Below are 47,440 nucleotides of genomic sequence, written 5' to 3' on the forward strand. Positions count from 1 at the left end.
TGGGTAGCTATGTGCGGAAGGGATAAGTGCTGAAAGCATCTAAGCATGAAGCCCCCCTCAAGATGAGATTTCCCATAGCGTAAGCTAGTAAGATCCCTGAAAGATGATCAGGTTGATAGGTTCGAGGTGGAAGCATGGTGACATGTGGAGCTGACGAATACTAATAGATCGAGGACTTAACCATATAATATGTAGCAAATGTTATCTAGTTTTGAAGGAATATGCCTTCATAGTTTGGTGATGATGGCAGAGAGGTCACACCCGTTCCCATACCGAACACGGAAGTTAAGCTCTCTAGCGCCGATGGTAGTTGGGACCTTGTCCCTGTGAGAGTAGGACGTCGCCAAGCAACTAAAACACGAGTCAAATGACTCGTGTTTTTTCGTGTTTTATTTTATAATCCATAGTAATAAAAAATGTGTTTAAAGTATTCATATTTTGTTTAAATACAAGGGAATGTGGCTAGGATAGTGAATAAGCAAAAGAGTTGCAAATTTTATTAATACGTATATAATTAAAGTCAAAGATAGTCAAAGTCAATAAAGGTGGCGGATAAATGAGAAATATATCTGATATCATTGAGCAATATCTAAAGCAAGTTATTGACTTAAGTAATAATAATGTGATTGAAATCAAGAGAAATGAGATTGCGGATCGATTCGAGTGCGTACCATCTCAAATCAATTATGTAATCAATACCCGTTTTACGTTAGAAAGAGGATTTGTAGTAGAAAGTAAACGTGGTGGAGGAGGTTACATTCGCATTATAAAAGTCAAACTGCATGATGATATAGACATTATTGATCAAATGCTTCATATGATTGATCATAGCGTTGCGCAAGGGAATGCAGAAAGTATGATTATACGTTTAATAGAAGAGGGAATCATAACAAATCGTGAAGCGAAACTGATGTTAAGTGTAATAGACCGTTCTGTATTATCAATGGATGTTCCTTCTCGAGATGAACTTAGGGCTCGAATATTATGCGCAATGTTAAGAACACTGAAATATAAATAAATATAACTTTTGTAAAAGATTGATAACTAAGATAAAGCAGTTAAATATTGTAGAAGTTTTGAAAAAGAACATGCACTTTTATTTAAATGGATTCAGGAAAGCGAACAATCTAGTAATGTATGAAAAGTATCATGAGATAGAGCGTTCCTGTTGTAAAGGTGGGGATAGTGATGACTTGTCAAAACTGTAACATAAGACCAGCAACTTTACATTATACAAAAGTAATTAACGAGAAGAAGGCGGAAGTTCATCTTTGTGAGCAATGTGCAGAGCAAAGTGGCTATACGTCTTTCTTTCAATCATCGCAGTCTAACTTTTCATTTCATGATTTATTTGCTGGTTTATTACACGGTGAATCAACAATGTTTGAAGAAGGAAAAAATGGATTTTCAAATGCAGATATAGTAAGGTGTCCAGATTGTAAGATGACATATGAACAATTTACAAAAGTCGGACGTTTTGGCTGTTCTTCTTGTTACGATACATTTAAGGAGCATTTAAAGCCATTATTAAAACGCCTTCACGGTGGGCATACAGAACATTGTGGAAAAATTCCGGAACGTATAGAAGGAAATATCCACTTAAAGAAAGAATTAGATGAACTAAAACTTATTCTGAAACAATACGTACAGAAAGAGGAATTTGAGAAAGCTGCAGAGGTAAGGGATAAAATCCGAGGTCTTGAAATACAGCTTAGTGAGCATAGGGAGGGGGAATAATTCTATGTCACTGGACAAAATTATGAACGAAGCAATTAGTCCATGGATGAAGGGGGATGGCCCTGATTCTGATATTGTTTTAAGTAGTCGAATTCGTTTGGCTCGTAATTTTAAACAATATCAATTTTCCACTATGCAAAACGAAGAAGAAGCTAAACAGATTCATGAATTATTCAAAAAGAAATTTATAAATAAAGCAGTAGGGTCCTTTGGGGAGTTTGGACTATTAAAGATGAATGAATTAACCCCTCTTCAAAGGAGAGTTTTAGTCGAAAAGCATTTAATTAGTCCAAATCTTGCAGGGACAGAATATGGAGCATGTCTACTATCAGAAAGTGAACATATTAGTGTTATGCTTAATGAAGAAGACCATATTCGGATTCAGTGCCTAGTTTCAGGATTACAGTTATCAGAGGCGCTTCAAAGCGCCAATCAAATAGATAATTGGATTGAGAAAGAAGTTGAATACGCTTTTGATGAGTCACTTGGATATATTACAAGTTGTCCTACTAATGTTGGCACAGGGTTAAGAGCTTCTGTGATGATTCATTTACCGGGACTGGTTTTAACAAAAAGAATTAGCCGTATTATACAAGTAATTCAAAAATTAGGGTTAGTAGTAAGAGGAATATACGGTGAAGGTAGCGAAGCGTTAGGTAATATATTTCAAGTTTCAAATCAAATGACGCTAGGAAAGTCTGAAGAAGATATTATTGCAGATTTAAAGAGTGTCATTCAACAAATTATACAGCAAGAAAAAATAGCTAGAGAATTAATTGTACAAAATTCAAGTATTGAACTTGAAGATAAGGTTTATCGTTCTTACGGCATACTAGCAAACAGTCGTTTAATTCAATCTGCAGAAGCAGCCAATTGCTTATCGGATGTACGACTTGGTATTGATCTAGGATATATAAAAGGTATATCGAGAAATATTTTGACTGAGCTAATGGTTCTTACGCAACCAGGTATTTTACAACAATACGCAGGTGGACCTTTAGGGCCAGAAGAAAGAGATTATCGAAGAGCAACCTTAATCCGTGAGCGATTACGTATTGAAAAAAACTAAGCGCAAGTAGGAGGCGATTTCTATGATGTTTGGAAGATTTACAGAAAGAGCACAGAAAGTATTAGCTTTATCTCAAGAGGAAGCAATTCGTATTGGGCATAATAATATTGGAACAGAACATATTTTACTTGGGCTTGTACGCGAAGGTGAAGGAATTGCAGCAAAAGCATTAATTGCTCTTGGATTAAGTCCAGAGAAAGTTCAAAAAGAAGTAGAGGCGTTAATTGGGCGTGGAACAGAAGCTTCTCAAACTGTACATTATACACCTCGTGCTAAAAAGGTTATTGAATTATCTATGGATGAAGCGCGTAAGCTAGGCCATTCTTACGTTGGAACAGAACACATTTTACTCGGTTTAATCCGTGAAGGTGAAGGTGTAGCCGCACGTGTTTTAAATAATTTAGGTGTAAGTCTAAATAAAGCAAGACAACAAGTCTTACAACTTCTTGGAAGTAATGAAGCTAGTTCAGGTCATCAAGGTGGTTCAGCATCAAATGCAAATACACCGACACTTGATAGTTTAGCAAGGGACTTAACAGTTGTTGCGCGTGAAAATCGCTTAGACCCTGTTATTGGACGTGGTAAAGAAATTCAACGTGTAATTGAGGTATTAAGCCGTAGAACGAAAAACAACCCAGTATTAATTGGTGAGCCTGGTGTAGGTAAAACGGCAATTGCAGAAGGATTAGCACAGCAAATTGTAAATAATGAAGTTCCTGAAACTTTAAGAGATAAGCGTGTTATGACACTAGATATGGGTACAGTGGTAGCTGGAACGAAATATCGCGGTGAATTTGAAGATCGTTTAAAGAAAGTGATGGATGAAATTCGCCAAGCAGGCAATATTATTCTATTTATTGATGAGCTTCATACATTAATTGGTGCAGGTGGAGCAGAAGGTGCAATCGATGCATCGAATATTTTAAAACCATCTTTAGCACGAGGAGAGTTACAATGTATTGGGGCAACAACTTTAGATGAGTATCGTAAATATATTGAAAAAGACGCGGCTTTAGAAAGACGTTTTCAACCAATTCATGTTGATGAGCCAAGTTTAGAAGAATCGATTCAAATCTTGAAAGGTTTACGTGATCGTTATGAGGCGCATCACCGTGTATCTATTACAGATGACGCTATTGATGCAGCTGTAAAACTTTCAGATCGTTATATTACAGATCGCTTTTTACCAGATAAAGCAATTGATTTAATTGATGAAGCTGCTTCAAAAGTTCGCTTACGTTCTTATACAACACCACCAAACTTAAAAGAGCTTGAAGTGAAGCTTGAGGAGATTCGAAAAGAAAAAGATGCAGCTGTACAAAGTCAAGAATTTGAAAAGGCTGCATCCTTACGTGATATGGAGCAACGCTTACGTGAGAAGTTAGAAGATACAAAACGTCAATGGAAAGAGCAACAAGGAAAAGAAAATTCAGAGGTTACGGTAGAAGATATTGCAAATGTCGTTTCTACATGGACGCGTATCCCAGTTTCTAAACTTGCACAAACAGAGACTGATAAATTATTAAATTTAGAATCCATTCTCCATGATCGTTTGATTGGTCAAGATGAAGCAGTAGTAGCTGTAGCAAAAGCTGTTCGTCGTGCAAGAGCAGGATTAAAAGATCCGAAGCGCCCAATTGGTTCATTTATTTTCTTAGGGCCAACAGGTGTAGGTAAAACAGAACTTGCAAGAGCACTAGCAGAATCTATGTTCGGTGATGAAGATGCAATGATTCGCATCGATATGTCAGAATACATGGAGAAGCATTCTACTTCCCGTTTAGTTGGTTCTCCTCCAGGATATGTTGGATATGAAGAAGGTGGACAATTAACAGAGAAAGTTCGTCGCAAGCCATATTCAGTTGTCTTATTAGATGAGGTAGAGAAAGCTCATCCGGATGTGTTTAATATTTTACTACAAGTATTAGAAGATGGTCGTTTAACAGATTCTAAAGGACGTACAGTTGATTTCCGTAATACGATTGTTATTATGACGTCTAACGTTGGTGCCGAGGCGTTAAAACGTAACAAACATCTTGGATTTAATGTACAAGATGAAAGCCGTGATTATTCGGATATGAAAGGTAAAGTAATGGATGAGCTGAAAAAGGCATTTCGTCCAGAATTCTTAAACCGTATTGATGAAATTATCGTATTCCATATGCTTGAGAAAAAACATATTCAAGAGATTGTAACTCTTATGGTAAATCAGTTAGTTAATCGCTTAAAAGAACAAGAAATCGAATTGCACTTAACGGAAGGGGCAATTTCAGCTATTGCAGATAAAGGATTTGATCGTGAGTATGGCGCTCGTCCACTTCGCAGAGCAATTCAGAAACATGTAGAAGATAGACTATCAGAAGAACTTTTAAAAGGTGCTATTGAGAAAGGACAAAAAGTTATCTTTGATGTAGAAGGAGAATCATTTGTCATTCATAGTGCGGAAAAGGTAAAATAAGTATAGACAAACAAAGAGGGCTACGCGATAGCCCTCTTTCTTGTACGAGAAGGATAAACGTTTATAGACGAAAGTGAAGTGAACTATAAAAAGGTATGGCTAAAAAGAAAACGAAATTTATATGTCAAGAATGTGGTTATCAGTCACCAAAATATATGGGTAAATGTCCTGGATGTGGTCAATGGAATACACTTGTTGAAGAAATGGAGCCAGTTGTATCATCTAGGCGCCTTAATTACGCGAATGCAATTCAAACGGAAGTAACAAAACCAAGACGTCTTACCGAAGTAGAAACAAAGTCTGAGGCACGTATTGAAACGGAATTTCAAGAGTTTAATCGTGTGCTTGGTGGTGGAATTGTAGATGGGTCCTTAGTGCTTATTGGTGGAGACCCTGGGATTGGAAAATCAACATTACTATTACAGATTTCATCACAATTAGCAGATTCTTCATATGATGTATTATACATATCGGGTGAGGAGTCGGCAAAACAGATTAAACTTCGTGCAGATCGTTTGCATGTAAAGGGTAGCAATCTATTTGTTGTAGCAGAGACAGACCTGCAGCGTATTGCAGCACATATTGAAGAGATGAATCCAGCTTTTGTTGTTATTGATTCTATTCAAACGATACATTTACCTGAAGTGACGTCAGCACCAGGAAGTGTGGCACAAGTACGTGAATGTACAGCGGAATTAATGAAACTTGCAAAAACAAAAGGAATCCCTATTTTCATTGTCGGGCATGTGACAAAAGAAGGAGCAATTGCAGGACCTCGTATGTTAGAACATATGGTCGATGCAGTTCTTTATTTTGAAGGAGATCGACACCATACGTATCGTATTTTACGGGCTGTGAAGAACCGTTTTGGTTCCACGAATGAAATGGGTATCTTTGAAATGAAAGAGCTTGGTCTTGCGGAAGTTTTAAATCCTTCTGAAATCTTCCTTGAGGAAAGGCCGGTTGGTGTTGCAGGATCAACAGTAGTTGCTTCAATGGAAGGAACAAGACCGGTTTTAGTAGAAATACAAGCATTAATCTCCCCTACTAGTTTTGGAAATCCTCGAAGAATGGCGACGGGAATTGATCATAACCGTGTTTCGCTTATTATGGCAGTATTAGAAAAAAGAACAGGTTTACTATTGCAAAATCAAGATGCATATTTAAAAGTAGCTGGTGGTTTGAAATTAGACGAACCGGCAATTGATTTAGCAGTGGCTTTAAGTATAGCCTCAAGTTTTAGGGATAAATCTACGGCACCAACTGATGCAGTAATAGGAGAAGTAGGATTAACTGGAGAAATAAGAAGAGTATCAAGAATCGAACAACGTGTACAAGAAGCGGCTAAATTAGGATTTCAACGTGTTATTATTCCTAGAAAAAACTTAGGAGGATGGACAATTCCGGATGGGATTGAGGTTGTAGGTGTTTCTAATTTAGGAGAAGCGCTTCGTTTGACATTAGGAGGCTAGGCTATGGAAGAAAATAAGCAACGTGTCAAAAGTATGATTAATATTTTACAGCTCGTGGCCCCAGGAACACCACTGCGTGAAGGGATAGATAATGTACTTCGCGCACAAACAGGGGGGCTAATTGTTCTTGGATATAATGAGCAGATTAAAAGTATTGTGGATGGTGGTTTTCACATTAATTGTGCATTCTCTCCTGCTAGTTTATATGAATTAGCAAAAATGGACGGGGCACTTATTTTAAATGAAACGGGAAGTAAAATTTTAATAGCGAATGCACAGTTAGTTCCAGAGGCATCTATTGATTCTATTGAAACCGGTATGCGTCACCGAACAGCAGAACGTGTAGCGAAGCAGACGGGCAGCCTTGTTGTGGCCATTTCACAAAGACGTAACGTAATTACGCTATATCAAGGGAACTTACGTTATACACTAAAAGATATAGGGGTTATTTTAACAAAGGCAAACCAAGCTATTCAAACGTTAGAAAAATATAAGGCTGTATGGAATGATGGTATTACGAATTTGGGCATTCTAGAATTTGAAGAGGTCGTTACAATGTCTGAGGTAGTTCACGTTTTACATAGTGTTGAAATGGTACTGCGTATTAAAAATGAAATATTGAGCTATATTCATGAGCTAGGAACAGAAGGTAGGTTAATTCGTTTACAGCTTACAGAATTACTAGCTGATTTAGAAGCAGAGGCAGCATTGTTAATTAAAGATTACCATCAGGAGAAAACACAAGACCATCATCAAATTTTGAAAAAGTTACAGGACCTTGCAAATACACAACTTTTAGAGGATAGTGATTTAGTTAAATTACTTGGTTACCCAGGGCAAACCAGTTTAGAAGAAAGTGTGACGCCAAGGGGATATCGAATTACAAGCAAAATCTCTCGTGTTCCGCCACTTATCATTGAAAATTTAATTAATCGATTCAAAACGTTGCAAGGAGTTTGTCGCGCGACTATTCATGAATTGGATGATGTGGAAGGAATTGGGGAAGTAAGGGCGAAGAAAATACGAGAAGGCCTAAAAAGAATTCAAGAGCATCTATATATGAGTAGACACAATTAAGAATATTACATTGATTCCATAATATAACGACACTAGAACATTTTTGGTATATGATATGATATATTGGTAAATAAAACTATTTATAAAAAAACACGTCCGCTTTTGCATTCGGCGTTTTGATTAGCGAAACAATGGTTAATAATGAGTAGGAGGTGGTTGGATGTTAAAACGGATCGTACAGCTCTTCTTTCTAGTGATCGGGGGAGCGTTAGGGATTTACTTAATCCCAAAAGTTATTAATGTATTAGACATCGGTGCTGTTCCTTTATTGGAAGGATCGTATGTTCGTGCGATTATTGGTGCAATTATTTTATTTTTAACAACATTTTGGCTTGTAGATTATATTGTTCAACTTATTAAGCATATTGAAGAGGCTCTTGTAAAGGCGCCTGTAGCAGATGTTTTATTTGGTACATTAGGATTGATCTCTGGTCTTATTGTTGCATATTTAATTTTAATACCGATTCGTGAATTTACAATTCCGGTTATTAGTACGGTATTGCAAGTGTTCTTCACTCTTTTACTTGGATATTTAGGATTCCAAGTAGGATTTAAAAAGAGGAATGAATTGCTAGGATTATTTACATTACCCCAACGCGGAGGTAAGAAGAAAAATAATAGCGAGAACGAAGAGGCAGAAGCAGAAAAATCTACGACTCATTGGAAAATTCTCGATACGAGTGTAATTATCGATGGACGTATTGCTGACATTTGCCAAACGAAGTTTTTGGAAGGAACAATTGTGATTCCACAATTCGTATTAGAAGAGCTTCAGCATATTGCCGATTCTTCCGATGCTTTAAAGCGTAATCGTGGTCGCAGAGGACTAGACATTTTAAATCGTATTCAAAAAGAGATGCCGATTCCGGTAGAAATTTATGAAGGCGATTTCGAGGATATCCAAGAGGTGGATAGCAAACTTGTAAAGTTAGCAAAAATCACCGGTGGAACTGTAGTAACGAATGATTTTAACTTAAATAAAGTTTCTGAATTACAAGGAGTAACAGTGTTAAACATTAATGATTTAGCTAATGCAATTAAACCAGTTGTACTCCCTGGCGAAGAATTAAATGTTTATGTTGTGAAAGATGGTAAAGAGCAAAACCAAGGTGTTGCGTACTTAGATGATGGTACGATGATTGTAGTAGAAGATGGTAGAGAGTATGTAGGTTCGCAACTTAATGTACTGGTTACTAGCGTATTACAAACATCAGCTGGTCGTATGATTTTCGCAAAACGTAAATTATTAGAAAAAGCATTATAGGTAGAGGATTATTAATATGTATACATTAATTATTCCGGCAGCCGGCCAAGGAAAGCGGATGGGTGCTGGCAAAAATAAGTTGTTCTTACTTATAAATGAAGTACCGATTATCGTTCATACATTACGTGCTTTTGAAAGAGATAAAGCGTGCAAAAGTATTGTTATGGCAATTAACGAAGAGGAACGCCCGTATTTTGAAGAATTAATGCAGAAGTATCCGATTGAAAAACAGGTACAATTTATTCAGGGTGGAGCCGAAAGACAAGATAGTGTATATAACGCGATTCAGCATGCGAGTGGTGTTGAATACGTTCTTGTACATGACGGAGCGCGCCCATTCGTAACGAATAAAGTGATTCAAGATGTATTAACAGCAGCAGAAAAATATGGAGCTTCCATTTGTGCAGTGCCAGTAAATGATACAGTTAAGAAGGTAGAGCAAGGTGTTGTTGTCGAAACGGTAGAACGATCTCAGCTTAAGGCTGTACAAACACCGCAAGGGTTCTCTGTTTCTCTTTTGCTAGAAGCTCATAGAAGTGCAAAACAGAGCTGTTTTCTTGGTACAGATGATGCAAGTCTCGTGGAACGTATTGGAAAGCAAGTAGGTGTAGTAGAAGGGAGTTACTATAATATTAAAGTGACGACTCCAGAGGATTTACTAATTGCTGAAAGTTTCCTTCATGTTCTGAAAAAATAGCCGTGATGGTGTATAACAAAGAAAAGCTCGGCAATGGCCGGGCTTTTCTTTGTAAGGATATCGATATAATATAGAGTCATAAAGCTCAGTGGTTTAGCTCAAGGAGGATGTAAAGAATGTTTCGAATTGGACAAGGTTTTGACGTGCATGAATTTGCAGAAGGTAGACCGTTAATTATTGGCGGAATTACAATTCCACACGAGAAAGGATTAATCGGCCATTCAGATGCAGATGTATTGTTACATACGATTGCTGATGCATGTTTAGGTGCCATTGCAGCAGGAGATATCGGAAAGCATTTTCCTGATACAGACCCAGCTTTTAAAGATGCAGATTCAGCTGTATTGTTGCAAAAAGTTTGGGAATTTGTGCGTGAACAAGGTTACGAGTTAGGGAATTTAGATTGTACAATTATTGCTCAAAAGCCAAAAATGGCACCGCATATTGAAAGTATGCGTAAACGTATTAGTGAACTGTTAGAAACGTCTATAGATAACATTAATGTAAAGGCAACTACAACAGAAAAATTAGGATTTACAGGTAGGGAAGAAGGAATTGCTTCTCAAGCAGTGGTATTATTACAGAAAAAATAATGGTTTTTAATTCGTAAGATGGATAATCACATTTTTTTGTTGTACAATTATAGAATGTGTAGACATTAAGAATGGAAGGTGTACCAATTATGGAAAAGCAAGTGAGAGTGCGCTATGCGCCAAGTCCAACAGGACACTTACATATCGGAAATGCGCGTACGGCATTATTTAATTATTTATTTGCTCGTCATTTAGATGGCAAGTTTATTATTCGTATTGAAGATACTGATGTAAAACGTAACGTGGCTGGTGGAGAAGAAAGCCAATTAAAATACTTAAAATGGCTCGGTATGGACTGGGATGAAGGTGTTGATGTTGGCGGTGAATTTGGACCATATCGTCAAACAGAGCGTTTAGATATTTATCAAAAATTATATCTAGATTTATTAGAGCGTGGTTTAGCTTACAAATGTTATATGACAGAAGAAGAGCTAGAAGCAGAGCGTGAAGGACAAATTTCTCGTGGTGAAACACCTCGTTATGCAGGTAACCACCGTGATTTAACTGAAGAACAAATGAAAGAATTTGAAGCTGAGGGACGTATTCCGAGTATTCGTTTCCGTGTACCAGCTAATCGTGATTACACATTCAAAGACATCGTAAAAGACGAAGTTGCATTCCATTCAAATGATTTTGGTGATTTTGTTATCGTGAAAAAAGATGGAATCCCAACTTATAACTTTGCGGTAGCAGTAGATGATCACTTAATGGAAATTACACATGTACTTCGTGGTGATGATCATATTTCAAACACGCCAAAACAAATGATGATTTATGAAGCTTTCGGTTGGGATATCCCACAATTCGGTCATATGACTTTAATTGTAAATGAAAGTCGTAAAAAATTAAGCAAGCGTGATGAATCTATTATTCAATTTATTGAGCAATATAAAGAGCTTGGATATCTTCCAGAAGCAATCTTTAACTTTATTGCGCTATTAGGTTGGTCACCAGTAGGTGAAGAAGAAATCTTCTCTAAAGATGAGTTTATCAAAATGTTTGATGCAGCTCGTTTATCAAAATCACCTGCATTATTTGATTCTCAAAAACTAAAATGGATGAACAACCAGTATATGAAAAAGCAAGATTTAGATACGGTTGTAGAGTTAAGTTTACCGCATTTAGTGAAAGCTGGACGTGTGGGAGAAACTTTAAGTGAACAAGACCAAGATTGGATCCGTGGTGTAATTGCTTTATACCATGAACAAATGAGTTTTGGAGCTGAAATTGTAGAGCTTTCTGAAATGTTCTTCAAAGATCATGTTGATTATGAAGAAGAAGGACAAGAAGTATTAAAAGGTGAACAAGTACCAGAAGTACTTCGTGCATTTGCTGGTCAAGTAGAAGCACTAGAAGCGATGGAACCAGCAGCAATTAAGGCGGCTATTAAAGCAGTTCAAAAGGAAACAGGTCATAAAGGTAAAAACTTATTTATGCCAATCCGTGTTGCAACTACTGGTCAAACACATGGTCCAGAGCTTCCGAATGCTATTGCACTTCTTGGAAAAGAAAAAGTTTTAAATCGTCTTCAAAAAGTAATTGGTTAACATTTTCTAGGTTTAGAAATATAATAAGTATACTTAAAACCTAATAAGGAAAAGCGACGAGAAGGAGAAGTAGAAAATCAGGCTTTTTACAGAGAGAACCACCTTTAGGCTGGAAGTGGTTTATAAGCGGATTTTTGAAATGCCCCTTCGAGTCTTCTGCTGAACAGTAAATTGTTTTGCGAAACGTCTTAGGGCGTAAAGTAAGCAGAAGCGGTGTACACCGTTATCAGAGATGAGTTTGAGGCTTTTTTAGCCTAAACAGAGTGGAACCGCGCTTATAAGGCGTCTCTGTCAATATGACAGAGGCGTCTTTTTTTATACCGTAAAACTGGGTATGAGTATAAATTTTATCTACGTGTATAAAGATTTAGGGAGATAAGTAGGGAGTTAGTTCATTCGAAAAAGCAGCCCATAAAGGGGAGGGAACGTCGATGTTTAAGAGGCTTCGGGAAGATATTGAAGTCGTTTTTGAACAGGATCCAGCGGCAAGAAGTTATTTCGAAGTCATTTTGACTTACTCTGGATTACATGCAGTTTGGGCCCATCGAATTGCACATGCTTTTTATAAAAAAAATTTCTTCTTTATTGCACGTTCGATCTCACAAGTTAGTCGTTTCTTTACTGGCATTGAGATTCATCCAGGAGCAACAATTGGTCGTCGTTTTTTCATAGACCATGGAATGGGGGTTGTAATTGGAGAAACGTGCGAAATTGGTGATAATGTAACGATCTATCAAGGGGTTACATTAGGTGGTACGGGTAAAGAAAAGGGAAAGAGGCACCCTACAATTCAGGATAATGTATTAATTGCAACAGGTGCTAAAGTACTAGGTTCTATTACAGTTGGAGAGAATTCTAAAATTGGAGCAGGTTCTGTCGTATTAAAAGAAGTCCCTGCACATTCTACAGTTGTAGGTATACCTGGCCGAGTCGTTATTCAAAATGGAGTAAAAATCGGTCAAGAATTAAATCATTCTGACCTTCCAGACCCAATTTTTGATAAGTTAAAGGTCATGGAAGTAGAACTTGATAAATTGAAAAAACAACTTGAAGTAAAGGTAGAAAGGAAGGATAAAAATGACTATTCACATTTATAATACGTTAACACGTCAAAAGGAAGAGTTTACTCCATTAGAAGAAAATAAGGTAAAGATGTATGTGTGTGGACCTACAGTTTATAACTATATTCACATTGGGAATGCAAGACCACCTATGGTATTTGATACGGTACGCCGTTATTTAGAATATAAAGGGTATGATGTGCAGTATGTGTCCAACTTTACTGACGTAGATGATAAATTAATTAAAGCAGCAAATGAATTAGGTGAAGATGTGCCGACAATTGCTGACCGTTTCGTTGAAGCGTACTTTGAGGATGTAACGGCACTAGGTTGCAAACACGCAACAGTTCATCCGCGTGTAACGGAAAATATGGATATTATTATTGAATTTATTCAAGAACTTGTGAATAAAGGATATGCATATGAATCAGAAGGTGATGTGTACTTTAGAACGAAGGAATTCGAAGGATACGGTAAATTATCGCATCAACCAATCGCAGACTTACGTCACGGTGCGCGTATTGAAGTAGGAGAAAAGAAACAAGACCCTCTTGATTTTGCTTTATGGAAAGATGCTAAAGAAGGAGAAATCTTCTGGGAAAGCCCTTGGGGGAAAGGTCGTCCAGGCTGGCATATTGAATGCTCGGCAATGGCACGTAAATACTTAGGAGATACAATCGATATTCATGCTGGTGGTCAAGACTTAGCATTTCCTCATCATGAGAATGAAATTGCGCAGTCTGAGGCGTTAACTGGAAAAACATTTGCACGTTACTGGATGCACAATGGATATATTAATATTAATAATGAGAAGATGTCTAAGTCATTGGGGAACTTTATTTTAGTTCACGATATCATTAAGCAATATAATCCGCAGTTAATTAGATTCTTTATGCTATCGGTACATTACCGTCATCCAATTAATTTCAGTGAAGAGTTATTACAAAGCACAAATAACGGACTGGAAAGAATTAAGACGGCTTACGGTAACTTAAAACACCGTATGGAAAGTAGTACTGATTTAACAGACCATAATGAGAAATGGTTAGCGGAACTGGAAAAATTCCAGACTGCATTTGAAGAAGCGATGAATGATGACTTCAACACTGCTAATGCAATCACTGAGTTATATAATGTGGCAAATCATGCGAATCAATATTTACTGGAAGAACATACGTCTACAGTGGTAATTGAAGCATACGTAAAACAACTTGAAACATTATTTGATATTTTAGGGTTAGAATTAGCGCAAGAAGAGTTGCTTGATGAAGAAATTGATGCACTTATTCAAAAACGCATTGAAGCTCGTAAAAATCGTGATTTTGCATTATCAGATCAAATTCGCGATGACTTAAAAGACCGTAATATTATTTTAGAAGATACCGCTCAAGGTACAAGATGGAAAAGAGGATAAGAATGATTGATGCAAAGCAATTAAACAGCTTAGCGTTAGCATACATGGGTGATGCGGTATATGAACAATATATCCGCTATCACCTACTTCAAAAAGGGAAAGTTCGCCCTAATCAATTACATCGATTAGGGACAAGCTTTGTTTCAGCAAAAGCACAGGCGAAAGTTGTTTATCATTTATTAGAGACGGCGTTTTTGACAGAGGAAGAAGAGGCGGTATTAAGAAGAGGACGTAATGCAAATTCAGGTACAGTTCCAAAAAATACGGATGTACAAACATATCGACATAGTACAGCCTTTGAAGCGCTAATTGGTTATCATCATTTATTAAATAACCGTGAAAGATTAGACGAAATTGTATATAAGGCTATTGCAGTTTTAGAAGAAAAGGAAGGGGGCACATCATCATGAGTAGTGAATATATTATCGGACGTAACCCTGTAATTGAGGCGTTACGATCAGGGAGAGATATAAATAAAATTTGGATCGCAGAAGGTGCTGCCAAAGGACAAGTACAGATTGTACTAGCGTTAGCGAAAGAAAATAAGGTTATTTTACAACATGCACCAAAGAAAAAGTTAGATCAATTAGTTGAGGGTAATCATCAAGGTGTAATTGCTCAAGTAGCTGCATATCAGTATGCGGAGTTAGAAGAGTTATTCAAAGTGGCAGAAAAACGTAATGAAGATCCATTCTTCTTAATTTTAGATGAGATTGAAGATCCGCATAACCTAGGTTCTATTATGCGTACTGCTGATGCGACAGGAGCTCATGGAATTATTATTCCAAAGAGAAGGGCTGTGGGGCTTACAGCGTCAGTTGCGAAAGCATCAACAGGAGCGATTGAATACATTCCTGTTGCGCGCGTAACGAACTTATCCCGTACAATTGATGAATTAAAAGAACGTGGACTTTGGATTGCTGGTACAGATGCCAAAGGGAAAACGGATTACCGTAATTTAGATGGTAAAATGCCAATTGGGTTAGTAATTGGTAGTGAAGGAAAAGGTATGAGTCGTATTATTGGTGAAAAGTGTGATTTCCTAATCACTCTACCGATGGTTGGTAAAGTTACATCCTTAAATGCTTCCGTAGCCGCAAGTTTGTTAATGTATGAGGTATATCGTAAACGTCACGAAATTGGTAAATAAAAGATGAACGATATTTTAATCGTTGACGGTTACAACATTATCGGAGCTTGGGGAGATTTGAAGAAACTGCGGGATGTAGATTTACAATCATCAAGAGATGCACTTATTGATAAGATGGCGGATTATCAAGGTTATACAGGTACAAAAGTGATGATAGTCTTTGATGCCTATACAGTACATGGTATTGAAAAAAAGATGAAACAATCTCGTGTGGAAGTAATATTCACACGAAAGAATCAAACTGCAGACGAAAAGATAGAGCAGCTTGCGATAGAGCTTAGAAATATAAATACACGAATATATGTTGCGACTTCTGATTACACGGAACAATGGGTTATATTTGCGCAAGGTGCCCTTCGGAAATCTGCGCGTGAATTAGAGTTGGAAGTACAGGCAATGGAGCAACAAGTAAGAAGGCGTACAAAAGACACGAAAGAACAGCAACCCGCCATGCGAAAGATATTTAGTAAAGATATTACAGAAAAATTAGAAAAATTAAGAAGAGGAGAGCGTTGAAGCATTGACGCTCTTTGTCTTTTTACTGTATAATATTGCTAAATAAATAGCGGTCGGAGGGATCAAGGTGGAAGCAGGCTTCGTAAGTGTAGGCGACGTTACATTTCGTGATTTAGAGGATGAGGCAATCGTTGAGTTAGTTCGAAAAGGTAATACTGACGCTCTAGAATATTTAATTCACAAATATAAGAACTTTGTTCGCGCGAAATCAAGATCTTACTTTTTAGTGGGTGCCGATCGAGAAGATATTGTTCAAGAAGGTATGATAGGATTGTTTAAAGCAATTCGTGATTATAAAGAGGACAAGCTGTCTTCATTCAAAGCATTTGCTGAACTGTGTATCACTCGACAAATTATTACCGCTATTAAAACGGCAACAAGGCAAAAACATATTCCCTTAAATTCGTATGTGTCTTTAGATAAGCCGATTTACGATGAGGAATCTGATCGAACATTATTGGATGTTATTTCTGAAGCGAAGGTAACTGATCCTGAAGAGATGATTATTAGCCAAGAAGAATATACAGACATAGAATCAAAAATATCAGAATTATTAAGCGATTTAGAAAGAAAAGTACTTTCTTTATATCTAGATGGGCGTTCTTATCAAGAGATTTCAGAACAGTTAAACAGACATGTGAAATCTATTGATAACGCTTTACAGCGGGTGAAGAGGAAATTGGAACGATATATGGAAATGCGAGAAAGTACAACTTTAAATTCATAACAAATAACAAGTGCAACAGGTGTAAAATAAATCACCTGTTTTCTTTTGTAGACAGTACAAAATGCATGTCATTGACATTGTCTTTTATTGTATGATACATTTTTAGGGACATAATGTTACAAGGTTGGTGTAACTAATGAGGAAAAAAGTTGTACTCTCATGTGAAGAGTGTAAAAATCGAAACTACTCTACTATGAAAGATACGAGCTCAATAGAGCGACTTGAAATAAAAAAGTTTTGTAAAACATGCAATCAGCATACAGTTCACAAGGAAACAAAATAAATAATTGAAATAATACACTGGAGGTCCCGCAGATGCGTTTAACGAACTTTTTCGGCGATGTAGGTCGCGAAATGAAAAAAGTAAGTTGGCCTAAAAAAGATGAATTACTCCGCTCAACAGCGACTGTTGTTGCTACAGTTGTGTTCTTTGCGATTTTCTTCGCAGTAGTTGATATGGGCATTTCTTCTTTAATTCGGTTAATTCTTGGTTAATTCTTGAATAAGAAGCACTTATCCATGATATAATGTTATTTATAAGAACTGTGTAAAAGCCCGGTGAACGGGTTTTTTCATTTGCGCAAAAAAATGTACGTCAGGGAGGGAAGGACGCTCGTCCTAAATGAATGGAAAAAAGTTGGTATGTTGTCCATACTTATTCTGGATATGAAAATAAAGTAAAAGCAAACCTAGAGAAGCGTGTAGAATCAATGGGTATGCAAGATAAAATTTTCCGTGTTGTTGTCCCGGAAGAAGTAGAAGTAGAAATGAAAAACGGAAAAGAAAAATTAATGAAAAGAAAAGTGTTCCCAGGTTATGTATTAGTAGAATTAATCATGACTGATGATTCTTGGTATGTTGTACGTAACACGCCGGGTGTAACTGGGTTCGTTGGTTCTTCTGGTTCTGGATCTAAACCATCACCTCTATTAGAAGAGGAAGTTGTTACCATTATGAAACATATGGGAATGGACAACGAAGTGGTTGATTTCGACTTTGAACTTCATGAGACAGTACGTGTAAATGAGGGGCCATTCGCAGATTATACAGGTGCTATTGAAGAAATTGATGTGGAGAAGAAAAAGGTTAGCGTACTTGTGGACATGTTTGGTCGCGAGACTCCAGTTGAACTTGACTTCCATCAAATTGAAAAATTATAAAATGAAACTTGAAATGAATTGTAAAAAGTGATAATATCTTTTAAGTCAGTACGTCTTCGTTATCGGAGACGTTTTTTGAAAGATTTTATCCTTACAGATAAAATATGACGTGGGAGGGCAAATCACTGTCCAATTGACCACATCACGGACTTAAGGAGGTGTGTCTCGTGGCTAAAAAGGTAATTAAAATGGTAAAGCTTCAAATTCCTGCAGGTAAAGCTAACCCAGCTCCACCAGTTGGTCCAGCATTAGGACAAGCAGGTGTTAACATCATGGGCTTCTGTAAAGAGTTTAACGCTCGTACAGCAGATCAAGCTGGTCTTATCATCCCTGTTGAAATTACGGTATTTGAGGACCGTTCATTCACTTTCATTACTAAAACTCCTCCTGCTGCTGTTCTTCTTAAGAAAGTAGCTGGTATTGAGTCTGGTTCTGGTGAACCAAACCGTAATAAAGTGGCAACTGTTAAGCGTGATAAAGTACGCGAAATCGCTGAAACTAAAATGCCTGACCTAAACGCTGCTAGCGTAGAAGCTGCAATGCGTATGGTTGAAGGTACTGCACGCAGTATGGGCATCGTTATCGAAGACTAATTCGATTTGTTTTTAAAAAAGGTTGCGGGTCTGGAATTCCAATTCGCAACCTTTATTATCGTAAATGATTATTGTTTTTAAATAAATGGATGGCGCTCATCCTCAGGTTATACCTGAAAACAGGCGTAAACGTGGGAGGTTATTCCGCTAAAACCACATTCGAGGAGGAAATAAAAATGGCTAAAAGAGGTAAAAAGTACGTAGAAGCTGCAAAGCTTGTTGATCGTGCATCTGCTTACTCTGCAACAGAAGCAGTAGAATTAGTAAAGAAAACAAACACAGCTAAATTTGATGCAACTGTAGAAGCTGCATTCCGTTTAGGTGTTGACCCTAAGAAAGCTGACCAACAAATCCGTGGTGCAGTTGTTCTTCCACACGGTACTGGTAAAGTACAACGTGTATTAGTGTTCGCTAAAGGTGAAAAAGCTAAAGAAGCTGAAGCTGCTGGCGCTGACTTCGTAGGCGATACTGATTACATCGGTAAAATCCAACAAGGTTGGTTCGATTTCGATGTAGTAGTAGCAACTCCTGACATGATGGGTGAAGTTGGTAAACTTGGTCGCGTATTAGGACCTAAAGGTTTAATGCCAAACCCTAAAACTGGAACAGTTACTTTCGATGTAACTAAAGCTGTTAACGAAATCAAAGCTGGTAAAGTTGAATACCGCGTTGATAAAGCTGGTAACATCCATGTTCCAATCGGTAAAGTATCTTTCGAAGATGCTAAATTAGTAGAAAACTTCAAAACAATCGCTGACACTTTATTAAAAGTTAAGCCATCTGCTGCAAAAGGTACTTACATGAAGAACGTAACAGTTGCTTCTACAATGGGACCTGGCGTACGCGTAGACGTTTCTACATTAGCGTAAAAATTGGAAGTTGACTTCATAAAGAAGATTTAATATAATCATTTATGTTGTGAATTTAAATAGTGTACCGTAGACAGTAGGTGTCAATAGACTTAATTTCCTACCTAGGTGTTAATATACGAAACGGAATTTTTTTCTGTGACTATATGCCTCCATGTCTACAAGTTGGGCATGGAGGTTTTTAGTGCACTTTCGGTACATCTTCTATATAATCTACAGGAGGTGTAATAACATGAGCAAAGTAATCGAAACTAAACAACAAGTTGTAACTGAAATCGCGGACAAACTTCGTGCTAGTAAATCTACAATTGTTGTTGACTACCGTGGTTTAACAGTTTCTGAAGCAACAGAATTACGTAAGCAATTACGTGAAGCTGGCGTTGAGTTCAAAGTTTACAAAAACTCTCTAACTCGTCGTGCTGCAGAATCTGCTGAAATGGCTGAGTTAAACGAATTCTTAACAGGACCAAACGCAATCGCGTTCAGTAACGAGGATGTAGTTGCTCCTGCGAAAGTATTAAACGACTTCGCTACAAAACATGAAGCTTTAGAAATTAAAGCGGGCGTAATCGAAGGTAAACTTGTAACACTTGATGAGGTTAAAGCAATCGCTACTCTTCCATCACGTGAAGGCTTACTTTCTATGCTTCTTAGCGTTCTTCAAGCTCCAATCCGTAACCTTGCACTTGCTACTAAAGCAGTTGCAGAACAAAAGGAAGAGCAAGGCGCTTAATTTTTTAAAAGATAATTACTTGTTATCTATAAAACAATACAAACCTATTTAAGGGAGGATATTTACAATGACTAAAGAACAAATCATTGAAGCAGTTAAATCTATGACTGTATTAGAACTTAACGACTTAGTAAAAGCTATCGAGGAAGAATTCGGCGTAACTGCTGCTGCTCCTGTAGCTGTAGCTGGTGGCGCTGGTGAAGCTGCTGCTGAAAAAACTGAGTTTGACGTAGTACTTGCAAGTGCTGGCGCTCAAAAAATCAAAGTTATCAAAGCTGTACGTGAAATCACTGGTCTTGGCTTAAAAGAAGCTAAAGAATTAGTTGACAACACTCCAAAAGCAATCAAAGAAGGCGTTTCTAAAGAGGAAGCTGAAGAAATGAAAGCTAAACTTGAAGAAGTTGGCGCTGCTGTAGAAGTTAAGTAATTAACTTTTGATGCTTTAAAAAAAGCTCGCTCTCATGCGAGCTTTTTTTTTAACTGTAAAGAAAAGAGGTGGCCATATGGCAGACCATTATTTTTCTAACGACCCTTCTAGTAAAAGTGATCGTAAACGATGGGAATTTCCACTTCGTGGATCTCAATTTACTTTTTTATCTGACCATGGGGTGTTTTCGAAAAACGAGGTGGACTTTGGTTCTCGTCTTTTAATTGAAGCGTTTCAAATGCCGGATATTAAAGGTGATATATTAGACGTAGGTTGTGGATACGGTCCTATTGGTTTGTCGTTAGCGAAAGAGTTTCAAGGTTGTGAAGTTCACATGGTGGATGTGAATGAAAGGGCGCTTGGGCTTGCGAAAGAAAATGCCGCTAATAACAGAATCGAGAATATACGTATTTTTCAAAGTAGCGTCTATGAAAATGTAGATGGCGAGTATGCTGCTATTCTATCTAACCCTCCAATTCGTGCGGGTAAGGATATCGTACATGAGATTTTAGAAAAAGCTGTGGAGTATTTAGTTCCAGGTGGAGAACTTTGGATTGTTATTCAAAAGAAGCAAGGTGCACCATCTGCGCTGAAAAAACTAGAAGAAGTATTTTCTGAAGTTGAGATTGTAGAAAAGAAAAAAGGATATTATATCATAAAATCAAAAAAACGTTGACGGTTATTTTTGGCTATGTTAACATTATACAATGCCAATATATGATTTTCTGCGTTGAGAAAGATGTATATTTTTGTTTCTCTTGGAAAAGATAGTAAAATCAGCAGATTATGAAACAGAATGATGGTTTTCTTATAGAAGCCATTTTTCTTTTTTGAGCAGGTAGAAAGACTCAACGTATTTATCTTTAAGAGAAAAAGACTACGCTAATAGCAGTAGTTGTATTTATTTGTGATTTTGCACAAATTTTTTTGTGCATTTATAATACTCATGATTTGAGGGGTGAAGCAGTTGACAGGTCAACTAGTTCAATACGGACGCCACCGCCAACGAAGAAGTTATGCCCGTATTAGTGAAGTATTAGAGTTACCAAATCTTATCGAAATTCAAACCTCTTCTTATCAGTGGTTTCTTGATGAGGGTTTGCGAGAAATGTTCCAAGACATTTCTCCGATTGAAGACTTTACGGGAAATCTATCGCTTGAATTTATCGACTACAGCTTAGGTGAACCTAAATACTCTGTAGACGAATGCAAAGAGCGTGATGTGACGTATGCAGCACCACTTCGTGTAAAAGTGCGTCTAATCAACAAGGAAACTGGTGAAGTAAAAGAACAAGATGTGTTCATGGGAGATTTCCCACTCATGACAGAGACTGGAACATTCGTAATTAACGGTGCAGAACGTGTTATCGTTTCCCAGTTAGTTCGCTCTCCAAGCGTATACTATAGTGGCAAAGTGGATAAAAACGGAAAACGTGGTTTTACTGCTACTGTAATTCCAAACCGCGGAGCTTGGTTAGAGTATGAGACAGATGCTAAGGATGTTGTATATGTGCGTATTGACCGTACGCGTAAACTTCCTGTAACTGTTTTGTTACGCGCATTAGGGTTTGGCTCTGATCAAGAAATCACCGAGCTTTTAGGTGATAACGAATACTTAAGCAACACATTAGAAAAAGACAACACAGATAGTACAGAAAAAGCATTGCTTGAAATTTATGAGCGTCTACGTCCTGGTGAACCACCAACAGTAGAAAATGCTAAGAGCTTACTTGTGTCTCGTTTCTTCGATCCAAAGCGCTACGATTTAGCAAATGTAGGTCGCTATAAGATCAACAAGAAGTTACACATTAAAAACAGATTGTTTAATCAACGTTTAGCTGAAACATTAGTGGATCCAGAAACTGGTGAAATTTTAGCGGCAGAAGGAACAATCTTAGATCGTCGTACACTTGATCGCATTTTACCTTACTTAGAGAAAAACATTGGATTCAAAACAGCGAAACCAATGGGTGGAGTGGTAGAAGGCGATGTTGAGCTGCAATCTATTAAGATTTATGCTCCTGAGTCGGAAGGCGAACGTGTAATTAATGTAATTGGTAATGCAAATATTACTCGTGATGTGAAACACATCACACCAGGTGATATCCTTGCTTCTATCAGTTACTTCTTCAACCTACTATACAAAGTAGGGGATACAGATGATATTGACCATTTAGGAAACCGTCGTCTGCGTTCTGTTGGAGAACTATTACAAAATCAATTCCGTATCGGTCTTTCTCGTATGGAACGTGTTGTTCGTGAGAGAATGTCGATTCAAGATACAAATGCAATTACACCACAGGCGCTAATTAATATTCGTCCTGTTATTGCATCTATTAAAGAGTTCTTCGGAAGTTCTCAGTTATCTCAGTTCATGGACCAAACAAATCCATTAGCAGAGTTAACTCACAAACGAAGACTATCTGCATTAGGACCTGGTGGTTTAACGCGTGAGCGCGCAGGCTTTGAAGTACGTGACGTTCATTACTCCCACTACGGTCGTATGTGTCCGATTGAAACACCAGAGGGACCAAACATCGGTTTGATTAACTCATTATCTTCGTTCGCGAAAGTAAATGAGTTTGGTTTCATTGAAACACCATATCGTCGTGTTGACCCAGAAACTGGTCTTGTAACAGGGCATGTTGATTATTTAACAGCAGATGAAGAAGATAACTATGTTGTAGCCCAAGCGAATATGAAATTATCTGATGAAGGTGAATTCCTAAGTGAAGATATCGTAGCTCGTTTCCGTGGTGAAAACATTGTCACAAATAGAGAACGCATCGACTACATGGATGTATCTCCAAAACAAGTAGTATCGGCAGCGACAGCTTGTATTCCGTTCTTAGAAAACGATGACTCTAACCGCGCACTTATGGGAGCGAACATGCAACGTCAGGCGGTTCCGTTAATGAATCCGGAATCTCCGATTGTAGGTACAGGTATGGAGTACGTATCAGCAAAAGACTCAGGTGCTGCAGTAATCTGTAAACATCCTGGTGTTGTTGAGCGCGTAGAAGCACGTGAAGTTTGGGTACGTCGCTATGTAGAAGTTGACGGTCAAACAGTAAAAGGCGACTTAGATCGCTACAAAATGCAAAAATTCATTCGTTCTAACCAAGGAACTTGTTACAACCAACGTCCAATCGTAAGTGTTGGAAATGAAGTTGTAAAAGGTGAAATCCTTGCGGATGGTCCTTCTATGGAATTAGGTGAACTAGCACTTGGACGTAACGTGCTTGTTGGCTTCATGACTTGGGACGGTTATAACTACGAGGATGCGATCATCATGAGTGAGCGCCTTGTAAAAGATGATGTGTACACTTCTATTCATATTGAAGAATATGAATCAGAAGCTCGTGATACGAAGCTTGGACCAGAAGAAATTACACGTGACATTCCAAATGTTGGGGAAGACGCATTACGTAACCTTGACGAGCGCGGTATCATTCGCGTTGGTGCTGAAGTAAAAGATGGAGATTTACTTGTTGGTAAAGTAACACCTAAAGGTGTAACAGAATTAACAGCTGAAGAACGTCTATTACATGCTATCTTTGGAGAAAAAGCGCGTGAAGTACGTGATACATCACTACGTGTACCACACGGTGGTGGCGGTATTATCTTAGACGTAAAAGTATTCAACCGTGAAGATGGCGATGAATTGCCACCAGGCGTGAATCAACTTGTACGTGCATATATCGTTCAAAAACGTAAAATTTCTGAAGGTGACAAGATGGCCGGACGTCACGGTAACAAAGGTGTTATTTCTCGTATTTTACCAGAAGAAGATATGCCTTACTTACCAGACGGTACGCCAATCGATATCATGTTAAACCCATTAGGGGTACCATCTCGTATGAATATCGGTCAGGTATTAGAGCTTCATCTTGGTATGGCAGCAAGATACCTGGGCATTCACATTGCAACACCAGTATTCGATGGTGCTCGTGAGGAAGATGTTTGGGGCACAATTGAAGAAGCTGGTATGGCAAATGACGCGAAAACAATCCTGTATGACGGACGTACTGGTGAACCATTCGATAACCGCGTATCTGTTGGTGTCATGTATATGATCAAACTTGCGCACATGGTTGACGATAAACTTCATGCTCGTTCTACTGGACCATACTCACTTGTAACGCAGCAACCTCTTGGAGGTAAAGCTCAGTTCGGTGGACAGCGTTTCGGTGAGATGGAGGTTTGGGCACTTGAAGCTTACGGTGCTGCTTATACTCTTCAAGAAATCTTAACAGTGAAGTCTGATGATGTTGTTGGACGTGTTAAGACTTATGAAGCAATTGTTAAAGGCGAAAATGTTCCAGAACCAGGCGTTCCTGAATCATTCAAAGTATTGATTAAAGAGCTGCAAAGTTTAGGTATGGACGTTAAAATGATGTCTAGCGACGATACAGAAATTGAAATGCGTGATACAGAAGATGACGATGATCATCAATCAGCAGATAAATTGAATGTCGAAGTTGAGACAACTAAGGAATAATTGGGATAACCTGTAGACTAAAAGGGAGGTAGGCCCCTTGATAGATGTAAATAACTTTGAATATATGAAGATTGGACTTGCTTCACCTGACAAGATTCGTTCTTGGTCATACGGTGAAGTTAAGAAACCAGAAACTATTAACTATCGTACGTTAAAGCCTGAAAAAGATGGCTTGTTCTGTGAGCGTATTTTCGGACCACAAAAGGACTGGGAATGTCATTGCGGAAAATACAAACGTGTACGTTATAAAGGTGTAGTTTGTGATCGATGTGGCGTTGAAGTAACGCGTGCAAAAGTACGTCGTGAACGTATGGGTCATATTGAATTAGCTGCTCCTGTATCTCATATTTGGTATTTCAAAGGTATCCCGAGCCGCATGGGACTTGTCTTAGACATGTCCCCTCGCGCGCTTGAAGAAGTAATTTATTTCGCTTCTTATGTTGTAACAGAAAGTGGAGATACACCACTTGATAAGAAGCAATTACTTTCTGAAAAAGAATACCGTGCATATCGTGATCGATATGGTAGCACATTCCAAGCTGCTATGGGTGCAGAAGCGATTAAAAAGCTACTACAAGACATTGATTTAGATAAAGAAGTAGACTTCTTAAAAGAAGAATTAAAAACAGCACAAGGACAACGCCGTACTCGTGCTATTAAACGTCTAGAAGTATTAGAAGCATTCCGTAACTCTGGAAATGAACCATCTTGGATGATCTTAGATGTTCTACCAGTTATCCCACCAGAACTACGCCCAATGGTACAGTTAGATGGTGGACGTTTTGCTACTTCTGACTTAAACGACTTATATCGTCGTGTAATTAACCGTAACAACCGTTTAAAACGTCTATTGGACCTAGGTGCTCCAAGCATTATCGTTCAAAACGAAAAACGTATGTTACAAGAAGCTGTAGATGCATTAATTGATAATGGTCGTCGTGGCCGTCCAGTAACTGGACCAGGTAACCGTCCATTAAAATCACTATCTCACATGCTTAAAGGTAAACAAGGACGTTTCCGTCAAAACTTATTAGGTAAACGTGTTGACTACTCTGGTCGTTCTGTAATCGTTGTAGGACCGAACTTAAAGATGTACCAATGTGGATTACCGAAAGAAATGGCGCTTGAACTGTTCAAACCTTTTGTTATGAAAGAATTAGTTGGAAAAGGGTTAGCACACAACATTAAGAGTGCGAAACGTAAAATTGAGCGTGTACACCCTGAAGTTTGGGACGTTTTAGAATCTGTGATTAAAGAACATCCAGTACTTCTAAACCGCGCACCAACACTTCACCGTCTTGGTATCCAGGCGTTTGAACCTACATTAGTAGAAGGTCGCGCAATTCGTCTTCACCCACTTGTATGTACTGCATACAACGCGGACTTTGACGGTGACCAAATGGCGGTTCACGTTCCGTTATCATCAGAGGCACAAGCAGAAGCTCGTATTCTTATGTTAGCGGCACAAAACATCTTGAATCCAAAAGACGGAAAACCAGTTGTTACTCCATCTCAGGATATGGTATTAGGTAACTACTACTTAACACTTGAGCGTGAAGGCGCAATCGGTGAAGGTATGGTCTTCAAAGATGCAAACGAAGCAATACTTGCATATCAAAATGGATATGTACATCTGCACACACGTGTTGCAGTTGCTGCAAGTTCAGTAAATAACGTAACGTTTACTGAAGAGCAAAAAGGTAAGCTTCTATTAACAACAGTTGGTAAATTAATATTTAACGAAATCTTACCAGAGTCGTTCCCTTATATTAATGAACCGACAAACTCAAACCTTGAAAAAGAAACACCAGCGGAATATTTCGTTGAAAAAGGTGCGAACATTAAAGAAATTATTGCTAGTCGCGAAGAAGTGGCGCCATTTAGCAAGAAGATCCTTGGTAACATCATTGCGGAAGTGTTCAAACGTTTCCAAATTACAGAAACGTCTCGCATGCTTGACCGTATGAAAAACTTAGGGTTCAAGTACTCTACAAAAGCTGGTATTACAGTTGGGGTATCTGACATTCTTGTATTAGGCGAAAAAGATGAAATTCTCCACGAAGCACAAGCAAAAGTAGATAATGTAATTAAACAATTCCGTCGCGGTTTAATCACGGAAGAAGAACGTTACGATCGCGTTATCTCTATTTGGAGTAATGCAAAAGATGTTATCCAAGGAAAACTGATGAAATCCTTGAATAAACGCAATCCAATCTTCATGATGAGTGACTCAGGTGCCCGTGGTAACGCATCTAACTTTACTCAGCTTGCTGGTATGCGTGGTCTGATGGCCAATCCATCTGGTCGTATCATCGAACTTCCAATCAAATCGAGTTTCCGTGAAGGTTTAACAGTACTTGAGTACTTCATCTCTACGCATGGTGCGCGTAAAGGTCTTGCCGATACAGCACTTAAAACTGCCGATTCTGGTTACTTAACACGTCGTCTTGTAGACGTTGCACAAGATGTAATTGTCCGTGAAGATGATTGTGGAACAGATCGTGGTCTATTAATTGGTGCGATTAAAGAGGGTAATGAAGTAATTGAGTCATTATATGATCGTCTTGTTGGACGTTTTGCAAGAAAAACTGTAAAACATCCTGAAACAGGTGAAGTATTAGTTAGTGAAAACCAATTAATTACTGAAGATATCGCTCATATCGTTGAAAATTCGGGTGTTGAAACTGTAAATATTCGTTCAGCGTTTACGTGTAACACTCGCCATGGTGTATGTAAGAAGTGTTACGGTCGTAACTTAGCAACTGGTACAGACGTAGAAGTAGGAGAAGCGGTAGGTATTATCGCAGCTCAATCTATCGGTGAGCCAGGTACACAGTTAACGATGCGTACATTCCATACAGGTGGGGTTGCCGGAGATGATATCACTCAAGGTTTACCTCGTATCCAAGAGATCTTCGAAGCTCGTAATCCGAAAGGTCAGGCAGTTATCAGTGAAATCGACGGTGTTATCGCAGCGATCAACGATGTTAAAGATCGCCAAGAAGTAGTTGTACAGGGTGAAGTTGAAGCTCGTACGTATGCTATTCCTTACGGTGCTCGTCTGAAAGTAACTCCAGGACAGCCAATTAGCCACGGTAAAGAGTTAACAGAAGGTTCTATTGATCCGAAAGAATTACTAAAAGTAACGGACATTACAGCAGTTCAAGAATACTTATTACGTGAAGTTCAAAAAGTATACCGTATGCAAGGGGTAGAAATTGGTGACAAACACGTAGAGGTAATGGTACGTCAAATGCTACGTAAAGTTCGTGTAAGTGATGCAGGTGAAACAGACGTATTACCAGGAACATTACTAGATATCCATCAGTTTACTGATGCGAATGCGAAGGTGTTACTGAAAGGTAAACAACCAGCGACAGCTAGACCTGTTCTACTTGGTATTACAAAAGCTTCACTTGAAACTGATTCATTCTTATCTGCAGCATCATTCCAAGAAACAACTCGTGTCTTAACTGATGCAGCAATTAAAGGTAAACGTGATGAGCTTCTAGGATTGAAAGAGAACGTTATTATCGGTAAACTTGTTCCTGCTGGAACAGGTATGAATCGTTATCGCAAAGTGGATCTTGTAAAAACAACACAAGATAACATGAATGTAGAAAACGATGAGATTTATGTGGAACAGTAAAATTTTCCGTCGTAAATTTTGTATAAAAACATCTAATCCTAGTTGACATTGTATGAGTCAAAATGTTACTATAATCAAGGTTGCTCCTGAACGATGCTTTGGAGGATATTTATATGTCTTATCAAAAAGTGTCAAATGCTGAAAATGTAGTCGTTGGTCATAAACGCACATTGGAAGCAATCAAAAATGGTATAGTTAAAGAAGTTGTTATTGCAGAAGATGCTGATGTGCGGTTAACCCATGTTATCATTCGCACTGCTTTGCAACATAACATACCCATAACAAAGGTTGAATCAGTTCGTAAGCTTGGAAAAGTTTCGGGGATTCAAGTGGGAGCTTCAGCAATAGGAATAATAAGTTAAAACTGTTTTTGTGAGGAGAGAGCATTTGCTCTTCCTTGCAAAAACTTTGTTTTCAACTAATAATGAACCACCTGGATATGTGGTCATACAAACATGCGAAGGGAGGATAATCAAATGCCTACTATTAACCAATTAGTGAGAAATGGTCGTACTGATAAAGTATGGAAATCTAAATCACCTGCGTTAAACAAAGGATTTAACTCTTTAAAGAAAAAATCAACTGATATCTCTGCACCTCAAAAACGTGGTGTATGTACTCGTGTTGGTACAATGACTCCAAAGAAACCTAACTCAGCGTTACGTAAATACGCTCGTGTACGTTTAACAAACGGTATTGAAGTTACAGCTTACATCCCAGGTATCGGTCATAACTTACAAGAGCATAGCGTAGTATTAATTCGCGGTGGTCGAGTAAAGGATTTACCAGGGGTACGTTACCACATCGTTCGTGGAGCGCTTGATACAGCTGGTGTTGACAAACGTATGCAAGGACGTTCTAAATATGGTACTAAGCGACCAAAACCTGCTAAAAAATAATAAACTTATAATGAAAGGAGGAACTCAATATGCCTCGTAAAGGACCTGTTGCGAAACGTGACGTGTTACCAGATCCAATGTACAATTCTAAGCTAGTAACACGCCTTATCAACAAAATGATGGTTGACGGTAAAAAAGGTAAATCTCAAACAATTCTTTATAACGCTTTCGATATCGTTCGTGAACGTTCAGATAAAGAACCAATGGAAGTATTCGAGCAAGCTCTTAAGAACATCATGCCTGTTCTTGAAGTACGCGCTCGTCGTGTTGGTGGTGCTAACTACCAAGTTCCAGTTGAGGTTCGTCCAGAACGCCGTACAACTTTAGGTCTTCGCTGGTTAGTAAACTATGCTCGTCTTCGTGGTGAAAAAACTATGGAAGAGCGTCTAGCTTACGAAATCTTAGATGCAGCTAACAACGCTGGTGCATCTGTTAAGAAACGTGAAGACACTCATAAAATGGCAGAAGCTAACAAAGCATTTGCTCATTACCGTTGGTAGGATTCAACGTAAAATAAATGCATGCATAAACCGCTTTATTTGTCGCTTATGGAAGTGTGGAGAGGGAGAATGCCTCTCCCTTTCGTTGGGCGCTCGTTTTACATAATGAGGGTACTGGACACTGGCATATGTAACAATATAAAGTGGCTTTTTTGCTACTTAAAATAAAAAATCCAATCCATATATGGAAGGAGCAAGACACCAAATGACAAGAGAGTTCTCTTTAGAAAACACTCGTAATATTGGTATCATGGCTCACATCGATGCTGGTAAAACAACAGCAACTGAGCGTATTCTGTATTACACAGGACGTATTCATAAAATCGGTGAAACTCATGAAGGTGCATCTCAGATGGACTGGATGGAGCAAGAGCAAGAGCGTGGTATCACAATTACTTCTGCTGCAACTACAGCTCAATGGAAAGGTCACCGTGTAAACATCATTGATACTCCAGGACACGTAGACTTCACAGTAGAAGTAGAACGTTCTTTACGCGTACTTGATGGTGCGGTAGCAGTACTTGATGCACAATCTGGTGTAGAACCACAAACAGAAACTGTTTGGCGTCAGGCTACTACTTACGGTGTACCTCGTATCGTATTCGTTAACAAAATGGATAAGATCGGTGCAGATTTCTTATACTCTGTAGGAACAATCCACGATCGTTTACAAGCAAACGCACATCCAATTCAGTTACCAATCGGTGCTGAAGATGAGTTCAATGGTATCATTGACCTTGTTGAAGAGTGTGCTTACATGTACGGTAACGATTTAGGAACAGACATCGAGCGTGTCGAAATTCCTGAAGAGCACAAAGAACTAGCTGAAGAATACCGTGGAAAGCTTATTGAAGCGGTAGCTGAGCTTGATGAAGAAATGATGATGAAGTACCTAGAAGGTGAAGAAATCACTGTAGAAGAGCTTAAAGCTGGTATCCGTAAGGCTACAACTTCTGTAGAATTCTTCCCAGTAATCTGTGGTTCTGCATTCAAAAACAAAGGTGTTCAAATTCTGTTAGACGCAGTTATCGACTACCTACCATCTCCATTAGATGTACCTGCTATTAAAGGTACTCTTCCGGATACAGATGAAGAAGTAGAACGTAAGTCTAGCGATGAAGAACCATTCGCAGCTTTAGCATTCAAAATCATGACTGACCCTTATGTTGGTAAGTTAACGTTCTTCCGTGTGTACTCTGGTGTGTTAAACTCTGGATCATACGTGAAAAACTCAACTAAAGGTAAGCGTGAGCGTGTAGGACGTATCCTACAAATGCACGCTAACAGCCGTGAAGAGATTTCAACAGTTTACGCTGGTGATATCGCTGCTGCTGTAGGTTTAAAAGATACTACTACTGGTGATACTCTTTGTGACGAGAAGAGCCTTGTTATCCTTGAGTCTATGGAATTCCCAGAGCCAGTTATCTCTGTAGCTATCGAACCAAAATCTAAAGCTGACCAAGATAAAATGGGTACAGCATTATCTAAGCTTTCTGAAGAAGATCCAACATTCCGTGCTCACACTGACCAAGAAACTGGCCAAACTATCATCGCTGGTATGGGTGAACTTCACCTTGATATCATCGTTGACCGTATGCGCCGTGAATTCAAAGTCGAAGCAAACGTTGGTGCTCCTCAGGTAGCATACCGTGAAACTTTCCGCGCTGCTGCGAAAGTTGAAGGTAAGTTTGCTCGTCAATCTGGTGGACGTGGACAATTCGGTCACGTTTGGATTGAGTTTGCACCTAACGAAGAAGGTAAAGGATTTGAATTCGAAAACAAAATCGTCGGCGGTGTAGTTCCACGTGAATACATCCCAGCTGTTGGAGCGGGTCTTGAAGACTCACTTAAAAATGGTGTACTAGCTGGTTACCCACTAGTTGACATTAAAGCAGCATTAGTTGACGGTTCTTACCATGATGTCGATTCATCTGAGATGGCGTTCAAAATCGCTGCATCTATGGCACTTAAAGCTGCGGTTTCTAAATGTAACCCAGTAATTCTTGAGCCAATGATGAAAGTTGAAGTTGTAATTCCTGAAGAGTACATGGGAGACATCATGGGTGACGTAACATCTCGTCGTGGACGTGTAGAAGGTATGGAAGCTCGCGGTAACGCACAAGTTGTTCGCGCTATGGTTCCACTTTCTGAAATGTTCGGTTATGCGACAGCATTACGTTCTAACACTCAAGGACGCGGAACATTCTCAATGACATTTGATCATTATGAAGAAGTACCGAAGTCTGTTTCAGAAGAAATTATTAAAAAAAATAAAGGCGAATAATTGATTTTTATCAATTGTTCGAGTATAACTACTTATGTAAGCTTAGAAAGTGGGACGTAAGTTTCGCTTTCTAGTCTAAATATAAAATAACCTATATAAACTAAGGAGGAATTTAGAATGGCTAAAGCTAAATTCGAACGTTCTAAACCCCATGTTAACATCGGTACAATCGGCCACGTTGACCATGGTAAAACTACATTAACTGCTGCGATCACTACAGTTCTTGCAAAAGCTGGTGGTGCTGAAGCACGCGGATACGATCAAATCGACGCTGCTCCAGAAGAAAGAGAGCGCGGAATCACAATCTCAACTGCACACGTTGAGTACGAAACTGAAACTCGTCACTATGCACACGTTGACTGCCCAGGTCACGCTGACTATGTTAAAAACATGATCACTGGTGCTGCTCAAATGGACGGCGGTATCTTAGTAGTATCTGCTGCTGATGGCCCAATGCCTCAAACACGTGAGCACATCCTTCTTTCTCGTCAAGTAGGTGTTCCTTACATCGTTGTATTCTTAAACAAATGCGACATGGTAGACGACGAAGAATTATTAGAATTAGTAGAAATGGAAGTTCGTGACCTATTATCTGAATACGGATTCCCAGGCGACGACATTCCTGTAATCAAAGGTTCTGCTCTTAAAGCTCTTCAAGGAGAAGCTGATTGGGAAGCAAAAATCATTGAATTAATGACTGAAGTTGATGCTTACATCCCAACTCCAGAACGTGAAACTGACAAACCATTCTTAATGCCTATCGAGGATGTATTCTCTATCACAGGTCGTGGTACAGTTGCAACTGGTCGTGTAGAGCGCGGAATCGTTAAAGTTGGTGACGTAGTAGAAATCATCGGTCTTGCTGAAGAGAATGCTTCTACAACTGTAACTGGTGTAGAAATGTTCCGTAAACTTCTTGATCAAGCTCAAGCTGGAGACAACATCGGTGCTCTTCTTCGTGGGGTTGCTCGTGAAGACATCCAACGTGGACAAGTTCTTGCTAAAACTGGCTCTGTAAAAGCACACGCTAAATTCAAAGCTGAAGTTTTCGTATTATCTAAAGAAGAAGGTGGACGTCACACTCCATTCTTCGCTAACTACCGTCCTCAGTTCTACTTCCGTACAACTGACGTAACTGGTATCATCCAATTACCAGAAGGTACTGAAATGGTAATGCCTGGTGACAACATCGAAATGACTATCGAACTTATCGCTCCAATCGCTATCGAAGAGGGAACTAAATTCTCTATTCGTGAAGGTGGACGTACAGTAGGTTACGGTGTAGTTGCTACTATCGTTGAGTAATCTTAGCTGATATAAAAAAACCTAAGGGATTTTCCCTTAGGTTTTTTGTTTGCGTTTATATAAAGAAGAAGAGTGTGTTTTTTTGTTTTGACGAGTTTCTTCTATAGTAATATAAAAACAACAAAAGATAATCCAGAAACTGTAAAACGAATTCTGTTAGATGAAAACTTGAAATTCTTTAAAGTGCCATGTATAATAGCAAAAGTAGAGAAAAGCAGATGCAAACAAAAAGATGCTTGCATCTAGACGAATAACATTGTATAATAGACAATGTTGGTCTTTGACTGCGATGAAGTGGAAGGTTGCTGACACACCCGGCCGCTTTGCCATGGCATGGTGTGGGGAAATTTCCATGGAGAAGGTCTATTTTAGAAATAGGCGAACGAAGGAGGGAAAATAATGGCAAAAGAAAAAATTCGTATCCGTTTAAAAGCTTATGATCACCGTATTCTTGATCAATCAGCTGAGAAAATTGTAGAAACAGCTAAGCGTTCTGGGGCAACAGTTTCTGGTCCGATCCCATTACCAACTGAGAAGACTATTTACACAATTCTTCGTGCTGTTCATAAGTACAAAGATTCTCGTGAGCAATTCGAAATGCGCACACACAAACGTTTAATCGATATCGTGAGTCCTACTCCACAAACAGTAGATTCATTAATGCGTTTAGACTTACCGTCTGGTGTAGATATCGAAATCAAACTATAAATTATATAACTTAAAAATGTAGGAGGTGTAACTCATGACCAAAGGAATCTTAGGAAGAAAGATCGGTATGACTCAAGTATTTGCTGAGAACGGTGAGTTAATCCCAGTAACAGTTATCGCTGCTAATCCAAACGTTGTTCTTCAAAAGAAAACAACTGAAACTGATGGCTACAATGCAATCCAGTTAGGATTTGAAGATAAACGTGAAAAGTTAACTAACAAACCTGAACAAGGCCACACTGCTAAAGCATCTACAACTCCTAAGCGCTTCATTCGCGAAATCCGCGATGCAGACGTGGACGGATTAGAGGTTGGTCAAGAGGTAAAAGTTGAAGTTTTCGCTGCAGGTGAAATCGTTGACGTAACAGGAATTTCTAAAGGTAAAGGTTTCCAAGGTGTTATCAAACGCCACGGACAATCTCGCGGACCTATGTCTCATGGTTCTCGCTATCACCGTCGTCCAGGTTCAATGGGCCCAGTTGCTCCGAACCGTGTATTCAAAGGCAAAAAACTTGCTGGACGTATGGGTGGAGACCAAGTTACTATCCAAAACTTAGAAATCGTTCAAGTTGACACTGAGCGCAACTTATTACTAGTAAAAGGTAACGTTCCAGGTGCTAAGAAATCTCTTGTAGTTGTTCAAGGCGCTGTGAAGGTTAGCAAATAATTCACAATAGGAAGGAGGAATTCCAATGCCAAAAGTTACTGTATATAACCAAACTGGTTCACAGGTTGGTGAAATCGAATTAGCTGAAGCTATTTTCGGTATCGAACCAAATGAAGCTGTACTTTTCGAAGCTGTAATGATGCAACGTGCATCTTTACGTCAAGGTACACACAAAGTAAAAACTCGCTCTGAAGTTCGCGGTGGTGGTCGTAAACCATGGCGTCAAAAAGGAACTGGACGTGCTCGTCAAGGGTCTATCCGCTCTCCTCAATGGCGTGGTGGTGGTACGGTATTCGGACCTACACCAAGAAGCTATGCGTACAAACTTCCTAAGAAAGTTCGTCGTTTAGCAATCAAATCTGCATTAGCTACTAAAGTAGTTGAGAACAACATTGTAGTTCTTGAAGACCTAGTGTTAAATGCACCAAAAACAAAAGACATGCTAGCAGTACTTAAAGGATTAACTGTTGAGAAGAAAGCTCTTATCGTAACTGCTGATGCAAACGAATCTGTAGAGTTATCTGCTCGCAATATCCCTGGAGTAACAGTAATCACTGCTGATGGCGTAAACGTTTTAGACGTGCTTCATCATGATAAGCTAATCATGACAAAAGCGGCAGTGGAAAAAGTAGAGGAGGTGCTTGCATAATGAGAGATCCTCGTGATATCATTAAGCGCCCAGTTATCACTGAACGTTCTATGGAAATGATGGCTGAAAAAAAATACACGTTCGATGTGGACGTTAAATCTAATAAAACAGAAGTTAAAGATGCTCTTGAAGCGATCTTTGGTGTTAAAGTAGAAAAAGTGAACATCATGAACTACAAGCCGAAAGCAAAACGCGTTGGTCGTCACGCTGGTTTTACTAGCCGTCGTCGTAAAGCAATCGTTAAGCTAACTGCTGACAGCAAAGAAATCGAAATCTTCCAAGGCGTTTAATTCTTACTAAAGAAGGAGGGAAATTGAGATGGGAATTAAAAAGTATAATCCAACTACTAACGGTCGTCGTAATATGACTACGAATGATTTCGCTGAAATCACGACTGACAGACCCGAAAAGTCATTACTTGCTCCTTTAAGCAAGAAGGCTGGTCGTAATAACCAAGGTAAAATTACTGTACGTCATCAAGGTGGCGGACATAAGCGTCAATACCGTATCATCGACTTTAAGCGTAACAAAGATGGAATTCCAGGACGCGTTGCTACGATCGAATACGATCCAAACCGCTCTGCGAATATCGCATTAATTAACTACGTTGACGGTGAAAAACGTTACATTCTTGCTCCTAAATCTTTAGAAGTAGGTATGGAAGTTATGTCTGGCCCAGAAGCTGACATCAAAATCGGTAACGCATTACCATTAATCAACATTCCAGTAGGTACTGTTGTTCATAACATCGAGCTTAAGCCTGGTCGTGGCGGACAATTAGTTCGTTCTGCTGGTACATCTGCTCAAGTACTTGGTAAAGAAGGTAAATACGTACTTGTACGTTTAACTTCTGGTGAAGTACGTCTTGTATTATCTGCTTGTCGCGCTTCAATCGGTCAAGTAGGTAACGAACAACACGAACTTATCAAAATCGGTAAAGCAGGTCGCTCTCGCTGGTTAGGTAAACGCCCAACAGTTCGTGGTTCTGTAATGAACCCGGTTGATCACCCACACGGTGGTGGTGAAGGACGTTCTCCAATCGGACGTAAGTCTCCAATGTCTCCATGGGGTAAACCAACTCTTGGATTCAAGACTCGTAAGAAAAACAAAGCGTCTGACAAATTCATCGTTCGTCGTCGTAAAAAATAATGGGATTGTAGTACGGTTCATTTCTAGAACCGTACGCCAATCACGAAGGGAGGCACCAAAATGGCTCGTAGCTTAAAAAAAGGACCATTTGTCGATGATCACTTAATGAGCAAAATGGAAAAATTAGTTGCATCTGAGCAAAAACAAGTTGTTAAAACTTGGTCTCGCCGTTCAACAATCTTCCCTCAGTTCATCGGACACACAATCGCTGTATATGATGGTCGTAAACACGTACCTGTGTACATCACTGAGGATATGGTTGGCCATAAGTTAGGTGAATTCGCACCAACTCGTACGTATAAAGGTCACCTTGCTGACGATAAGAAAACTAGAAGATAATGAGAGGAGGCACTTCAATGCAAGCTAAAGCAGTAGCGAGAACAGTTCGTATTGCTCCTCGTAAAGTTCGTTTAGTAGTAGACTTAATCCGAGGTAAGCAAGTGGGTGAAGCGATTGCTATCCTTAACCACACACCAAAAACTGCTTCTCCAGTTGTAGAAAAAGTTTTAAAATCTGCAATCGCAAATGCAGAGCACAATTATGAGATGGACATTAACAACCTAGTTGTTGAAAAAGTCTTCGTTGACGAAGGTCCAACGTTGAAACGTTTCCGTCCACGTGCAATGGGTCGTGCAAGCCAAATTAACAAACGCACAAGCCACATTACAGTTGTGGTATCAGAAAAGAAGGAGGGATAATCGATGGGTCAAAAGGTTAATCCAATTGGTCTTCGTGTCGGTGTTATCCGTGACTGGGAATCTCGTTGGTTCGCTGAGAAAGATTACGCTACATTATTACATGAAGACATCAAAATCCGTGAGTACATTAATGTACGCTTAAAAGATTCTGCTGTTGCTAAAGTAGAAATCGAACGTGCAGCAAATCGTGTAAATGTTACAATTCACACTGCAAAACCTGGTATGGTAATTGGTAAAGGTGGTACTGAAGTTGAAGCACTTCGTAAAGCTCTTAACCAATTAACAGGCAAGCGTGTACACATCAACATTTTAGAAGTTAAGAGAGCTGATCTTAACGCTAAATTAGTAGGCGAAAACATCGCTCGTCAATTAGAAAACCGTGTATCATTCCGTCGTGCACAAAAGCAAGTTATTCAACGTGCTATGCGTGCAGGTGCTAAAGGTATTAAAACACAGGTTTCTGGTCGTCTTGGCGGAGCTGATATCGCTCGTGCAGAATCTTACAGTGAAGGAACTGTTCCACTTCATACACTTCGCGCTGATATTGACTATGCAGCAGTTGAAGCTGATACAACATACGGTAAATTAGGCGTAAAAGTATGGATCTACCGTGGAGAAGTCCTTCCTACAAAAAAGAAAGCTTCTGAGGAAGGAGGAAAATAATATGTTAATGCCAAAACGCGTAAAATATCGTAGAGAGCATCGTGGTAAAATGCGTGGTCGTGCTAAAGGTGGAACTGAAGTTGCTTTCGGTGAATTCGGTTTACAAGCACAAGCTGCTTCATGGATTACAAACCGTCAAATCGAAGCTGCTCGTCGTGCAATGACTCGTTACATGAAACGTGGCGGTAAAGTATGGATTAAAATTTTCCCTTCTAAACCTTACACTGCAAAACCTCTAGAAGTACGTATGGGTTCCGGTAAAGGGGCACCAGAAGGCTGGGTAGCAGTAGTAAAACCTGGGAAAATTATGTTCGAAATCGCGGGTGTATCTGAAGAGGTAGCACGCGAAGCATTACGTCTTGCAGCTCACAAGTTACCTGTGAAATGTAAATTCGTAAAACGTGAAGAAAATGGTGGTGAATCTAATGAAAACTAATGATATTCGTGAATTAACCACTGCCGAAATCGAAACAAAAGTTAAAGCTTTAAAGGAAGAGTTGTTTAATCTTCGCTTCCAACTTGCTACAGGACAATTAGAGAATCCAACTCGCATTCGTGAAGTGCGTAAAGCAATTGCTCGTATGAAAACTGTAGTTCGTGAAAGAGAGATCGGAATTAATCGATAAATTGAGGGGAGGTTTGCATAGTGAGCGAACGTAACCAACGCAAAGTTTATACTGGTCGTGTAGTGTCTGACAAAATGGACAAAACGATTACAGTTTTAGTTGAAACTTACAAAACTCATTCCTTGTACGGAAAACGTGTTAAGTATTCTAAGAAGTACAAAGCCCATGATGAGCAAAACCAAGCGAAACTTGGCGATATCGTTAAAATCATGGAAACTCGCCCGCTTTCTGCTACTAAGCGTTTCCGTTTAGTTGAAATCGTTGAAGAAGCGGTTATTATCTAAATAGACGAATCGGAATTTTTAGTCCGAAGGGAGGTTTCATAACATGATCCAACAAGAATCTCGTTTGAAAGTTGCTGACAACTCTGGTGCACGTGAACTTTTAACAATTAAAGTATTAGGCGGCTCTGGTCGTAAATATGCTAACATTGGTGACATTATCGTTGCTACGGTAAAACAAGCAACACCAGGTGGCGTTGTTAAAAAAGGTGACGTTGTTAAAGCAGTAGTAGTACGTACGAAGAGCGGAGCTCGTCGTCCGGACGGTTCTTACATCAAATTTGATGAAAACGCAGCGGTTATCATTAAAGACGATAAGAGCCCACGTGGTACTCGTATCTTCGGACCAGTAGCTCGTGAATTACGTGATAGCAACTTCATGAAGATCGTTTCTTTAGCTCCAGAAGTTCTATAATTTAAGGTATTGCCTTGCTAAGGAGGTGCAGAATTAAGATGCATGTAAAAAAAGGTGATAAAGTACAGGTAATCACTGGTAAAGACAAAGGAAAACAAGGCGTTATCCTTGTGGCTTTCCCAAAGCAAAACCGTGTTATCGTTGAGGGTGTTAACATCGTTAAAAAACACTCTAAGCCATCTCAATTAAATCCACAAGGTGGAATTATTACTAAAGAAGCACCTATTCACGTTTCTAACGTTATGATTTTAGATCCGAAAACAGGTGAACCTACTCGCGTAGGCTTCAAAGTAGAAGATGGTAAAAAAGTTCGTATTGCAAAAAAATCTGGTGAATTATTAGATAAATAATTTTCTTAAGAAAGGAGGTCACTTCATTGAATCGCCTTAAAGAGAAGTTCCAAAAGGAAATTACTCCTGCTCTAGTGAGCAAGTTTAACTATAAATCTGTGATGGAAGTACCGAAAATCGAAAAGATCGTAATCAACACTGGTGTTGGTGACGCGGTATCTAACTCAAAAGCTTTAGACAATGCAGTAGAAGAATTAACACAAATCGCAGGTCAAAAACCTGTTGTAACTCGTGCTAAAAAATCAATCGCTGGTTTCCGTCTTCGTGAAGGTATGCCAATCGGTGCGAAAGTAACTTTACGCGGCGAGCAAATGTATGAGTTCTTCGACAAATTAGTATCGGTTTCTTTACCACGTGTACGTGATTTCCGTGGTGTTTCTAAGAAATCATTCGATGGTCGTGGGAACTACACATTAGGTGTTAAAGAGCAACTTATCTTCCCTGAGATTGATTATGATAAAGTAAGCAAAGTACGCGGTATGGACATCGTAATCGTTACTACAGCGAAAACTGATGAAGAAGCTCGTGAACTTTTAACACAATTCGGTATGCCATTCCAAAAATAATGGAAGCCAACGCTAAGTAGAGGAGGCGAAAACGTGGCTAAAAAATCTATGATAGCGAAACAAAAGCGTACTCCTAAGTTTAAAGTACAAGAGTATACACGTTGCGAACGCTGCGGTCGTCCGCATTCTGTATACCGCAAATTTAAACTTTGCCGTATTTGTTTCCGTGAACTTGCATATAAAGGTCAAATTCCTGGTGTTAAAAAAGCTAGTTGGTAAAACCCACAAATGGGAAGGAGGTAAAACACATGGTGATGACAGATCCAATTGCAGACATGCTTACTCGCATCCGTAATGCGAACATGGTACGTCATGAGAAATTAGAGGTTCCTGCTTCTAAAATCAAAAAAGAGATCGCTGAACTTTTAAAACGTGAAGGTTTCATTCGTGATGTAGAATACATCGAGGATAACAAACAAGGTATCCTTCGTATTTTCCTGAAATATGGTGCAAACAATGAACGTGTAATCACTGGATTAAAACGTATCAGTAAACCTGGCTTACGCGTTTACGCTAAAGCTGACGAAGTACCACGTGTACTTAACGGATTAGGTATCGCTCTTGTTTCTACATCTAAGGGAGTAATGACAGACAAAGACGCTCGTCAATTACAAACTGGTGGAGAAGTAGTAGCATACGTTTGGTAATATATATTTAAAACGAACGGAGGTGTGACCACATGTCTCGTATTGGTAAAAAGATTCTTGAAATCCCTGCAGGTGTTACTATTACAATTGCAGAAGACAATACTGTAACAGTAAAAGGCCCTAAAGGTGAATTAACTCGTAAATTCAATGCTGATATGTCTATCAAAATTGAAGAAAATACACTAACAGTTGAGCGTCCATCTGAACAGAAGGAACACCGTGCATTACACGGTACAACTCGTGCTTTAATCGGAAACATGGTTGAAGGTGTAACTGCAGGTTTCGCACGCGGACTTGAATTAGTCGGTGTTGGTTACCGTGCTCAAAAACAAGGAGATAAACTTGTTTTAAGCGTAGGTTATTCTCATCCAGTAGAAATGACTCCGGAAGCAGGTCTTGAAGTTGAAGTACCTGCACCAACTAAAATCGTAATTAAAGGTATCGACAAGCAACGTGTTGGCGAATTTGCTGCTAACATCCGTGCTGTACGTGCTCCTGAGCCTTACAAAGGTAAAGGTATTCGTTACGAAGGCGAAGTTGTTCGTCGTAAAGAAGGTAAAACTGCTAAGTAAACCCGTTAGGTGAGAGAAAGGAGTGACAAGAAAATGATCACTAAAGCTGATAAAAATGCGACTCGTAAGAAAAGACATGCACGTGTACGTGCTAAACTTACTGGTACTGCAGAGCGTCCACGTTTAAACGTGTTCCGTTCTAACCAACATATTTACGCTCAAGTTATTGATGATGTGAATGGTGTAACGTTAGTAAGTGCATCTACTCTTGATAAAGACCTTGCTCTTAACGGTACTAGCAATACTGAAGCTGCTACGAAAGTTGGAGAATCAGTTGCTAAGCGTGCTGTAGAGAAAGGCGTTAAAGAAGTAGTATTTGATCGCGGTGGTTACTTATACCATGGCCGTGTTAAAGCTCTAGCTGAAGCTGCTCGTGAGGCTGGATTACAATTTTAATGGTCAAAGGAGGGAAAATTGATGCATCGCATTGACCCAAGTAAATTAGAACTTGAAGAACGTGTAGTTACGATAAATCGTGTCGCGAAAGTTGTTAAGGGTGGTCGTCGTTTCCGCTTTGCTGCACTAGTTGTAGTTGGCGATAAAAACGGTCATGTTGGATTCGGTACTGGTAAAGCACAAGAGGTACCAGACGCAATCCGCAAAGCTATCGAAGACGCTAAGAAAAACTTAATCGCTGTACCATTAGTTGGTACAACAATTCCACACACAATCAACGGTCACTTTGGAGCTGGTGAAGTATTCTTAAAACCTGCTGCTGAAGGTACTGGTGTTATTGCTGGTGGACCTGTTCGTGCGGTACTTGAATTAGCTGGTGTACAAGATATTCTTTCGAAATCTCTTGGTTCTAACACACCAATCAACATGATTCGCGCTACTGTGAACGGATTAAGCGAACTTAAGCGCGCTGAAGATGTTGCAAAATTACGCGGTAAATCTGTAGAAGAGCTACTAGGTTAAGGAGGGAAAACAAATGGCGAAAAAGTTAGAAATTACCCTCACTCGTAGTGTAATTGGTCGTCCACAAGATCAACGTGCGACGGTAGAAGCTTTAGGTCTTAAAAAGTTGAATTCAACTGTAGTTAAGGAAGAAACTCCTGCTATTCTTGGTATGATCAACAAAGTTTCTCACCTTTTAACTGTAAAAGAAGCTTAAGGATAACTCATTAATATAAGGAGGTGCCTGGGAATGAAACTTCATGAATTAAAACCTGCAGAAGGTTCTCGTAAAGTACGTAACCGTGTCGGTCGTGGTATCGGTTCTGGTAACGGTAAAACTGCTGGTAAAGGTCATAAAGGACAAAACGCACGTTCTGGTGGCGGTGTTCGTCTTGGCTTCGAAGGTGGTCAAACTCCATTATTCCGTCGTTTACCAAAACGCGGCTTCACAAACATTAACCGTAAAGAGTTTACTATTGTAAACTTATCAACGTTAAATCGTTTTGAAGATGGTACAGAAGTAACACCTGAATTATTGCTGGAAACTGGCGTTATCAGCAAGTTAAACGACGGTGTTAAAATTCTTGCAAGCGGAGCAGTAGAGAAAAAACTAACTGTTAAAGCGCACAAGTTCTCTTCAAGTGCTAAAGAAGCAATTGAAGCAGCTGGCGGATCAGTTGAGGTGATCTAATGTTTCGTACAATCTCCAACTTTATGCGCGTTGCTGAGATAAGACGTAAAATATTATTCACTTTAGCGATGTTAATCGTATTCAGGATTGGCACGTTTATCCCAGTGCCATTTACAAATGGAGACGTACTGAAAGCACAAGACCAATTAAATGCTTTAGGTATTCTAAATACATTTGGCGGTGGCGCCTTGAAAAACTTCTCCATCTTTGCGATGGGAATCATGCCGTATATTACAGCATCCATCATCGTGCAATTATTGCAGATGGATGTTGTTCCTAAATTTTCGGAATGGTCGAAGCAAGGTGAAATGGGCCGTCGTAAACTAACGCAATTCACGCGTTACTTTACAATTGTTCTTGCGTTTATTCAGGGGTTTGGTATGTCAATCGGTTTTAACGGTATGGTAGGTGGGCAATTAATTTTGAATCCTGGTTGGAGCACTTATTTATACATTGCTACGGTACTGACTGCTGGTACTGCATTTTTAATGTGGTTAGGCGAACAGATTACAGCTAAAGGTGTGGGTAATGGTATTTCCATCCTTATCTTTGGCGGTATTGCTGCAGCGATCCCAAGTGTTATATCTCAAGTGTATCAACAACAGTTTCAAAATATCGGAGATCAATTGTTCATGAGTATCGTTAAAGTTGCATTGATTTTACTAGCTGTGCTAGCAGTTATTGTTGGTGTTATTTTCATTCAACAAGCTGTTAGAAAGATCCCAATTCAATACGCGAAGCGTGTAACAGGAGGGAATGGGAATCATGCTGGAGCACAAAACACACATTTACCGCTTAAGGTAAATAGTGCGGGTGTTATTCCAGTCATTTTTGCTGTTTCATTCTTAATTACGCCTCCAACTATTGCACAGTTCTTCCCGAAACATGATGTATCGCAGTGGATTATTGCAAACTTTAACTATTCTCACCCAGTGGGAATGATCATATATGTTGCGCTCATTGTAGCCTTCACATATTTCTATGCGTTTGTTCAGGTTAATCCAGAGCAAATGTCAGAGAATCTAAACAAGCAAGGTGGATATGTTCCAGGTATTCGTCCGGGTAAGAATACAGAACAATATCTAACAAAAATCTTGTATCGTTTGACCTTTGTAGGATCAATTTTCCTAGCAGCGATTGCAATCTTACCAGTTATCTTTACGAAATTGGGAAATCTTCCTCCATCTGCACAGATTGGTGGAACGAGTATGTTAATCGTTGTCGGCGTTGCTTTAGAAACAATGAAGCAGCTAGAAAGCCAACTGGTAAAACGCCATTACAAAGGGTTTATCAAGCAGTGAGTAAGTGGGAAGAACCATCTTCCCTACATGCTCATGTACTGAGGGGGAACAAGGATGAACTTAATTTTAATGGGGCTTCCTGGTGCTGGTAAAGGTACACAAGCCGAACAGATTGTAGCCAAGTATAACATCCCTCACATTTCAACAGGAGATATGTTCCGTGCAGCTATGAAGGCTGAAACTGAAATGGGTCTACAAGCAAAATCTTTTATTGATAAAGGTGCACTTGTTCCAGATGAAGTTACAATCGGAATTGTTCGTGAACGTTTAAGTCAAGAAGACTGCGTAAGAGGTTTCTTACTAGACGGTTTCCCACGAACTGTTGCACAAGCATCAGCTCTTGAAGAGATTATGAAAGATCTTGGCAAAAAAATCGACTATGTTTTAAACATTAATGTGGATTCAGGGTTGTTATTAAAACGCCTTACAGGCCGTCGCATTTGTAAAGAGTGCGGTGCGACTTACCACTTAGAATTCAATCCACCAGCAACAGCTGATGTGTGCGATAAATGTGGTGGCGAATTATACCAACGCTCTGATGACAATGAAGAAACTGTAGCAAATCGTTTAGATGTGAATATTAAGCAAACAAAACCTTTGCTTGATTTCTACGACGAGCTTGGTTACTTAAAAAGCATTAATGGTGAGCAAGATATCAATAAAGTATTTGCTGATATCGATGTTCTCATCGGAGGCTTAGCGTAATGATCATCTGCAAAACTCCTCGCGAGATAGAAATCATGCGAGAAGCTGGCAGAATCGTTGCTTTAACTCATCAAGAGTTGAAACAGCACATTACTCCAGGAATTACAACGAAAGAGCTCGATCAAATAGCGGAAAAGACGATTCAAAAATATGGTGCTACGCCATCTTTTAAAGGATACAACGGATTTCCGGGGAGCATATGTGCTTCTGTAAATGAAGAGCTTGTACACGGAATTCCAGGAAAGCGCAAGCTCAAAGAGGGCGATATCATCAGTATCGATATTGGTGCGAAATACAATGGGTACCATGGAGATTCTGCATGGACGTATCCAGTTGGAAACATTTCTGAATCTGTTCAAAAGCTACTTGATGTCACAGAAAAATCGTTGTATCTTGGTCTAGAACAAGTAAAACCAGGCGAGAGATTATCAAATATCTCACATGCGGTTCAAACCCATGCTGAAGAGAATGGATTCTCGATCGTTAGGGAGTATGTTGGTCACGGAATCGGGCAAGACTTACATGAGGACCCTCAAATCCCGCACTATGGTCCACCAAATAGAGGCCCTAGATTAAAGCCGGGAATGGTCATCTGTGTTGAGCCGATGGTGAATCAAGGAAGACGATATGTAAAAACACTATCTGATGACTGGACAGTGGTAACGGTAGATGGTAAATGGTGTGCCCATTTTGAGCACACGATTGCTCTTACAGAAGCAGGATACGAAATCCTTACCACTTTATAAGTAGCTGGCTCTCCGGGATTTCAGAGCAGTGTAAAATGTTACTGATTTGAAGAAGGGAGAACTATTGAATGGCTAAAGATGATGTAATTGAAGTCGAAGGTACCGTTCTTGAAACGTTGCCAAATGCTATGTTCAAAGTAGAATTAGAGAATGGGCATGTCGTATTGGCTCACGTTTCTGGTAAAATCCGTATGAACTTCATTCGTATTTTACCAGGAGACAAAGTTACGGTAGAATTATCTCCGTACGATTTAAATCGTGGTCGTATTACGTACCGTTTTAAATAATATAGCACTCCGTAATCTTTAAGGAGGTTCGAGACATGAAAGTAAGACCGTCAGTTAAACCAATCTGCGAAAAATGTAAAGTTATTCGTAGACGTGGAAAAGTAATGGTTATTTGTGAAAACCCTAAACATAAACAAAAACAAGGTTAATCAGAAGGAGGTGCATTCAGAATGGCACGTATCGCAGGTGTAGATATTCCTCGAGACAAACGCGTTGTTATTTCTTTAACTTACGTATTCGGCATTGGTCGCACAACTGCTGAAAAAATTCTTACTGAAGCTGGTATTTCTTCAGAAACACGAGTTCGTGATTTAACGGAAGACGAATTAGGACGTATCCGTGATGTTATCGATCGTATTAAAGTTGAGGGAGACCTTCGTCGTGAAGTATCTCTTAACATTAAACGTCTAATGGAGATCGGTTCTTACCGTGGTCTTCGTCACCGTCGTGGTTTACCAGTTCGTGGTCAAAATTCTAAAAACAATGCTCGTACACGTAAAGGTCCACGTCGTACAGTAGCAAATAAAAAGAAATAATAAGTAAAGGAGGTTGAACTAACAATGGCACGTAAAACAAACACTCGTAAAAAACGTGTGAAAAAGAATATCGAAGCTGGTATAGCTCATATTCGTTCTACTTTCAACAACACAATCGTAACACTTACAGATACTCACGGTAACGCGCTTTCTTGGTCTAGTGCTGGTGCACTTGGTTTCCGTGGATCTCGTAAATCTACTCCATTCGCTGCGCAAATGGCTGCTGAAGCTGCTGCTAAAGTTGCAATGGAGCACGGTTTAAAAACTTTAGAGGTTACTGTTAAAGGTCCTGGTGCTGGTCGTGAAGCTGCAATTCGTGCTCTTCAAGCTGCAGGTCTAGAAGTAACAGCAATTAGAGATGTTACTCCAGTTCCTCATAATGGATGTCGTCCGCCAAAACGTCGTCGTGTGTAATTTTTCTGTATAGAATTTTCCCTTTTGTCTATAATGGATATGATGCATTATCGAGAAATTTCGTACAGAAACATCGCTTGTTGTGCACAATCGGGAACTGCCTAAGGGGGACTTTCGGTTAGACAGGGGTTATACCTTTGTTTAACCGGGGTTTCGACGTTTTGAAGGAG

The 47,440-nt window shown here is 39.2% G+C and carries 59 protein-coding genes, 2 rRNA genes and 2 other annotated features; all 61 genes read left to right on the top strand.

Annotated features, from left to right (window positions below; all coding sequences use genetic code 11):
* Nucleotides 1-184: ribosomal RNA gene (locus BM089_RS27605) — 23S ribosomal RNA — on the top strand; the annotation flags it as partial.
* Between the two features lie 49 nt (nucleotides 185-233).
* Nucleotides 234-349: ribosomal RNA gene (gene rrf / locus BM089_RS27610) — 5S ribosomal RNA — on the top strand.
* A gap of 207 nt (nucleotides 350-556) precedes the next feature.
* Nucleotides 557-1,018 carry a transcriptional regulator CtsR gene (gene ctsR, locus BM089_RS27615; protein WP_001244560.1) on the top strand — a complete coding sequence of 154 codons (462 nt, stop codon included), beginning with the start codon at nucleotides 557-559 and terminating at the stop codon, nucleotides 1,016-1,018.
* Nucleotides 1,019-1,188: 170 nt separating this feature from the next.
* Nucleotides 1,189-1,737, top strand: a complete 549-nt coding sequence (locus tag BM089_RS27620; protein WP_000128385.1) for a protein-arginine kinase activator protein McsA — start codon at nucleotides 1,189-1,191, stop codon at nucleotides 1,735-1,737.
* Between the two features lie 4 nt (nucleotides 1,738-1,741).
* Entirely contained in the window at nucleotides 1,742-2,806 is a 1,065-nt protein-coding gene (locus BM089_RS27625) for a protein-arginine kinase McsB (RefSeq protein ID WP_090978612.1), read from the top strand.
* Nucleotides 2,807-2,828: 22 nt separating this feature from the next.
* A complete protein-coding gene (clpC, locus tag BM089_RS27630; RefSeq protein WP_000971170.1) occupies nucleotides 2,829-5,264 on the top strand; it encodes an ATP-dependent protease ATP-binding subunit ClpC in 2,436 nt (811 codons plus the stop codon).
* 95 nt (nucleotides 5,265-5,359) lie between these two features.
* Nucleotides 5,360-6,736 (top strand): DNA repair protein RadA, encoded by a 1,377-nt coding sequence (gene radA, locus BM089_RS27635; RefSeq protein WP_001085199.1) that lies wholly within the window; start codon nucleotides 5,360-5,362, stop codon nucleotides 6,734-6,736.
* Nucleotides 6,737-6,739: 3 nt separating this feature from the next.
* Nucleotides 6,740-7,813, top strand: coding sequence for a DNA integrity scanning diadenylate cyclase DisA (gene disA / locus BM089_RS27640; protein ID WP_000392164.1), 1,074 nt, complete (start codon nucleotides 6,740-6,742; stop codon nucleotides 7,811-7,813).
* Nucleotides 7,814-7,973: 160 nt separating this feature from the next.
* Entirely contained in the window at nucleotides 7,974-9,077 is a 1,104-nt protein-coding gene (locus BM089_RS27645) for a PIN/TRAM domain-containing protein (protein WP_053565451.1), read from the top strand.
* A 16-nt stretch (nucleotides 9,078-9,093) separates the two neighbouring features.
* Nucleotides 9,094-9,774, top strand: a complete 681-nt coding sequence (gene ispD, locus BM089_RS27650; RefSeq protein WP_090978614.1) for a 2-C-methyl-D-erythritol 4-phosphate cytidylyltransferase — start codon at nucleotides 9,094-9,096, stop codon at nucleotides 9,772-9,774.
* Nucleotides 9,775-9,890: 116 nt separating this feature from the next.
* Nucleotides 9,891-10,367, top strand: a complete 477-nt coding sequence (gene ispF, locus BM089_RS27655) for a 2-C-methyl-D-erythritol 2,4-cyclodiphosphate synthase (protein ID WP_000488386.1) — start codon at nucleotides 9,891-9,893, stop codon at nucleotides 10,365-10,367.
* A gap of 89 nt (nucleotides 10,368-10,456) precedes the next feature.
* Complete coding sequence (gene gltX, locus BM089_RS27660) at nucleotides 10,457-11,914, top strand: glutamate--tRNA ligase (RefSeq protein WP_090978616.1); 1,458 nt, start codon at nucleotides 10,457-10,459, stop codon at nucleotides 11,912-11,914.
* A 47-nt stretch (nucleotides 11,915-11,961) separates the two neighbouring features.
* Nucleotides 11,962-12,207 (top strand) — a binding site (T-box leader).
* 138 nt (nucleotides 12,208-12,345) lie between these two features.
* Complete coding sequence (gene cysE / locus BM089_RS27665; RefSeq protein WP_090978618.1) at nucleotides 12,346-13,011, top strand: serine O-acetyltransferase; 666 nt, start codon at nucleotides 12,346-12,348, stop codon at nucleotides 13,009-13,011.
* The gene (cysS, locus tag BM089_RS27670; RefSeq protein ID WP_000152272.1) at nucleotides 12,992-14,389 is read left to right on the top strand and encodes a cysteine--tRNA ligase; all 1,398 of its coding nucleotides are present in this window, start codon (nucleotides 12,992-12,994) and stop codon (nucleotides 14,387-14,389) included. Before cysE ends, cysS begins: the two co-directional genes overlap by 20 nt.
* 2 nt (nucleotides 14,390-14,391) lie before the next feature.
* Nucleotides 14,392-14,799, top strand: a complete 408-nt coding sequence (locus BM089_RS27675; RefSeq protein ID WP_000564261.1) for a Mini-ribonuclease 3 — start codon at nucleotides 14,392-14,394, stop codon at nucleotides 14,797-14,799.
* Nucleotides 14,796-15,539 (top strand): 23S rRNA (guanosine(2251)-2'-O)-methyltransferase RlmB, encoded by a 744-nt coding sequence (rlmB, locus tag BM089_RS27680; protein WP_000093765.1) that lies wholly within the window; start codon nucleotides 14,796-14,798, stop codon nucleotides 15,537-15,539. The genes BM089_RS27675 and rlmB overlap by 4 nt, the downstream gene beginning before the upstream one ends.
* 3 nt (nucleotides 15,540-15,542) lie before the next feature.
* On the top strand, nucleotides 15,543-16,055 hold the full coding sequence (locus BM089_RS27685) for an NYN domain-containing protein (RefSeq protein WP_000997887.1): 513 nt from the start codon (nucleotides 15,543-15,545) through the stop codon (nucleotides 16,053-16,055).
* Nucleotides 16,056-16,122: 67 nt separating this feature from the next.
* Entirely contained in the window at nucleotides 16,123-16,782 is a 660-nt protein-coding gene (locus BM089_RS27690) for an RNA polymerase factor sigma-70 (RefSeq protein ID WP_000387198.1), read from the top strand.
* A gap of 136 nt (nucleotides 16,783-16,918) precedes the next feature.
* The gene (rpmG, locus tag BM089_RS27695) at nucleotides 16,919-17,065 is read left to right on the top strand and encodes a 50S ribosomal protein L33 (RefSeq protein ID WP_014481927.1); all 147 of its coding nucleotides are present in this window, start codon (nucleotides 16,919-16,921) and stop codon (nucleotides 17,063-17,065) included.
* Between the two features lie 32 nt (nucleotides 17,066-17,097).
* The gene (gene secE, locus BM089_RS27700) at nucleotides 17,098-17,277 is read left to right on the top strand and encodes a preprotein translocase subunit SecE (protein WP_001241323.1); all 180 of its coding nucleotides are present in this window, start codon (nucleotides 17,098-17,100) and stop codon (nucleotides 17,275-17,277) included.
* A 131-nt stretch (nucleotides 17,278-17,408) separates the two neighbouring features.
* A complete protein-coding gene (gene nusG / locus BM089_RS27705; RefSeq protein ID WP_000415794.1) occupies nucleotides 17,409-17,942 on the top strand; it encodes a transcription termination/antitermination protein NusG in 534 nt (177 codons plus the stop codon).
* A gap of 167 nt (nucleotides 17,943-18,109) precedes the next feature.
* Entirely contained in the window at nucleotides 18,110-18,535 is a 426-nt protein-coding gene (gene rplK, locus BM089_RS27710) for a 50S ribosomal protein L11 (protein ID WP_001085872.1), read from the top strand.
* Nucleotides 18,536-18,711: 176 nt separating this feature from the next.
* Nucleotides 18,712-19,404 (top strand): 50S ribosomal protein L1, encoded by a 693-nt coding sequence (gene rplA / locus BM089_RS27715; protein ID WP_002094239.1) that lies wholly within the window; start codon nucleotides 18,712-18,714, stop codon nucleotides 19,402-19,404.
* Nucleotides 19,405-19,453: 49 nt separating this feature from the next.
* Nucleotides 19,454-19,597 (top strand) — a sequence feature (ribosomal protein L10 leader region).
* 39 nt (nucleotides 19,598-19,636) lie between these two features.
* Nucleotides 19,637-20,137, top strand: a complete 501-nt coding sequence (rplJ, locus tag BM089_RS27720) for a 50S ribosomal protein L10 (RefSeq protein ID WP_000048718.1) — start codon at nucleotides 19,637-19,639, stop codon at nucleotides 20,135-20,137.
* A gap of 67 nt (nucleotides 20,138-20,204) precedes the next feature.
* The gene (rplL, locus tag BM089_RS27725; RefSeq protein ID WP_000159737.1) at nucleotides 20,205-20,564 is read left to right on the top strand and encodes a 50S ribosomal protein L7/L12; all 360 of its coding nucleotides are present in this window, start codon (nucleotides 20,205-20,207) and stop codon (nucleotides 20,562-20,564) included.
* A gap of 76 nt (nucleotides 20,565-20,640) precedes the next feature.
* Nucleotides 20,641-21,240, top strand: coding sequence for a class I SAM-dependent methyltransferase (locus tag BM089_RS27730; RefSeq protein WP_000763269.1), 600 nt, complete (start codon nucleotides 20,641-20,643; stop codon nucleotides 21,238-21,240).
* 291 nt (nucleotides 21,241-21,531) lie between these two features.
* The gene (gene rpoB / locus BM089_RS27735) at nucleotides 21,532-25,065 is read left to right on the top strand and encodes a DNA-directed RNA polymerase subunit beta (RefSeq protein ID WP_000147553.1); all 3,534 of its coding nucleotides are present in this window, start codon (nucleotides 21,532-21,534) and stop codon (nucleotides 25,063-25,065) included.
* Between the two features lie 37 nt (nucleotides 25,066-25,102).
* Entirely contained in the window at nucleotides 25,103-28,714 is a 3,612-nt protein-coding gene (gene rpoC, locus BM089_RS27740; RefSeq protein ID WP_000567943.1) for a DNA-directed RNA polymerase subunit beta', read from the top strand.
* Between the two features lie 113 nt (nucleotides 28,715-28,827).
* Entirely contained in the window at nucleotides 28,828-29,076 is a 249-nt protein-coding gene (locus BM089_RS27745) for a 50S ribosomal protein L7ae-like protein (protein ID WP_000121833.1), read from the top strand.
* Nucleotides 29,077-29,190: 114 nt separating this feature from the next.
* On the top strand, nucleotides 29,191-29,613 hold the full coding sequence (gene rpsL, locus BM089_RS27750) for a 30S ribosomal protein S12 (protein WP_001142341.1): 423 nt from the start codon (nucleotides 29,191-29,193) through the stop codon (nucleotides 29,611-29,613).
* 29 nt (nucleotides 29,614-29,642) lie between these two features.
* Nucleotides 29,643-30,113 carry a 30S ribosomal protein S7 gene (rpsG, locus tag BM089_RS27755; protein WP_001137492.1) on the top strand — a complete coding sequence of 157 codons (471 nt, stop codon included), beginning with the start codon at nucleotides 29,643-29,645 and terminating at the stop codon, nucleotides 30,111-30,113.
* 205 nt (nucleotides 30,114-30,318) lie between these two features.
* The gene (gene fusA / locus BM089_RS27760; RefSeq protein ID WP_000196384.1) at nucleotides 30,319-32,397 is read left to right on the top strand and encodes an elongation factor G; all 2,079 of its coding nucleotides are present in this window, start codon (nucleotides 30,319-30,321) and stop codon (nucleotides 32,395-32,397) included.
* Between the two features lie 117 nt (nucleotides 32,398-32,514).
* Nucleotides 32,515-33,702, top strand: a complete 1,188-nt coding sequence (gene tuf / locus BM089_RS27765; RefSeq protein ID WP_001029617.1) for an elongation factor Tu — start codon at nucleotides 32,515-32,517, stop codon at nucleotides 33,700-33,702.
* Nucleotides 33,703-34,101: 399 nt separating this feature from the next.
* Nucleotides 34,102-34,410: a 30S ribosomal protein S10 gene (rpsJ, locus tag BM089_RS27775; protein WP_001040595.1), complete on the top strand. Its 309-nt coding sequence runs from the start codon at nucleotides 34,102-34,104 to the stop codon at nucleotides 34,408-34,410.
* Nucleotides 34,411-34,444: 34 nt separating this feature from the next.
* A complete protein-coding gene (gene rplC / locus BM089_RS27780; protein ID WP_000160209.1) occupies nucleotides 34,445-35,077 on the top strand; it encodes a 50S ribosomal protein L3 in 633 nt (210 codons plus the stop codon).
* 25 nt (nucleotides 35,078-35,102) lie between these two features.
* A complete protein-coding gene (rplD, locus tag BM089_RS27785) occupies nucleotides 35,103-35,726 on the top strand; it encodes a 50S ribosomal protein L4 (protein ID WP_001127258.1) in 624 nt (207 codons plus the stop codon).
* A complete protein-coding gene (rplW, locus tag BM089_RS27790) occupies nucleotides 35,726-36,016 on the top strand; it encodes a 50S ribosomal protein L23 (protein WP_001205558.1) in 291 nt (96 codons plus the stop codon). Before rplD ends, rplW begins: the two co-directional genes overlap by 1 nt.
* A gap of 28 nt (nucleotides 36,017-36,044) precedes the next feature.
* A complete protein-coding gene (gene rplB, locus BM089_RS27795) occupies nucleotides 36,045-36,875 on the top strand; it encodes a 50S ribosomal protein L2 (RefSeq protein WP_000511583.1) in 831 nt (276 codons plus the stop codon).
* A 60-nt stretch (nucleotides 36,876-36,935) separates the two neighbouring features.
* A complete protein-coding gene (gene rpsS / locus BM089_RS27800; RefSeq protein WP_000124454.1) occupies nucleotides 36,936-37,214 on the top strand; it encodes a 30S ribosomal protein S19 in 279 nt (92 codons plus the stop codon).
* Between the two features lie 17 nt (nucleotides 37,215-37,231).
* A complete protein-coding gene (rplV, locus tag BM089_RS27805) occupies nucleotides 37,232-37,573 on the top strand; it encodes a 50S ribosomal protein L22 (RefSeq protein ID WP_001148024.1) in 342 nt (113 codons plus the stop codon).
* A gap of 3 nt (nucleotides 37,574-37,576) precedes the next feature.
* Nucleotides 37,577-38,236, top strand: coding sequence for a 30S ribosomal protein S3 (gene rpsC, locus BM089_RS27810; RefSeq protein WP_000529956.1), 660 nt, complete (start codon nucleotides 37,577-37,579; stop codon nucleotides 38,234-38,236).
* A 1-nt stretch (nucleotide 38,237) separates the two neighbouring features.
* On the top strand, nucleotides 38,238-38,672 hold the full coding sequence (gene rplP / locus BM089_RS27815; RefSeq protein WP_000928971.1) for a 50S ribosomal protein L16: 435 nt from the start codon (nucleotides 38,238-38,240) through the stop codon (nucleotides 38,670-38,672).
* Entirely contained in the window at nucleotides 38,662-38,862 is a 201-nt protein-coding gene (gene rpmC, locus BM089_RS27820) for a 50S ribosomal protein L29 (RefSeq protein ID WP_000855718.1), read from the top strand. The genes rplP and rpmC overlap by 11 nt, the downstream gene beginning before the upstream one ends.
* Nucleotides 38,863-38,882: 20 nt before the next feature.
* Entirely contained in the window at nucleotides 38,883-39,146 is a 264-nt protein-coding gene (gene rpsQ, locus BM089_RS27825) for a 30S ribosomal protein S17 (protein ID WP_000004106.1), read from the top strand.
* 43 nt (nucleotides 39,147-39,189) lie between these two features.
* Nucleotides 39,190-39,558, top strand: a complete 369-nt coding sequence (gene rplN / locus BM089_RS27830; RefSeq protein ID WP_000615912.1) for a 50S ribosomal protein L14 — start codon at nucleotides 39,190-39,192, stop codon at nucleotides 39,556-39,558.
* Between the two features lie 38 nt (nucleotides 39,559-39,596).
* Nucleotides 39,597-39,908, top strand: coding sequence for a 50S ribosomal protein L24 (gene rplX / locus BM089_RS27835; protein WP_000558200.1), 312 nt, complete (start codon nucleotides 39,597-39,599; stop codon nucleotides 39,906-39,908).
* Nucleotides 39,909-39,934: 26 nt separating this feature from the next.
* Nucleotides 39,935-40,474, top strand: a complete 540-nt coding sequence (gene rplE, locus BM089_RS27840; RefSeq protein ID WP_001080829.1) for a 50S ribosomal protein L5 — start codon at nucleotides 39,935-39,937, stop codon at nucleotides 40,472-40,474.
* Between the two features lie 33 nt (nucleotides 40,475-40,507).
* Nucleotides 40,508-40,693 (top strand): 30S ribosomal protein S14, encoded by a 186-nt coding sequence (rpsN, locus tag BM089_RS27845; RefSeq protein WP_001085700.1) that lies wholly within the window; start codon nucleotides 40,508-40,510, stop codon nucleotides 40,691-40,693.
* A gap of 29 nt (nucleotides 40,694-40,722) precedes the next feature.
* Nucleotides 40,723-41,121 carry a 30S ribosomal protein S8 gene (rpsH, locus tag BM089_RS27850; protein WP_000245511.1) on the top strand — a complete coding sequence of 133 codons (399 nt, stop codon included), beginning with the start codon at nucleotides 40,723-40,725 and terminating at the stop codon, nucleotides 41,119-41,121.
* 32 nt (nucleotides 41,122-41,153) lie between these two features.
* Nucleotides 41,154-41,693, top strand: coding sequence for a 50S ribosomal protein L6 (rplF, locus tag BM089_RS27855; RefSeq protein WP_000086551.1), 540 nt, complete (start codon nucleotides 41,154-41,156; stop codon nucleotides 41,691-41,693).
* 33 nt (nucleotides 41,694-41,726) lie between these two features.
* Entirely contained in the window at nucleotides 41,727-42,089 is a 363-nt protein-coding gene (gene rplR, locus BM089_RS27860; RefSeq protein ID WP_000628818.1) for a 50S ribosomal protein L18, read from the top strand.
* Nucleotides 42,090-42,110: 21 nt separating this feature from the next.
* Nucleotides 42,111-42,611, top strand: a complete 501-nt coding sequence (gene rpsE, locus BM089_RS27865) for a 30S ribosomal protein S5 (RefSeq protein ID WP_000554646.1) — start codon at nucleotides 42,111-42,113, stop codon at nucleotides 42,609-42,611.
* A 13-nt stretch (nucleotides 42,612-42,624) separates the two neighbouring features.
* On the top strand, nucleotides 42,625-42,807 hold the full coding sequence (rpmD, locus tag BM089_RS27870) for a 50S ribosomal protein L30 (RefSeq protein WP_001085233.1): 183 nt from the start codon (nucleotides 42,625-42,627) through the stop codon (nucleotides 42,805-42,807).
* A 33-nt stretch (nucleotides 42,808-42,840) separates the two neighbouring features.
* The gene (rplO, locus tag BM089_RS27875) at nucleotides 42,841-43,281 is read left to right on the top strand and encodes a 50S ribosomal protein L15 (protein WP_000766083.1); all 441 of its coding nucleotides are present in this window, start codon (nucleotides 42,841-42,843) and stop codon (nucleotides 43,279-43,281) included.
* Entirely contained in the window at nucleotides 43,281-44,582 is a 1,302-nt protein-coding gene (gene secY, locus BM089_RS27880) for a preprotein translocase subunit SecY (RefSeq protein ID WP_000490118.1), read from the top strand. The genes rplO and secY overlap by 1 nt, the downstream gene beginning before the upstream one ends.
* Nucleotides 44,583-44,636: 54 nt before the next feature.
* On the top strand, nucleotides 44,637-45,287 hold the full coding sequence (locus tag BM089_RS27885; protein WP_001048997.1) for an adenylate kinase: 651 nt from the start codon (nucleotides 44,637-44,639) through the stop codon (nucleotides 45,285-45,287).
* Nucleotides 45,287-46,033, top strand: a complete 747-nt coding sequence (gene map / locus BM089_RS27890; protein WP_000582539.1) for a type I methionyl aminopeptidase — start codon at nucleotides 45,287-45,289, stop codon at nucleotides 46,031-46,033. Before BM089_RS27885 ends, map begins: the two co-directional genes overlap by 1 nt.
* A gap of 68 nt (nucleotides 46,034-46,101) precedes the next feature.
* Nucleotides 46,102-46,320, top strand: coding sequence for a translation initiation factor IF-1 (infA, locus tag BM089_RS27895; RefSeq protein ID WP_001029884.1), 219 nt, complete (start codon nucleotides 46,102-46,104; stop codon nucleotides 46,318-46,320).
* A 35-nt stretch (nucleotides 46,321-46,355) separates the two neighbouring features.
* Nucleotides 46,356-46,469, top strand: coding sequence for a 50S ribosomal protein L36 (gene rpmJ, locus BM089_RS27900; RefSeq protein WP_000868344.1), 114 nt, complete (start codon nucleotides 46,356-46,358; stop codon nucleotides 46,467-46,469).
* A 21-nt stretch (nucleotides 46,470-46,490) separates the two neighbouring features.
* A complete protein-coding gene (gene rpsM / locus BM089_RS27905; RefSeq protein WP_000090792.1) occupies nucleotides 46,491-46,856 on the top strand; it encodes a 30S ribosomal protein S13 in 366 nt (121 codons plus the stop codon).
* A gap of 24 nt (nucleotides 46,857-46,880) precedes the next feature.
* Nucleotides 46,881-47,270 carry a 30S ribosomal protein S11 gene (gene rpsK / locus BM089_RS27910; RefSeq protein WP_000101797.1) on the top strand — a complete coding sequence of 130 codons (390 nt, stop codon included), beginning with the start codon at nucleotides 46,881-46,883 and terminating at the stop codon, nucleotides 47,268-47,270.
* Nucleotides 47,271-47,440: the final 170 nt, after the last annotated feature.

It is taken from the genome of Bacillus sp. 5mfcol3.1 (genome assembly GCF_900114335.1).
In the GTDB taxonomy this organism is placed as follows: domain Bacteria; phylum Bacillota; class Bacilli; order Bacillales; family Bacillaceae_G; genus Bacillus_A; species Bacillus_A thuringiensis_S.

What these genes read in the sequence shown, in the direction of transcription:
- ctsR (WP_001244560.1), top strand. Translation starts at nt 557, where the DNA reads ATGAGAAATATATCTGATATCATTGAGCAATATCTAAAGCAAGTTATT.
- BM089_RS27620 (WP_000128385.1), top strand. Translation starts at nt 1,189, where the DNA reads ATGACTTGTCAAAACTGTAACATAAGACCAGCAACTTTACATTATACA.
- BM089_RS27625 (WP_090978612.1), top strand. Translation starts at nt 1,742, where the DNA reads ATGTCACTGGACAAAATTATGAACGAAGCAATTAGTCCATGGATGAAG.
- clpC (WP_000971170.1), top strand. Translation starts at nt 2,829, where the DNA reads ATGATGTTTGGAAGATTTACAGAAAGAGCACAGAAAGTATTAGCTTTA.
- radA (WP_001085199.1), top strand. Translation starts at nt 5,360, where the DNA reads ATGGCTAAAAAGAAAACGAAATTTATATGTCAAGAATGTGGTTATCAG.
- disA (WP_000392164.1), top strand. Translation starts at nt 6,740, where the DNA reads ATGGAAGAAAATAAGCAACGTGTCAAAAGTATGATTAATATTTTACAG.
- BM089_RS27645 (WP_053565451.1), top strand. Translation starts at nt 7,974, where the DNA reads ATGTTAAAACGGATCGTACAGCTCTTCTTTCTAGTGATCGGGGGAGCG.
- ispD (WP_090978614.1), top strand. Translation starts at nt 9,094, where the DNA reads ATGTATACATTAATTATTCCGGCAGCCGGCCAAGGAAAGCGGATGGGT.
- ispF (WP_000488386.1), top strand. Translation starts at nt 9,891, where the DNA reads ATGTTTCGAATTGGACAAGGTTTTGACGTGCATGAATTTGCAGAAGGT.
- gltX (WP_090978616.1), top strand. Translation starts at nt 10,457, where the DNA reads ATGGAAAAGCAAGTGAGAGTGCGCTATGCGCCAAGTCCAACAGGACAC.
- cysE (WP_090978618.1), top strand. Translation starts at nt 12,346, where the DNA reads ATGTTTAAGAGGCTTCGGGAAGATATTGAAGTCGTTTTTGAACAGGAT.
- cysS (WP_000152272.1), top strand. Translation starts at nt 12,992, where the DNA reads ATGACTATTCACATTTATAATACGTTAACACGTCAAAAGGAAGAGTTT.
- BM089_RS27675 (WP_000564261.1), top strand. Translation starts at nt 14,392, where the DNA reads ATGATTGATGCAAAGCAATTAAACAGCTTAGCGTTAGCATACATGGGT.
- rlmB (WP_000093765.1), top strand. Translation starts at nt 14,796, where the DNA reads ATGAGTAGTGAATATATTATCGGACGTAACCCTGTAATTGAGGCGTTA.
- BM089_RS27685 (WP_000997887.1), top strand. Translation starts at nt 15,543, where the DNA reads ATGAACGATATTTTAATCGTTGACGGTTACAACATTATCGGAGCTTGG.
- rpmG (WP_014481927.1), top strand. Translation starts at nt 16,919, where the DNA reads ATGAGGAAAAAAGTTGTACTCTCATGTGAAGAGTGTAAAAATCGAAAC.
- secE (WP_001241323.1), top strand. Translation starts at nt 17,098, where the DNA reads ATGCGTTTAACGAACTTTTTCGGCGATGTAGGTCGCGAAATGAAAAAA.
- nusG (WP_000415794.1), top strand. Translation starts at nt 17,409, where the DNA reads ATGGAAAAAAGTTGGTATGTTGTCCATACTTATTCTGGATATGAAAAT.
- rplA (WP_002094239.1), top strand. Translation starts at nt 18,712, where the DNA reads ATGGCTAAAAGAGGTAAAAAGTACGTAGAAGCTGCAAAGCTTGTTGAT.
- rplJ (WP_000048718.1), top strand. Translation starts at nt 19,637, where the DNA reads ATGAGCAAAGTAATCGAAACTAAACAACAAGTTGTAACTGAAATCGCG.
- rplL (WP_000159737.1), top strand. Translation starts at nt 20,205, where the DNA reads ATGACTAAAGAACAAATCATTGAAGCAGTTAAATCTATGACTGTATTA.
- BM089_RS27730 (WP_000763269.1), top strand. Translation starts at nt 20,641, where the DNA reads ATGGCAGACCATTATTTTTCTAACGACCCTTCTAGTAAAAGTGATCGT.
- BM089_RS27745 (WP_000121833.1), top strand. Translation starts at nt 28,828, where the DNA reads ATGTCTTATCAAAAAGTGTCAAATGCTGAAAATGTAGTCGTTGGTCAT.
- rpsL (WP_001142341.1), top strand. Translation starts at nt 29,191, where the DNA reads ATGCCTACTATTAACCAATTAGTGAGAAATGGTCGTACTGATAAAGTA.
- rpsG (WP_001137492.1), top strand. Translation starts at nt 29,643, where the DNA reads ATGCCTCGTAAAGGACCTGTTGCGAAACGTGACGTGTTACCAGATCCA.
- fusA (WP_000196384.1), top strand. Translation starts at nt 30,319, where the DNA reads ATGACAAGAGAGTTCTCTTTAGAAAACACTCGTAATATTGGTATCATG.
- tuf (WP_001029617.1), top strand. Translation starts at nt 32,515, where the DNA reads ATGGCTAAAGCTAAATTCGAACGTTCTAAACCCCATGTTAACATCGGT.
- rpsJ (WP_001040595.1), top strand. Translation starts at nt 34,102, where the DNA reads ATGGCAAAAGAAAAAATTCGTATCCGTTTAAAAGCTTATGATCACCGT.
- rplC (WP_000160209.1), top strand. Translation starts at nt 34,445, where the DNA reads ATGACCAAAGGAATCTTAGGAAGAAAGATCGGTATGACTCAAGTATTT.
- rplD (WP_001127258.1), top strand. Translation starts at nt 35,103, where the DNA reads ATGCCAAAAGTTACTGTATATAACCAAACTGGTTCACAGGTTGGTGAA.
- rplW (WP_001205558.1), top strand. Translation starts at nt 35,726, where the DNA reads ATGAGAGATCCTCGTGATATCATTAAGCGCCCAGTTATCACTGAACGT.
- rplB (WP_000511583.1), top strand. Translation starts at nt 36,045, where the DNA reads ATGGGAATTAAAAAGTATAATCCAACTACTAACGGTCGTCGTAATATG.
- rpsS (WP_000124454.1), top strand. Translation starts at nt 36,936, where the DNA reads ATGGCTCGTAGCTTAAAAAAAGGACCATTTGTCGATGATCACTTAATG.
- rplV (WP_001148024.1), top strand. Translation starts at nt 37,232, where the DNA reads ATGCAAGCTAAAGCAGTAGCGAGAACAGTTCGTATTGCTCCTCGTAAA.
- rpsC (WP_000529956.1), top strand. Translation starts at nt 37,577, where the DNA reads ATGGGTCAAAAGGTTAATCCAATTGGTCTTCGTGTCGGTGTTATCCGT.
- rplP (WP_000928971.1), top strand. Translation starts at nt 38,238, where the DNA reads ATGTTAATGCCAAAACGCGTAAAATATCGTAGAGAGCATCGTGGTAAA.
- rpmC (WP_000855718.1), top strand. Translation starts at nt 38,662, where the DNA reads ATGAAAACTAATGATATTCGTGAATTAACCACTGCCGAAATCGAAACA.
- rplN (WP_000615912.1), top strand. Translation starts at nt 39,190, where the DNA reads ATGATCCAACAAGAATCTCGTTTGAAAGTTGCTGACAACTCTGGTGCA.
- rplX (WP_000558200.1), top strand. Translation starts at nt 39,597, where the DNA reads ATGCATGTAAAAAAAGGTGATAAAGTACAGGTAATCACTGGTAAAGAC.
- rpsH (WP_000245511.1), top strand. Translation starts at nt 40,723, where the DNA reads ATGGTGATGACAGATCCAATTGCAGACATGCTTACTCGCATCCGTAAT.
- rplF (WP_000086551.1), top strand. Translation starts at nt 41,154, where the DNA reads ATGTCTCGTATTGGTAAAAAGATTCTTGAAATCCCTGCAGGTGTTACT.
- rplR (WP_000628818.1), top strand. Translation starts at nt 41,727, where the DNA reads ATGATCACTAAAGCTGATAAAAATGCGACTCGTAAGAAAAGACATGCA.
- rpsE (WP_000554646.1), top strand. Translation starts at nt 42,111, where the DNA reads ATGCATCGCATTGACCCAAGTAAATTAGAACTTGAAGAACGTGTAGTT.
- rpmD (WP_001085233.1), top strand. Translation starts at nt 42,625, where the DNA reads ATGGCGAAAAAGTTAGAAATTACCCTCACTCGTAGTGTAATTGGTCGT.
- rplO (WP_000766083.1), top strand. Translation starts at nt 42,841, where the DNA reads ATGAAACTTCATGAATTAAAACCTGCAGAAGGTTCTCGTAAAGTACGT.
- secY (WP_000490118.1), top strand. Translation starts at nt 43,281, where the DNA reads ATGTTTCGTACAATCTCCAACTTTATGCGCGTTGCTGAGATAAGACGT.
- BM089_RS27885 (WP_001048997.1), top strand. Translation starts at nt 44,637, where the DNA reads ATGAACTTAATTTTAATGGGGCTTCCTGGTGCTGGTAAAGGTACACAA.
- map (WP_000582539.1), top strand. Translation starts at nt 45,287, where the DNA reads ATGATCATCTGCAAAACTCCTCGCGAGATAGAAATCATGCGAGAAGCT.
- infA (WP_001029884.1), top strand. Translation starts at nt 46,102, where the DNA reads ATGGCTAAAGATGATGTAATTGAAGTCGAAGGTACCGTTCTTGAAACG.
- rpmJ (WP_000868344.1), top strand. Translation starts at nt 46,356, where the DNA reads ATGAAAGTAAGACCGTCAGTTAAACCAATCTGCGAAAAATGTAAAGTT.
- rpsM (WP_000090792.1), top strand. Translation starts at nt 46,491, where the DNA reads ATGGCACGTATCGCAGGTGTAGATATTCCTCGAGACAAACGCGTTGTT.
- rpsK (WP_000101797.1), top strand. Translation starts at nt 46,881, where the DNA reads ATGGCACGTAAAACAAACACTCGTAAAAAACGTGTGAAAAAGAATATC.